Origin of the sequence: Actinomycetospora sp. CA-084318, assembly GCF_050955885.1 — a bacterium.
GTDB lineage: Bacteria > Actinomycetota > Actinomycetes > Mycobacteriales > Pseudonocardiaceae > Actinomycetospora.
This window is the reverse complement of sequence record NZ_CP192098.1, coordinates 4,224,951-4,280,473: the sequence shown is the minus strand read 5'-3', so window position 1 is coordinate 4,280,473 and position 55,523 is coordinate 4,224,951. Positions and strand designations below refer to the sequence as shown.

At 74.7% G+C, this 55,523-nt stretch carries 53 protein-coding genes (2 of these 53 cut by a window edge); 28 read left to right on the top strand and 25 right to left on the bottom strand.

Translation table 11 applies throughout. The features are described from left to right. A protein-coding gene (locus ACQPYX_RS20945) for a PIG-L deacetylase family protein (RefSeq protein ID WP_433799212.1) crosses the window boundary here: on the top strand, positions 1-149 show its 3' portion. It extends 616 nt beyond the left edge of the window; only the last 149 of its 765 coding nucleotides appear in the window; its start codon lies off the left edge, out of view; the stop codon is at positions 147-149. A gap of 52 nt (positions 150-201) precedes the next feature. On the opposite strand, the gene ACQPYX_RS20940 is transcribed toward ACQPYX_RS20945, so the two are convergent. Continuing rightward, positions 202-1,173, bottom strand: a complete 972-nt coding sequence (locus tag ACQPYX_RS20940) for a LysR family transcriptional regulator (protein WP_433799211.1) — start codon at positions 1,171-1,173, stop codon at positions 202-204. 77 nt (positions 1,174-1,250) lie between these two features. Here ACQPYX_RS20940 and ACQPYX_RS20935 point away from each other — a divergent pair, with 77 nt between their 5' ends. From ACQPYX_RS20935 to ACQPYX_RS20925, 3 genes are read left to right on the top strand one after another with little or no spacing between them, the layout of a single operon-like run. After that, positions 1,251-1,940, top strand: a complete 690-nt coding sequence (locus ACQPYX_RS20935) for a succinate dehydrogenase cytochrome b subunit (protein WP_433799210.1) — start codon at positions 1,251-1,253, stop codon at positions 1,938-1,940. 2 nt (positions 1,941-1,942) lie between these two features. After that, positions 1,943-3,925 (top strand): fumarate reductase/succinate dehydrogenase flavoprotein subunit, encoded by a 1,983-nt coding sequence (locus ACQPYX_RS20930; protein WP_433799209.1) that lies wholly within the window; start codon positions 1,943-1,945, stop codon positions 3,923-3,925. Continuing rightward, entirely contained in the window at positions 3,922-4,677 is a 756-nt protein-coding gene (locus ACQPYX_RS20925) for a succinate dehydrogenase/fumarate reductase iron-sulfur subunit (RefSeq protein WP_433799208.1), read from the top strand. The genes ACQPYX_RS20930 and ACQPYX_RS20925 overlap by 4 nt, the downstream gene beginning before the upstream one ends. A 66-nt stretch (positions 4,678-4,743) precedes the next feature. Here ACQPYX_RS20925 and ACQPYX_RS20920 read toward each other — a convergent pair whose 3' ends face one another. Continuing rightward, the gene (locus ACQPYX_RS20920) at positions 4,744-5,682 is read right to left on the bottom strand and encodes a DUF4097 family beta strand repeat-containing protein (RefSeq protein WP_433799207.1); all 939 of its coding nucleotides are present in this window, start codon (positions 5,680-5,682) and stop codon (positions 4,744-4,746) included. After that, the gene (locus ACQPYX_RS20915) at positions 5,679-6,353 is read right to left on the bottom strand and encodes a toxin-antitoxin system HicB family antitoxin (RefSeq protein ID WP_433799206.1); all 675 of its coding nucleotides are present in this window, start codon (positions 6,351-6,353) and stop codon (positions 5,679-5,681) included. The genes ACQPYX_RS20920 and ACQPYX_RS20915 overlap by 4 nt, the downstream gene beginning before the upstream one ends. A gap of 111 nt (positions 6,354-6,464) precedes the next feature. Between ACQPYX_RS20915 and thyX the strand changes: the two genes are divergently transcribed. The 3 genes from thyX (at position 6,465) to ACQPYX_RS20900 (ending at position 9,941) form a co-directional block, all read left to right on the top strand. After that, positions 6,465-7,217, top strand: coding sequence for an FAD-dependent thymidylate synthase (gene thyX, locus ACQPYX_RS20910; protein ID WP_433799205.1), 753 nt, complete (start codon positions 6,465-6,467; stop codon positions 7,215-7,217). 30 nt (positions 7,218-7,247) lie between these two features. After that, the gene (locus ACQPYX_RS20905) at positions 7,248-7,880 is read left to right on the top strand and encodes a TIGR03085 family metal-binding protein (RefSeq protein WP_433799204.1); all 633 of its coding nucleotides are present in this window, start codon (positions 7,248-7,250) and stop codon (positions 7,878-7,880) included. Positions 7,881-8,261: 381 nt separating this feature from the next. Further along, a complete protein-coding gene (locus ACQPYX_RS20900; protein ID WP_433803776.1) occupies positions 8,262-9,941 on the top strand; it encodes a ribonuclease J in 1,680 nt (559 codons plus the stop codon). Between the two features lie 49 nt (positions 9,942-9,990). On the opposite strand, the gene ACQPYX_RS20895 is transcribed toward ACQPYX_RS20900, so the two are convergent. Both ACQPYX_RS20895 and ACQPYX_RS20890 read right to left on the bottom strand, forming a co-directional pair. After that, a complete protein-coding gene (locus ACQPYX_RS20895; protein WP_433799203.1) occupies positions 9,991-10,359 on the bottom strand; it encodes an NUDIX domain-containing protein in 369 nt (122 codons plus the stop codon). 9 nt (positions 10,360-10,368) lie between these two features. Then, a complete protein-coding gene (locus tag ACQPYX_RS20890; protein ID WP_433799202.1) occupies positions 10,369-10,932 on the bottom strand; it encodes a TetR/AcrR family transcriptional regulator in 564 nt (187 codons plus the stop codon). Positions 10,933-11,019: 87 nt separating this feature from the next. Here ACQPYX_RS20890 and ACQPYX_RS20885 point away from each other — a divergent pair, with 87 nt between their 5' ends. Next, entirely contained in the window at positions 11,020-11,469 is a 450-nt protein-coding gene (locus ACQPYX_RS20885; protein ID WP_433799201.1) for an anthrone oxygenase family protein, read from the top strand. Here the strand turns inward: ACQPYX_RS20885 and ACQPYX_RS20880 are convergent. Further along, a complete protein-coding gene (locus ACQPYX_RS20880) occupies positions 11,466-12,305 on the bottom strand; it encodes an SAM-dependent methyltransferase (protein ID WP_433803775.1) in 840 nt (279 codons plus the stop codon). The genes ACQPYX_RS20885 and ACQPYX_RS20880 overlap by 4 nt on opposite strands. Positions 12,306-12,436: 131 nt before the next feature. On the opposite strand from ACQPYX_RS20880, the gene ACQPYX_RS20875 reads away from it, so the two are divergent. Further along, positions 12,437-13,012 (top strand): hypothetical protein, encoded by a 576-nt coding sequence (locus tag ACQPYX_RS20875; protein ID WP_433799200.1) that lies wholly within the window; start codon positions 12,437-12,439, stop codon positions 13,010-13,012. After that, positions 13,009-13,758: a trans-aconitate 2-methyltransferase gene (locus ACQPYX_RS20870; RefSeq protein ID WP_433799199.1), complete on the top strand. Its 750-nt coding sequence runs from the start codon at positions 13,009-13,011 to the stop codon at positions 13,756-13,758. The genes ACQPYX_RS20875 and ACQPYX_RS20870 overlap by 4 nt, the downstream gene beginning before the upstream one ends. On the opposite strand, the gene ACQPYX_RS20865 is transcribed toward ACQPYX_RS20870, so the two are convergent. Beyond that, positions 13,759-14,733 (bottom strand): SDR family NAD(P)-dependent oxidoreductase, encoded by a 975-nt coding sequence (locus ACQPYX_RS20865; RefSeq protein WP_433799198.1) that lies wholly within the window; start codon positions 14,731-14,733, stop codon positions 13,759-13,761. A 73-nt stretch (positions 14,734-14,806) separates the two neighbouring features. Between ACQPYX_RS20865 and ACQPYX_RS20860 the strand changes: the two genes are divergently transcribed. Further along, positions 14,807-15,754, top strand: a complete 948-nt coding sequence (locus ACQPYX_RS20860) for an AraC family transcriptional regulator (protein WP_433799197.1) — start codon at positions 14,807-14,809, stop codon at positions 15,752-15,754. Here ACQPYX_RS20860 and ACQPYX_RS20855 read toward each other — a convergent pair. The 7 genes from ACQPYX_RS20855 to ACQPYX_RS20825 form a co-directional block, all read right to left on the bottom strand. Beyond that, positions 15,738-16,763: an amidohydrolase family protein gene (locus ACQPYX_RS20855; protein ID WP_433799196.1), complete on the bottom strand. Its 1,026-nt coding sequence runs from the start codon at positions 16,761-16,763 to the stop codon at positions 15,738-15,740. The genes ACQPYX_RS20860 and ACQPYX_RS20855 overlap by 17 nt on opposite strands. Further along, the gene (locus ACQPYX_RS20850) at positions 16,760-17,743 is read right to left on the bottom strand and encodes a fumarylacetoacetate hydrolase family protein (protein WP_433799195.1); all 984 of its coding nucleotides are present in this window, start codon (positions 17,741-17,743) and stop codon (positions 16,760-16,762) included. The genes ACQPYX_RS20855 and ACQPYX_RS20850 overlap by 4 nt, the downstream gene beginning before the upstream one ends. Further along, positions 17,743-18,678: a VOC family protein gene (locus tag ACQPYX_RS20845; protein ID WP_433799194.1), complete on the bottom strand. Its 936-nt coding sequence runs from the start codon at positions 18,676-18,678 to the stop codon at positions 17,743-17,745. The genes ACQPYX_RS20850 and ACQPYX_RS20845 overlap by 1 nt, the downstream gene beginning before the upstream one ends. 13 nt (positions 18,679-18,691) lie before the next feature. Next, on the bottom strand, positions 18,692-19,801 hold the full coding sequence (locus tag ACQPYX_RS20840; RefSeq protein ID WP_433799193.1) for an FAD-dependent monooxygenase: 1,110 nt from the start codon (positions 19,799-19,801) through the stop codon (positions 18,692-18,694). Continuing rightward, the gene (locus ACQPYX_RS20835) at positions 19,801-20,805 is read right to left on the bottom strand and encodes a cyclase family protein (protein ID WP_433799192.1); all 1,005 of its coding nucleotides are present in this window, start codon (positions 20,803-20,805) and stop codon (positions 19,801-19,803) included. The genes ACQPYX_RS20840 and ACQPYX_RS20835 overlap by 1 nt, the downstream gene beginning before the upstream one ends. Next, the gene (locus ACQPYX_RS20830) at positions 20,802-21,734 is read right to left on the bottom strand and encodes a fumarylacetoacetate hydrolase family protein (RefSeq protein WP_433799191.1); all 933 of its coding nucleotides are present in this window, start codon (positions 21,732-21,734) and stop codon (positions 20,802-20,804) included. Before ACQPYX_RS20830 ends, ACQPYX_RS20835 begins: the two co-directional genes overlap by 4 nt. Positions 21,735-21,939: 205 nt before the next feature. After that, positions 21,940-23,220, bottom strand: coding sequence for a hypothetical protein (locus tag ACQPYX_RS20825; RefSeq protein WP_433799190.1), 1,281 nt, complete (start codon positions 23,218-23,220; stop codon positions 21,940-21,942). 167 nt (positions 23,221-23,387) lie between these two features. Between ACQPYX_RS20825 and ACQPYX_RS20820 the strand changes: the two genes are divergently transcribed. Beyond that, positions 23,388-23,744, top strand: a complete 357-nt coding sequence (locus tag ACQPYX_RS20820; protein ID WP_433799189.1) for a TraR/DksA family transcriptional regulator — start codon at positions 23,388-23,390, stop codon at positions 23,742-23,744. 4 nt (positions 23,745-23,748) lie between these two features. Here ACQPYX_RS20820 and ACQPYX_RS20815 read toward each other — a convergent pair whose 3' ends face one another. Continuing rightward, positions 23,749-24,189: a DUF5709 domain-containing protein gene (locus tag ACQPYX_RS20815; RefSeq protein WP_433799188.1), complete on the bottom strand. Its 441-nt coding sequence runs from the start codon at positions 24,187-24,189 to the stop codon at positions 23,749-23,751. A 77-nt stretch (positions 24,190-24,266) separates the two neighbouring features. Between ACQPYX_RS20815 and ACQPYX_RS20810 the strand changes: the two genes are divergently transcribed. The 5 genes from ACQPYX_RS20810 (at position 24,267) to ACQPYX_RS20790 (ending at position 31,391) form a co-directional block, all read left to right on the top strand. After that, positions 24,267-24,923 (top strand): HAD family hydrolase, encoded by a 657-nt coding sequence (locus ACQPYX_RS20810; protein WP_433799187.1) that lies wholly within the window; start codon positions 24,267-24,269, stop codon positions 24,921-24,923. A gap of 25 nt (positions 24,924-24,948) precedes the next feature. Continuing rightward, positions 24,949-25,914, top strand: a complete 966-nt coding sequence (locus tag ACQPYX_RS20805; protein ID WP_433799186.1) for a LysR family transcriptional regulator — start codon at positions 24,949-24,951, stop codon at positions 25,912-25,914. An 80-nt stretch (positions 25,915-25,994) separates the two neighbouring features. Beyond that, positions 25,995-27,179 carry an MFS transporter gene (locus ACQPYX_RS20800; RefSeq protein WP_433799185.1) on the top strand — a complete coding sequence of 395 codons (1,185 nt, stop codon included), beginning with the start codon at positions 25,995-25,997 and terminating at the stop codon, positions 27,177-27,179. Between the two features lie 159 nt (positions 27,180-27,338). Further along, positions 27,339-29,984, top strand: coding sequence for a DNA translocase FtsK (locus ACQPYX_RS20795; RefSeq protein WP_433799184.1), 2,646 nt, complete (start codon positions 27,339-27,341; stop codon positions 29,982-29,984). Positions 29,985-30,071: 87 nt separating this feature from the next. Beyond that, entirely contained in the window at positions 30,072-31,391 is a 1,320-nt protein-coding gene (locus ACQPYX_RS20790; RefSeq protein WP_433799183.1) for a hypothetical protein, read from the top strand. A 1-nt stretch (position 31,392) separates the two neighbouring features. On the opposite strand, the gene ACQPYX_RS20785 is transcribed toward ACQPYX_RS20790, so the two are convergent. Beyond that, a complete protein-coding gene (locus ACQPYX_RS20785) occupies positions 31,393-31,908 on the bottom strand; it encodes an amino-acid N-acetyltransferase (RefSeq protein WP_433799182.1) in 516 nt (171 codons plus the stop codon). Positions 31,909-32,029: 121 nt separating this feature from the next. Between ACQPYX_RS20785 and ACQPYX_RS20780 the strand changes: the two genes are divergently transcribed. From ACQPYX_RS20780 to ACQPYX_RS20760, 5 genes are all read left to right on the top strand, one after another. Next, positions 32,030-33,622, top strand: a complete 1,593-nt coding sequence (locus ACQPYX_RS20780) for a MiaB/RimO family radical SAM methylthiotransferase (protein ID WP_433799181.1) — start codon at positions 32,030-32,032, stop codon at positions 33,620-33,622. 11 nt (positions 33,623-33,633) lie between these two features. Further along, complete coding sequence (gene pgsA, locus ACQPYX_RS20775) at positions 33,634-34,209, top strand: CDP-diacylglycerol--glycerol-3-phosphate 3-phosphatidyltransferase (protein WP_433799180.1); 576 nt, start codon at positions 33,634-33,636, stop codon at positions 34,207-34,209. Between the two features lie 146 nt (positions 34,210-34,355). After that, positions 34,356-34,862: a helix-turn-helix domain-containing protein gene (locus ACQPYX_RS20770; RefSeq protein ID WP_433799179.1), complete on the top strand. Its 507-nt coding sequence runs from the start codon at positions 34,356-34,358 to the stop codon at positions 34,860-34,862. Between the two features lie 123 nt (positions 34,863-34,985). Then, positions 34,986-35,810 (top strand): PspA/IM30 family protein, encoded by an 825-nt coding sequence (locus ACQPYX_RS20765; RefSeq protein WP_433799178.1) that lies wholly within the window; start codon positions 34,986-34,988, stop codon positions 35,808-35,810. A 112-nt stretch (positions 35,811-35,922) separates the two neighbouring features. Continuing rightward, positions 35,923-37,410 carry a M28 family peptidase gene (locus ACQPYX_RS20760; RefSeq protein ID WP_433799177.1) on the top strand — a complete coding sequence of 496 codons (1,488 nt, stop codon included), beginning with the start codon at positions 35,923-35,925 and terminating at the stop codon, positions 37,408-37,410. A gap of 78 nt (positions 37,411-37,488) precedes the next feature. Here ACQPYX_RS20760 and ACQPYX_RS20755 read toward each other — a convergent pair whose 3' ends face one another. The 4 genes from ACQPYX_RS20755 to ACQPYX_RS20740 all read right to left on the bottom strand — a co-directional run bounded on the left by ACQPYX_RS20755 (position 37,489) and on the right by ACQPYX_RS20740 (position 42,950). After that, complete coding sequence (locus ACQPYX_RS20755; protein WP_433799176.1) at positions 37,489-38,370, bottom strand: DNA-formamidopyrimidine glycosylase family protein; 882 nt, start codon at positions 38,368-38,370, stop codon at positions 37,489-37,491. Between the two features lie 109 nt (positions 38,371-38,479). After that, the gene (locus ACQPYX_RS20750; RefSeq protein ID WP_433799175.1) at positions 38,480-40,192 is read right to left on the bottom strand and encodes an MFS transporter; all 1,713 of its coding nucleotides are present in this window, start codon (positions 40,190-40,192) and stop codon (positions 38,480-38,482) included. 92 nt (positions 40,193-40,284) lie between these two features. Next, on the bottom strand, positions 40,285-41,019 hold the full coding sequence (locus ACQPYX_RS20745) for a CPBP family glutamic-type intramembrane protease (RefSeq protein WP_433799174.1): 735 nt from the start codon (positions 41,017-41,019) through the stop codon (positions 40,285-40,287). Positions 41,020-41,102: 83 nt separating this feature from the next. After that, positions 41,103-42,950: an alpha/beta hydrolase gene (locus ACQPYX_RS20740; RefSeq protein WP_433799173.1), complete on the bottom strand. Its 1,848-nt coding sequence runs from the start codon at positions 42,948-42,950 to the stop codon at positions 41,103-41,105. A 128-nt stretch (positions 42,951-43,078) separates the two neighbouring features. Here ACQPYX_RS20740 and ACQPYX_RS20735 point away from each other — a divergent pair, with 128 nt between their 5' ends. From ACQPYX_RS20735 to ACQPYX_RS20725, 3 genes are all read left to right on the top strand, one after another. Further along, positions 43,079-43,876: an IclR family transcriptional regulator gene (locus ACQPYX_RS20735; protein WP_433799172.1), complete on the top strand. Its 798-nt coding sequence runs from the start codon at positions 43,079-43,081 to the stop codon at positions 43,874-43,876. A 102-nt stretch (positions 43,877-43,978) separates the two neighbouring features. Further along, positions 43,979-44,581, top strand: a complete 603-nt coding sequence (locus ACQPYX_RS20730) for a hypothetical protein (protein WP_433799171.1) — start codon at positions 43,979-43,981, stop codon at positions 44,579-44,581. Beyond that, complete coding sequence (locus ACQPYX_RS20725; RefSeq protein WP_433799170.1) at positions 44,578-45,564, top strand: adenosine deaminase; 987 nt, start codon at positions 44,578-44,580, stop codon at positions 45,562-45,564. The genes ACQPYX_RS20730 and ACQPYX_RS20725 overlap by 4 nt, the downstream gene beginning before the upstream one ends. On the opposite strand, the gene ACQPYX_RS20720 is transcribed toward ACQPYX_RS20725, so the two are convergent. From ACQPYX_RS20720 to ACQPYX_RS20700, 5 genes are all read right to left on the bottom strand, one after another. Beyond that, positions 45,555-46,499 (bottom strand): hypothetical protein, encoded by a 945-nt coding sequence (locus tag ACQPYX_RS20720; RefSeq protein ID WP_433799169.1) that lies wholly within the window; start codon positions 46,497-46,499, stop codon positions 45,555-45,557. The genes ACQPYX_RS20725 and ACQPYX_RS20720 overlap by 10 nt on opposite strands. Positions 46,500-46,591: 92 nt before the next feature. Further along, positions 46,592-51,313, bottom strand: a complete 4,722-nt coding sequence (locus tag ACQPYX_RS20715) for an ATP-dependent helicase (RefSeq protein ID WP_433799168.1) — start codon at positions 51,311-51,313, stop codon at positions 46,592-46,594. Positions 51,314-51,342: 29 nt separating this feature from the next. Next, positions 51,343-51,477 (bottom strand): hypothetical protein, encoded by a 135-nt coding sequence (locus ACQPYX_RS20710; RefSeq protein ID WP_433799167.1) that lies wholly within the window; start codon positions 51,475-51,477, stop codon positions 51,343-51,345. Positions 51,478-51,487: 10 nt separating this feature from the next. Beyond that, positions 51,488-52,147 carry a response regulator transcription factor gene (locus tag ACQPYX_RS20705; protein ID WP_433799166.1) on the bottom strand — a complete coding sequence of 220 codons (660 nt, stop codon included), beginning with the start codon at positions 52,145-52,147 and terminating at the stop codon, positions 51,488-51,490. Further along, the gene (locus ACQPYX_RS20700) at positions 52,144-53,337 is read right to left on the bottom strand and encodes a histidine kinase (RefSeq protein WP_433799165.1); all 1,194 of its coding nucleotides are present in this window, start codon (positions 53,335-53,337) and stop codon (positions 52,144-52,146) included. Before ACQPYX_RS20700 ends, ACQPYX_RS20705 begins: the two co-directional genes overlap by 4 nt. 133 nt (positions 53,338-53,470) lie before the next feature. Here ACQPYX_RS20700 and ACQPYX_RS20695 point away from each other — a divergent pair, with 133 nt between their 5' ends. From ACQPYX_RS20695 to recA, 3 genes are all read left to right on the top strand, one after another. Next, on the top strand, positions 53,471-54,961 hold the full coding sequence (locus tag ACQPYX_RS20695; protein ID WP_433799164.1) for a glycosyltransferase family 39 protein: 1,491 nt from the start codon (positions 53,471-53,473) through the stop codon (positions 54,959-54,961). Between the two features lie 57 nt (positions 54,962-55,018). Continuing rightward, positions 55,019-55,213, top strand: a complete 195-nt coding sequence (locus tag ACQPYX_RS20690; RefSeq protein WP_433799163.1) for a DUF3046 domain-containing protein — start codon at positions 55,019-55,021, stop codon at positions 55,211-55,213. 198 nt (positions 55,214-55,411) lie between these two features. After that, positions 55,412-55,523, top strand: the beginning of a protein-coding gene (recA, locus tag ACQPYX_RS20685) for a recombinase RecA (protein WP_230756602.1). The gene runs 935 nt beyond the window's last position; 112 of the gene's 1,047 nt are visible here — the first part of the coding sequence; it begins with the start codon at positions 55,412-55,414; the stop codon falls past the right edge of the window.

Sequence of the window (55,523 nt, the reverse complement as noted above, 5' to 3'; positions counted from 1 at the left end):
TCCAGTTCGGGTCGGCCGACGCGGCGGGGCCGGCGCTCACGGCACTCGCCCGGGACGAGGCCGCGCGGACGGGGAGCGGGGGAGCGGCCGAGGTGCTGCGTGTCGGCTCTCGCGCAGGGGGCGTGCTGGCGGCGCTGCTCGGCCCCTGAGACGCCGGGTGCACATCCCGGAACCGTGGGTACCCGCCGTCAGGACCGAGCCCTAGGACGACGGATGGATGAACCGGACCCCCGGCGGCAGACCGCCGGTGCGCGACGTGCGGGCGAGCACCGCCAGCAGCGTCTCGCGGAACGCCTCGGCCGCGCGCGTGGGCGCGACGTCGGTGCGGTGCGCCAGCACGATCGTGCGGTGGGTCCAGCCGGTGCCGTCGAGCCGGGTGGTGTGCAGGCCGGTACGGCCCGCGAGCACGAGGCTCGGCACGATCGCCACGCCCAGACCGCGCTCCACCATGCGCAGCACCGCGTCCATCTCGCCGCCCTCCACGGCGACCCGCGGCGTGACCCCCGCCGCGGCGCACGCGGACAGCACCGCCTCGCGCAGCTCGTAGCCGGGACGGTTCAGCACCAGGGGGTGCCGGGCGATCTCGGCGATGCCGGCGTGGTCGCCGAGCACCTCGTCGAGCGGGGCCCGGCCGGCGGTCGCCGAGACCGCCACCAGTTCCTCGCGCAGCACCGGGGTGAGGGCGAGCGGGACCCCGGCCGGACCGGTCGTCGGGAACCCGTCGGCCTGGTGGATGACCAGCGCGAGGTCGAGCTGGCCGTCCTCCAGGTCACCGACGAGGTCCCGCGACCCGCCCTCGGAGATCCGCAGCGAGACGCCCGGGTAGGACTCGTGGAACACCGCGAGGACGTCCGCGACGACGCTCACGCACAGGGACGGCGTGGCCCCCAGCCGGAGGCGTCCGCGGCGCAGGTTCGCCAGCTCGGCGATCTCCAGCCGGGCGGTCTCGACGTCGGCGACGATGCGCCGCGCGAGGGGCAGCAGGGTCTCACCCGCCGAGGTGAGTGTGACGTGATCCCTCCCCCGCGTGAACAAGGTCTCACCGAGATCATCTTCGAGGGCCTGGACCTGTCGGCTCAGCGTGGGCTGCGCGACCCGCACCTCCGCCGCTGCCTGCACGAACCGTCCCGTGTCCGCCACAGCGAGGAAGTAGATGAGCTGTTTGAGGGTCACCTCGATAGCTTATGTGCATCGCTGAACCGACTTGCATGCATTGGCAGTCGGCGTGTTCCCGGGCTTAGCGTGTCGCCGTGGTCCTGACACAGCAGCGCAACATCGTGACGCGGACGTGGGGCTCGTCCGTCGGCAAGAAGTTCGTCATGGCCGTGACCGGCGTGATCTTCTTGCTGTACGTGATCGCCCACATGATCGGCAACCTGAAGATCTTCTTCGGGCAGGAGACGTTCGACGCGTACTCCGAGCACCTCCGGACGCTCGGTGCCGAGATCTTCGGCTACGAGGGCGTCCTGTGGATCATCAGGGTCGTCCTGCTCGCGTCCGTCGTGCTGCACATGGCCGCGGCCTTCAGTCTCTGGTACAAGGCGAAGCGCGCGCGGCCGGTCGGGTACCAGCACAAGGGACACCAGGGCAGCTACGCGGCCCGCACCATGCGGTGGGGCGGCGTGATCATCGCGCTGTTCGTGATCTGGCACATCCTCGACCTGACCACCGGCACCGTGAACCCGGACCCCGCCGGCGGTGCCTACGCCAAGCTGGTGGCGAGCTTCGACCGGCCGATCGTGGCGATCTTCTACATCGTCGCCATGGTCGCGCTGAGCTTCCACATCAGCCACGGCCTGTGGTCGGGCATCCAGACGCTCGGCGGCAACAGCGCCGCCAAGCAGCACGCGTTGAAGTCGTTCTCGATCGTCGTCGGCGTCGTCATCGCCGTCGGCTTCGCGATCATCCCGGTGTCCGTCATGTTCGGTCTGGTGAGGTGACCATGTCAGAGCTGCAGCAGGAGCCGACGGCGGTGCAGGGCGAGGGCCGCTGGTTGCTCGGCGACCCGATCGCCGACGACCGCGCCCCCGACAGCCCGGTGGGCGACCGGTGGAGCGACCGCAAGTTCTCCGCCCGGCTGGTGAACCCGGCCAACCGGCGCAAGATGACGGCGATCATCGTCGGCACGGGGCTGGCGGGCGGCGCGGCCGCCGCCACGCTCGGCGAGGCCGGCTACCACGTGAAGTCGTTCTGCTTCCAGGACTCGCCCCGGCGCGCGCACTCCATCGCCGCGCAGGGCGGGATCAACGCCGCGAAGAACTACCGCAACGACGGCGACTCGATCCACCGGCTGTTCTACGACACCGTCAAGGGCGGCGACTTCCGCTCGCGGGAGTCGAACGTCCACCGGCTGGCCGAGGTCAGCCTGAACATCATCGACCAGTGCGTCGCGCAGGGCGTGCCGTTCGCCCGCGAGTACTCGGGTCTGCTCGACACCCGCTCGTTCGGTGGCACCCAGGTGTCGCGCACGTTCTACGCGCGCGGTCAGACGGGGCAGCAGCTGCTGATCGGCGCCTACTCCGCGCTCGAGCGCCAGATCGCGGCCGGCACGGTCGAGATGCACCCGCGCACGGAGATGCTCGACCTGATCGTCGCCGACGGTCGGGCCCGCGGCATCGTCACGCGCAGCATCCTGACGGGGAAGATCGAGACCCACCTGGCCGACGTGGTGGTGCTCTGCACCGGCGGCTACGGCAACGTCTACTACCTGTCGACGAACGCCAAGGGCTCGAACGTCACGGCCGCCTGGCGGGCGCACAAGCGGGGCGCGCTGTTCGCGAACCCCTGCTACACGCAGATCCACCCGACCTGCATCCCGGTCTCCGGCGAGTACCAGTCGAAGCTGACCCTGATGTCGGAGTCGCTGCGCAACGACGGCCGCGTCTGGGTGCCGAAGGAGCGCGGCGACTCGCGCCCGCCGAACTCCATCCCGGAGGAGGAGCGGGACTACTACCTCGAGCGCCAGTACCCGGCGTTCGGGAACCTGGTCCCCCGCGACATCGCCTCGCGCGCCGCGAAGAACATGTGCGACGCCGAGCAGGGTGTCGGCCCCGGCGGTCTCGGGGTCTACCTCGACTTCAAGGACGCCATCGCGCGTCTGGGCCGCCACGCCGTCGAGGCCAAGTACGGCAACCTCTTCGAGATGTACCAGCGCATCACCGGGGACGACCCGTACGAGGTCCCGATGCGCATCTACCCGGCGATCCACTACACGATGGGCGGGCTGTGGGTCGACTACGACCTGCGCTCGACCATCCCGGGCCTGTTCGTGGGCGGCGAGGCCAACTTCTCCGACCACGGCGCCAACCGCCTCGGCGCCTCGGCGCTGATGCAGGGCCTCGCCGACGGCTACTTCGTGCTCCCGACGACAGTGCCGAACTACCTCGCCGACGGGCCGTTCGACCCGATCGACGAGAGCCACCCGGCCGTCGTCGAGGCCGTCGAGGCCACCAAGGGCCGCATCGACAAGCTGCTCTCGGCGAACGGCAACCGCACCGTCGACTCGTTCCACCGCGAGCTCGGCCAGCTGATCTGGGACCAGTGCGGCATGGCGCGCAGCAAGGAGGGGCTGGAGAAGGCCCTCGACCGGCTGCCGTCGCTGCGCGAGGAGTTCTGGCGCGACGTCAAGATCGTCGGCACGGGCGACGGCTTCAACCAGTCGCTGGAGAAGGCCGGCCGCGTCGCCGACTTCCTCGAGCTCGGCGAGCTCATGTGCACCGACGCCCTCCACCGCGAGGAGTCGTGCGGTGGCCACTTCCGCGTGGAGCACCAGACCGAGGACGGCGAGGCGCAGCGCGACGACGAGAACTTCGCGTACGTCGCGGCCTGGGAGTACGGCGGCGACCAGCCCGGCGCCAAGCCGATCCTGCACAAGGAGGACCTCGAGTTCTCCTACGTCCACCCGAGCCAGCGGAGCTACAAGTGAGAATCACGCTGCGCGTCTGGCGTCAGAAGAACGCCGACGCCAAGGGCAAGATGGAGAAGTACAAGCTCGACGACGTCGACGAGGACATGTCGTTCCTCGAGATGCTCGACGTGCTCAACGAGAAGCTGATCCTCTCCGGCGAGGACCCCGTCTCGTTCGACCACGACTGCCGTGAGGGCATCTGCGGTTCGTGCGCCATGGTCATCAACGGGACCCCGCACGGCCCGCAGAAGAACACCACGACCTGCCAGCTGCACATGCGGCACTTCAAGGACGGCGACACGATCGACGTGGAGCCGTGGCGGGCGCGGGCCTTCCCGGTGATCAAGGACCTGGTGACCGACCGGTCGGCGTTCGACCAGATCATCCAGGCCGGCGGCTACGTCAGCGTCAACACCGGCTCGGCGCCCGAGGCGCACGCGACCCCGGTCGACAAGGTCTCGGCGGACGACGCGTTCGACGCCGCGACCTGCATCGGCTGCGGTGCCTGCGTCGCGGCGTGCCCGAACGGCAGCTCGATGCTGTTCACCTCGGCCAAGGTCACGCACCTCGGTCTGCTCCCGCAGGGGCAGCCGGAGCGCCAGACCCGCGCGATCAACATGCTGGCCAAGCAGGACGAGCTCGACTTCGGTGGCTGCACCAACGTCGGCGCCTGCGCGGAGGTCTGCCCGAAGGGCATCCCGCTGGCCTCGATCTCGCGGCTGAACCACGACGTCCTCGGCGCCACCCTCGCGGGGGCGCGCGCGGACTAGGTCCCACCGATGTGAACGAACGGCACTCTCGCGCACATAGATGCTGCGAGAGTGCCGTTCGTGCGTTCAGGCGCCGGCCCGGACCACCCGGGTGTCGCCCGCCGCGGCCCGGCCGCGGATGCGCACGGTTCCCGACGACGCGTCGCCCTCCGGTCGCGTCGGGGTCACCGGCAGGTCGGACGCCGCCGTGCCGGCCGCGGAGCGCAGGTCGACCGAGGCGTCGACCCCGGCGTGCACGCCCACCCGCACCGAGCCGGCGCCGGTGGACAGGTCGAGGTCGCCGCCCGAGGCGTCGCGCACCGTGACGTCGCCGCTGCCGCACCGGACCGCGAGGTCGGCGTCGACCCGGCCCGCGGTCACCGAGCCGCTGCCGGTGACGACCTCCACCCCCGCGTGCACCTCGTCGAGGAACACGTCGCCCGCGCCGCCCTTCACGCGCAGGGCCCCGTCGACGCGCCCGACGGTCACGTCCCCGGCCCCGCACCGGATCCGCGACCGCTCGGCCACCCGGTCCAGCGAGACGGCGCCGGTGGTCGCGATCTCGACCGTCCCCGGGAGTCCGGCCACGTCGACCGGCGCGGCGCCGGCCCGCACCGTGAGCGCGGACGACGCCGGGGCGTGGACGGTGACCGACAGCGGGATCGTGCGCAGGGCGACCTCGCGTGGCGACCGGACGTGCAGCGCGCCGTCGGTCCACTCCACGGTGGTCTCCGCGACGGCCCGGGCGGCCCGCTCCTCGGGCGACTCGTCGCGGCGGACCCCGAGCCCGGCGACCGCGCTCAGGTCGACCCCGAACCGGCGTTCCAGACCTCCGGCGGCGTCGACGAGCCCGGCCAGGCCCTGCACCCAGCCGGGCGCGCCCTCGCGGTCGGCGACGACGTCCACGGTCACCGCGTCGGTGGCGTCGAGCCGCACGTCCACGCGTCCGGCGTCGATCTCCACCACCAGTTCGGCGGGCCCGGACGCGTCGAACCGCTCGTGGCGGGACTGCTCCGGGGCGCTCATCCGCGCACCCACCCGGAGACGCCCGAGCCGCCCTGACCGCCCTCGTCGTCGTCGCGACCCGGACCCGGCTCGTCGGACGGGGCCGCGGGCGGCGGCCCGGCCTGCTCGCCGGAGCGGCGCTGCGGGTCCCAGGAGCCCTCCCAGCGGCGCTGACCGTGGCGGCCCAGGTTGTCGCGCAGGGCGCCCTGCACGGCCTGCGAGATCCAGGAGTTCAGGGACATGCCCTGCGCGGCGGCGGCCTGCTCCGCCTGGCCCTTGATCTGGTCGACCAGGCGCAGCGTCATGCGGGAGATGTCGCCCATGTCGGCGCCGCGGCCGGCCGCGCCGGGGACGTCGCCGGGGCGGGGGAACGAGCCGCCGGGTCCGGCGAACGGGCTCGACGACGGGCCGGCGAAGAAGCCGGCGGCCGGCCCGTCCGCCCCGGCGGGGCCGGAGCCGTCCACGACCACCTCCACCTCGCGGCCGCGCAGGCGCAGCGAGACGGTGCGGTCGTCGAGCTTGTCGGAGATCTCGGCGGTGAGGTCGGACAGGGCGGTCTGCAGCGCGAGGCGGACGGCGGGCTCGAGGGCCGCGGCCAGCGCGGTGCCGGCCCGGGCGGTCTGCTCGTCGCCCACGGACGCGGCCGCAGCGAGGTCGTCCCGCAGCGCGGTGACGTAGGGCGTGAGGTCCATGCGCACCACAGTGACACCACGAAGACACCATCGCAACGACTTCTGCTGTCAGCGGACGACACCACGCCGGGCGGCAGGGTGATCGTCAGGGGTGCCGGTTACCGTGGCCGCGTGGCCCAGACCGTGACGCCCCGGGTGCAGCTGATCGCGAAGACCGAGTTCGTCCCGCCCGCGGACGTGCCGTGGGAGACCGACGCCGACGGCGGGCAGGCGCTCGCCGAGTTCGCGGGCCGGGCCTGCTACCAGTCCTGGAGCAAGCCCAACCCGGCCACGGCCACGAACGCGGGTTACCTGCGGCACATCCTCGAGGTCGGGCACCTGTCGGTGCTCGAGCACGGCACGGTGAGCTTCTACCTCACCGGGATGTCGCGCAGCCTCACCCACGAGCTGATCCGCCACCGGCACTTCTCGTACTCGCAGCTCTCCCAGCGCTACGTGCCGGAGTCGGACGCGGCGATGGTCGAGCCCGCCGTCATCGCGGAGGACCCCGAGCTGCACGCGCTGTTCGAGGAGGCCTCGGCCGCGGCGCTGGCCTCCTACGAGAAGCTGCTGGCCGGCCTGGAGGAGCGGTTCGCCGACGAGCCCAACCGCACGCTGCGCCGCAAGCAGGCCCGGCAGGCCGCCCGGGCGGTGCTGCCCAACGCGACCGAGACGCGCATCGTCGTCACCGGGAACTACCGCGCCTGGCGGCACTTCGTCGCGATGCGCGCCTCCGAGCACGCCGACGTCGAGATCCGCGACCTGGCGATCGCCTGCCTCGAGGCGCTGCAGGCCGAGGTGCCCAACGTGTTCGCCGACTTCGTCATCAGCGAGCTGCCCGGCGGGTCGCGCGTGGCGTCGAGCCCGTTCGTCGCGGAGGGATAGACCGACCCGTACCGCGGGTAGGTCAGGCGCATGAGTGGAGCCTCCGTCGCCGCCGCCGAGCGCAACGCCCTCGCCGACTCGCTGCTGCGCGAGGGACCCGATGCGCCGACCCTGTGCGGGGACTGGACCACGCGTGACCTGCTGGCCCACCTCGTGGTCCGCGAGCGCCGACCCGACGCCGCACCCGGGATCCTGATCAAGCCGCTGTCGTTCTGGACCGAGCGCGTCCAGAACCGCGCCGCCGCCGGGGACTACGGCACCAACATCGCGGCGATCCGCAGCGGGCCGCCCCTCTGGAGCCCGATGGCGCTGCCGTTCCTGGCCGGGGTGGACGTGCAGGAGTACTTCATCCACCACGAGGACGTGCGCCGGGCCCAGGAGGGCTGGTCACCCCGGCCCGCCGACCCCGAGCGCGACCGCGTCCTGTGGGCGCAGGTCGGGCTGCTCGGCCGGATCGCCTACCGCTCGAGCCCGGTCGGCGTGACGCTGCAGCGCCCGGACGGCGCGGAGCACGCCGCGAAGGGCGGTCCGCGCACCGTGACGATCGTCGGCGAGCCGGGGGAGCTGCTGCTGTTCTCCGCGGGACGCGAGCAGGCGGTGGTCTCGTTCTCCGGCGAGCCGGCCGACGTGGCGGCGGTGAAGGCGACCGACCGCGGGTTCTGACGGGTGGTCTACGTCCCTGCCGTCACACCGGTGTCCCGGTGGCGAGGTACGGTGAACCCGGCATGAGCACGACCGTGGACCCCGGCCCGACGCGGCCGACGAGGCGCGACGTCGCTCATCGCCATCCGAGACTTCCCGCGGCCGCCGAGCGGCCGCACCCGCGGGCGGCTGCCCGCGCACCCGGCGTCGGGAACGCCCCGGCCGGGAGCCGCCCCCTGACCAGGAGGAACCCATCTTCCCACTGACCCACGCCGGAGCTGCCCGGTGAGCCGATCGACCGCGCAGCGCCGCCGCAACGGCGGCGGCCAGCAGCAGCAGGGGTCCGAGCAGACCCCGAAGCACGACCACGACTGTGGCGCCACGGGCACCCCGACCCAGTCGGTGCCCGCCCCCGACGCCCACCCGAAGCCGCTCGCGGAGGGCGCCCTGCGCGTCGTCGCGCTCGGCGGCGTCGGCGAGGTCGGCCGCAACATGACCGTGCTGGAGTACGGCGGCCGGATGCTGATCGTCGACTGCGGCGTGCTCTTCCCCTCGGAGGACTCGCCCGGCGTCGACCTGATCCTGCCCGACTTCCGCGCCATCGAGGACCGCCTCGACGACGTCGACGCGCTCGTGCTCACCCACGGGCACGAGGACCACATCGGCGCGGTGCCGTTCCTGCTGCGCCAGAAGCCCGACCTGCTGATCGTCGGGTCGCGCTTCACCCTCGCGCTGGTCGAGGCGAAGTGCCGCGAGCACCGCCTCACCCCGCACCTGCTCGAGGTGCGCGAGGGCGAGCGCAGCCACTACGGCACGTTCGACTGCGAGTTCTTCGCGGTGAACCACTCGATCCCCGACGCGCTCGCCGTCGCCGTGCGGACCCCCGGCGGGACCGTGCTGCACACCGGCGACATCAAGCTCGACCAGCTGCCCCTGGACGGGCGCCTCACCGACCTCGCCGGGTTCTCCCGCCTCGGCGACGAGGGCGTGGACCTGCTGCTCGTGGACTCCACGAACGCCGAGGTCCCCGGCTTCGTCACTCCCGAGCGCGACATCGCGCCCGTGATCGACGACGTGTTCCGCCGCGCGCCCAGCCGGCTCATTGTCGCGTGCTTCGCCAGCCACGTGCACCGCGTCCAGCAGGTGCTCACCGCGGCGCAGAAGCACAAGCGGAAGGTGTGCTTCACCGGCCGCTCGATGGTGCGCAACATGGGTATCGCCGCCGACCTCGGTCTGCTCGAGATCCCCGAGGGACTCCTCGTCGACCTCGACGACGCGCTGGCCATGCCCGAGCGGGACGTGGTCCTCGTGTCCACCGGGTCGCAGGGCGAGCCGCTCTCGGCGCTGGGCCGGATGGCGCGCGGCGACCACCGGCAGATCACGATCACGCCGGGCGACACGGTCGTCCTGCTCTCGTCGCTGATCCCGGGCAACGAGACCGCGGTGTTCGCCGTGATCAACGGCCTCACGCGGCTCGGGGCGGAGGTCGTGCACTCCGGCGTCGCGAAGGTGCACGTCTCCGGGCACGCGAGCGCCGGCGAGCTGCTCTTCCTCTACAACGCGCTGCGCCCGCGCAACGTCATGCCGGTGCACGGCGAGTGGCGCCACCTGCGGGCCAACGCTGCGATCGCGCAGCGCACGGGCGTCCCGGCCGACCGGGTCGTCATCGCCGAGGACGGCGTGGTGGTCGACCTCGTCGAGAAGAAGGCCGCCATCGCCGGACGCGTCGAGGTCGGCCACGTCTACGTCGACGGCAACCAGGTCGGCGACGTCGGCGAGACGACGCTCTCCGACCGGCTGGTGCTCGGCGAGGGCGGGTTCATCTCGATCACCGTCGCCGTCGAGGCCGCCACCGGGCGCGCCGTCGCGCCGCCGCGCATCTCCGGCCGCGGGTTCTCCGACGACCCGAAGGCGCTCGAGAACGTCGTCTCGCTCGTCGAGATGGAGCTCTCCCGCACCGAGGCCGAGGGCATCACCGACACCCACCGCATCGCCCAGGCGGTCCGCCGGGTGGTGGGCAAGTGGGTCGGCGAGACCTACCGCCGCCGCCCGATGATCGTGCCGACGGTGCTGCCCGTGTAGGTGCCTGCGGCAGGTGAGCACTAACGGTCGCTATAGCGACCGTTAGTACTCACGGGCCGAAGGCACCTCTGACGAACGACGGCAGGTCCGGTAGCACCAGATCGACCTGTTCCGGGCGGTACCAGGCGACGTGCAGGCTCACGGCGACCTGGTCCGCCGGCGGGTCGACGACGGGACGCGCGGCCACGTAGGTCGTCGCGATCCCGTCGACCACCTCCCGCCCGAGCACCGTCCCCGCGCGGATCCGCACGCGCGTCTCCTCCAGGCAGCCGCGCTCGGCGGTCGCCCCGGGCGACTCGCGCGGCTCCGGGCGCCCGCCCGGCAGCACGGCCGGCGGGGTCTCACCCGGCCGGTGCAGCAGCAGCAGGCCGGGGCGGGCGACCACCACCGCCAGGACGAGGTGGTTGGCCCGGCTCATGGCGCCTTCCTACCGCGCCGGGGCGCCGGTCAGCAGGTCCACCACGCGTTCCCGACGACGTCTCTCGGTCGCGGCGGGCAGGCGCCCGGCGCGACGCAGGGTCGCCAGGCCGTGCAGCGTCGCCCAGCCGACCTCGGCGGACTCGTCGTCACCCCCGAGCGCCGTCCGGACGGCCTCGAAGCCCGCGCGCATCGCCGCCGGGGTGTCCGCGGCGGCGAAGGGGAGCGCGGCGAGGTCGAACATGGCCGCGTAGACGGCCGGCCGCGCCGCGGCGAAGTCGAGGTAGGCGTCCGTTAGTGCGGCGACCGCGGCCGACCCGGCCCGGCCCTCGACGGCGGCCCGCAGCGCCCGGGCCAGGTCGGCGAAGCCCTCCAGCGCCACGGCCGCCACGATCTCGTCCTTGCCGCCGGGGAAGTGGCCGTAGAGCACCGGCTGGCTGTACTCGATGCGGTCGGCGAGCCGACGGGTGGTGACGGCCTCCCAGCCCTGTTCCTCGGCCAGCTCGCGGGCGGTCGCGACGATGCGCTCGTGCCGGTCGGCCCGCTCCCGGGCCCGGCGCTCCTGGACGCTCACGCCCACAATCTAGCAGCGCTAGCCAAACGAGCACAGCACGAGTAGCGTTCCTAGCGTTCCTAGCAAGGCTAGATTCCGGAGGTCCCGATGGTTGTGCTCGTGGTGGCGGCGGTCGTGGTGCTGGGCGTGATGGTGGGCGTCGAGTTCGCCGTCGCCGTGTTCGTCAACCCGATCTTCGATCGGCTGCCCGGGACGGCCGGGCTCGCGGCGCGCACCGACGGCGCGCGGGTCCTGGGGCGGGTGATGCCGTTCTGGTACGTCGGCGCCCTCGCCCTGGTGCTCGCGTGGATGGTCCTCGCGTGGGGGAGCGGCGCGGTGGTCCCGCTCGGGGTCGGGGCCGGCCTGCTCGTGCTCACCGTGGTGCTGTCGCTGCTGTTCCTCGTGCCGATCAACGACCGGGCGCGCACGTGGAGCGAGGGCGACGCCCCGACGGACTGGCGCGCCCAGCTGGCCCGCTGGGACCGGCTGCACCACCTGCGGACGGGCCTGCTCGTGGCCGCCTTCGCCGCGGTGGCGGTCGGCCTCCTGCTGCTTTAGTCGATCGTCCCGACGACGCCCAGGACGCCGGTCGTGTCGCGACCGCCCGCACCCGCGGAGGGCCAGTCCACGACGTCGACCGCCGGCGCGATCACGGCGAACGCCTCGCGGACCTGCTCCGGGCTGCGCAGGGAGAGGCCGGCGAGCCCGCGGACGTAGAGGGCGTCGAGCGTCGGCGCGATGTCGCGGCTGACCGTGCTGCCGTGCGTCGCGGCGAGGACGCTGCCCGGGGCGAGGAGCTCGCGCCATCCCGCGAGCACGGCGGCGAGGTCGTCGTGGACGAACTGCAGGGCCCCGCCGATCACCAGGGCCACGGGCCGGGACAGGTCGAGGTGGTCGCCGACGGCGGCCGCGACACAGCCCGGCGCCCGCAGGTCGCCCCAGCTGACGCGCACGGTCGGGCGGTCGGCGACGAGGTCGCGGGCGTGGGCCACGACGACCGGGTCGAGGTCGACGTAGGCCACCCGCGCCGCGGGGTCGCGGCCCAGGACGACGTCGTGGACGGAGTGCACCGACGGGATGCCGCAGCCCAGGTCGAGGAACTGGTCGATGCCCCGCGCGAGGGCGTGGCGCACGACCCGGCGGGTGAACCCCCGCTGCGCCCGGGCCCGGACGTCGGCGAGCGGGTCGAGCTGCAGGAGCGCCGTGGCCGCCTCGCGGTCGACCGCGAAGTTCGCGCTCCCGCCGAGCAGGGCGTCCACGGTGCGGGCGAAGTTCGGCAGCTCCAGGTCGGCCGCGAGCGCGACGATCGCGTCCAGCTCCAGACCGGCGTGGTGCGGGAGCCCGCCCGCCCGGGGGCCCGGCGGGGGCGGGGCGGGGTGGTACTCGACCGGCATGCTCACGCTTCGTGGACGGTCGTCGTCCCCGGTGGTGACGACGGCCGGACCGTGACCGCCCGATCAGGTGGCGGCATCACTCCGTGATCCCATGATCGGCCCCGACGGCGACCATGGTCGACACTGGAGCGGTGACCGTCGTCGCGACCCGGGTCAGCACGGTGACCTCGCCGACCCTCCTGCTCGCCGTGCTCTACCCCGTGGTCGGTGCCCTGGCGGCCGGTCCGCCCGGGATCGCGTGGTCGCTGCTCGGCATGGTGTTCACCGTGGTGATCCCGGCGGTGATCGTCGACCTCGGTGTGCGTCGCGGCCGCTACACCGACCACCACCTCTCGCGCCGCGAGCAGCGCGCCGTCCCGCTCGGTCTGGCGGCGCTCTCGGTGCTGGTCGGGCTCGGCGTGCTCTGGCTCGCCGGGGCACCGCGGGCGATCGTCGCGCTGCAGGTGGCCGTGCTCGCGACGACCGTCGTCGCCACGACCGTCACGCTCTGGTGGAAGGTCAGCTTCCACGTCGCGGTCGTGGCGGCCGCCGCGGCCGTGCTGACGCTGCTGGGCGGCGGCTGGTGGGCGCTCGCGTGGCTCGCCGTCCCGCTGGTCGGCTGGGCCCGGCTGCGCCTGACCGCCCACACCCTCGCCCAGGTGATCGTCGGGGGGATCCTCGGCGCCGGCGTCAGCGGGCTCGTCCTGATCATCGCGGGCGTAGCGTGAGCCCCGTGGCGACGACCTGGGATCCCGCGCTCTACCTCGACTTCGACGACCACCGCTCCCGGCCGTTCGCCGACCTGCTCGCCCGGATCGGCGCGACGAACCCGGGTCACGTCGTCGACGCCGGGTGCGGCCCGGGCCACCTCACGGCCGTGCTGCAGGCACGCTGGCCCGACGCGCGGGTGACCGCCTTCGACTCCTCACCGGACATGGTCGCCGCCGCCCGCGAGCGCGGGATCGACGCCACCGAGCAGGACGTCGACGCCTGGACACCCACGGGCGACGTGATCGTCTCCAACGCCGTGCTCCAGTGGGTCCCGGGCCACCGCGCGCTGCTGCGGCGCTGGCTGGCGGCCCTTCCCGACGAGGGCTGGCTCGCGGTGCAGGTCCCCGGCAACTTCACCGCGCCGTCGCACGTGCTCGCGCGGGAGGTCGCCGACCGGTTCGACGTGGCGCTGCGCGACGCGGCCACGGTCGCCGAGCCCGCGGAGTACGCCGAGGACCTCGCCGGGGCCTCGGCGGTCGACGTCTGGGAGACGACCTACCTGCAGCGGCTCACCGGCGAGGACCCGGTGCTGCGCTGGATCTCCGGCACGGCGCTGCGCCCGGTCCGCGACGCCCTGTCCGACGCCGCGTACCGGGACTACGTCGAGGTGCTCGCGCCGCGCCTGCGCGAGGCCTACCCGACGAACGCCGACGGCTCGACCTGGTTCCCGTTCCGCCGGATCTTCCTGGTCGCCCGCCGGTAGTCAGGCACTGAGCCGTTCGCTCAGCTCCCACAGCCGCCGGGCGTCGTCGGGATCGAGCATCGCCGAGTTCGCGTCCGCGGGGACGCTGTCGGCGGTGAGCGGGCGGTCCTCGTCGTCGAGCACGGCAATGTCGGCGTCCTTGAGGTAGACCCCGCCGTGGCCGTCGAGCAGCGGACTCGCCGCGCCGAACACGATCGTGGCGGCCCCCTGCTCGACGGTCTTCTTCCCCGCCTCCGGGTCGACGACCGTGGCGCCCTGCTCGTCGACGAGGCCCTGCGCGCGATAGGAGGCGAGCCGCCCGGCCGCGTGGGGCCCGGGCCCGATGACCACGCCCGGGTGGGCCGCGAACGCGCGGATGTCCTCCTCGGCGTGGCGGCGGTCGAGTTCGACGGTGAACAGGACGTTCGCCCGCTTGGACTGGGTGTACGCCGCGAGCGGGGAGTAGTCGGCCGCGAGGTCGAGGTCGTCCCAGTGGATCCCGCCGAGCCGGGCGGCCCCCGAGGTGACGGTGACGACGCGGGCCCCGCCGGCCGCGCGCAGGGCCGGGAGCAGGGCGCGGGTGAGCCGGAAGTGGCCGAGGTGGGACGTCGAGAAGGACAGTTCGTGGCCGCGCGCGTCGACGCGGCGCTCGGGGCTGTTCAGGACCGCCGCGTTGTTGACGAGCACGGGGAGGGGACGTCCGGAGTCCAGCCACCGGGCGGCGAGGGCGTCGACCGAGGCGGGGTCGGTGAGGTCGAGCGGCTCGACCCGGACACCGGGGACGTCCGCGACGACAGCCGCGGCGCGCTCGACGTCGCGGGCCGCCACGGTCACCTGCGCGCCCGCGGCGGCGAGGGCGCGCGTGACCTCCCGGCCGAGCCGGCTGTGGCCCCCGGTGACGAGCACCTCGCGCCCGTGCAGGTCCACGCCGGCGAGGACGTCGGCGGCGGTGGAGGCGGCGGTGAAGGGCGTGGGGAGCGGGGCCTGCGTGGTCATGCGACCAGTCTCGTGCTCTCGCCCTGGACGCGGAATCATTGTCCGTCCCGATTTCCTGCGCGAGAGTACGGCGATGCCCGCCACGTTCCCGACCGACGTCCTGTCCGACGTCTTCGATCGCGTCGACGTCCGCAGCATGATGACCGGCGGGTTCGCGGTGCGCGGCCCGTGGGTCGCCCGGGGCGCGCTGTCGCGGCCGTTCAAGCTCATCGCACTGGTGGCGGGCTCGGCGCGGGTCGCCACGGACGGGCCCGGCGGACCGGACGGCCCGGTCGAACTCTCCGGCGGGGACGTCGTCCTGCTCAACCACCGCACCCACCTCGACGTCCGCGGCGGACGGGGGGAGGGTCCGGCGGTCGAGCTCGTGCCCGACACGGGGTTCGACTCGATGGCCCTCGCTGCGGCCGATCCGACCACCGACGACGTGCTGGTCGGCGGCGGTATCCAGGTCGGTTCCGCGGGGCAGGACCTGCTCGGCTCCGCCCTGCCCGGTCTCGTCCACGTCCGCGGCTCGACCCCGGCGGCCGTCCGACTGGCTGCGCTCGTCGACCAGCTCGTCGTCGAGGCATCCAGCGGTCGGCTGGGCTCGGCGTTCGCCATCCGGCAGAACGGGCAGCTGATCCTGCTCGAGTTCCTCCGCGCGTACCTCGAGCAGGCGCAGCCGCCGACCGGGTGGCTCCGCCTGCTCGTCGACGACCAGCTCGCGCCGGCGCTGCGGGTCATGCACGACGAGCCGGGCCGGGCCTGGGACCTCGTCGGGCTCGCCCGGGTGGCCGGCATGTCCCGGACGGGCTTCGCCGAGCGCTTCCGCGCCGTCGCCGGTGTCCCGCCGCTCGCCTACCTCGCCCGCTGGCGGATGGTGCTCGCGCAGCGCGCGCTCCGGGACCCCGACGTGCGCGTCGGGGCGCTCGCCGCGGAGCTGGGCTACGGGTCGGAGAGTGCCTTCAGCACGGCGTTCAAGCGCGAGGTCGGCGAGTCGCCGGTGCACTACCGGCGGCGGCTGCTCACCCGCTCGAGCTGACGCGGGTCGGGGCCAGCAGGTCCGCCGCGTTGCCGCCCCGGATCCGGTCGGCGTCGGCCGGGTCCAGTCCGGCGGCGGCGAGGCGGTCGAGCGGGTCGGTCACGGCCATGTCGAAGGGGTAGTCCGTCCCGAGCACCACCCGGTCCGCGCCCGCCACCGCGACGAGGTGCCGCAGCGCCTCGGGGGTGTACACGAGCGCGTCGAACCACATCCGCCGCAGCGCCGCGCTCGGCGGCTCCGGCGCGGCGCGGTCGCCCGGGCGGGCGTGCCAGGCGTGGTCCTGGCGGGCCGTGCCGTACGGGAAGAAGCCGCCGCCGTGCGCGGCCAGCAACCGCACGCCGTCGTCGGGAAGACCGGCCGCGACCAGCCGCGAGAGGGCGACCGTCGTCTCCACGGGGTTCCCGACCGAGTTCGACAGGTAGCCGACGTCGAGCCGCTCCCCGAGGGTGCAGCCCCACGGGTGCACGAAGACGACCGCCTCGAGCTCGGCGGCCGCCGCCCAGAAGCCGGCGAGGTCGGGATCGTCGAGTTCCCGACGACGGCCGTCGGGTCCCGTCACGTGGGTGGAGACCTCGACGCCGCGCAGCCCGTCGCGGACGGCCCCGCGCAGCACGTCGACGGCGAGATCGGGGTGCTGCAGCGGGGCGGTCCCGAGGCCGGCGAGCCGGTCGGGCGCGCCGGCGCAGTGCTCCAGGACGCCGGTGTTGACGGCGTCGGCGTAGGCCGCGGCGAGCTCGCGGTCGGCCCACGGGTGGTGGATCGGCATCGGGCTGACCAGCTGCCGTTCGACGCCCGCCGCGTCCATGGCGGCCAGCCGGTGGTCCAGCCGGGTCAGGGCCGGGCCGAGCGTGGCGATCTGCTCGCGGTTGACCCGGCTGCTCGTCTCCCCGGCGGCCCGTGCCTCGACGGCCCGGGCGGCGCCGAGCTCGGGGCGGTCGGCCACCAGCGCCTCGGCGCCCGGCACCAGCAGATGGGCGTGGACGTCGGTCGTCGGGCTGGTGGGGCTCATCGGTGTGCCCTCTCCCGTGGCAGCGAAGCGTCGTTACTGGCGTCCGACGACAGCAACGACGCTTTGCTGCCACGAGGGGAGGCCGGCGGGATCGGGGTCGGCCCGACCCCGGGGACCACCCGGTTGGTCAGCGTCCCGATGCCCTCGACCGACAGCGACACCACGCTGCCCGGCCGCAGCGGTGGCAGCTCGTCGTGCGACACCCCGCGACCCCACAGCTCGCCCAGGCACCCGCCGTGGCCGCACGTGCCCGAGCCCAGCACGTCGCCGGGCCGCACCTCGGTGCCGCGGGACGCGTAGGCGACCAGGTCGCCGAACGTCCAGCCCATGTTCGAGAGCCGGTCGGTCCCGACGACGCGGCCGTCCACCTGCGCCTCCAGGGCCAGGTCGAGGTCGCTGAACTCGTCGGCCGTCACCAGCCACGGGCCCAGCGTCGTCGCCGTGTCCTTGCCCTTCGCCGGACCGAGCCCGACCTGCATCTCCGCGGCCTGCAGGTCCCGCGCCGACCAGTCGTTCATGATCGTGAACCCGGCGATCGCCGCAGCGCCCTGCTCCGGGGTCAGATCCCGACCGGTCCGCCCGATCACCGCCGCGACCTCGAGCTCGAAGTCGAGCACCGCGCATCCCGGCGGCATCGGGACGTCGTCGTCCGGGCCCAGCGTCGCGTACGGGTTGGAGAAGTAGAACGCCGGCGCGGCGTACCAGGCGTTCGGGACCCCGGCGAGCTGCCGCATGCCCTCGACGTGCTCCTCGAAGGTCACGAAGTCGCGCACCGTCGGCGGCTGCAGCGGCGCGAGGAGCCGGACCGACGACAGCGGGACGGCCGGCGTCGACAGCGCCGACCCGCCCGCCTCGTGCAGGGTGCCGGCGCGGAGCAGGTCGAGCACGGTGACCGGGGAGTCGAGGACGTGCACGACGTCGTCGACCACCCGCCCGACCCGCACCTCGCCGTCGTCGTGGAGAACGCTGGCGATCCGCATCAGACCGGGGGAGCGACGAAGACGCCGCGGTCGGGGTCGTTGAACGACTTCTTCGCGACGAACTCGCTCATCGGGTTCGCCGTGCCCCACTGGTCGGAGACCATCGGGTCGGTGAAGTCGTACAGCGACGGGTGCCAGGAGTCCTCGTCGAGGCACTCCAGCTCCGTCGTGTACTCGACGGTGTTGCCCTGCGGGTCGAGGAAGTAGGAGAACGTGTTGTTCCCGGCCATGTGCCGCCCGGGGCCCCACACCTTCTCGACGCCTGCGCGCAGCAGCCGCCCGGTGCCGCGCAGGTACTCGTCGATGCCGCGCAGCTCGAACGACGCGTGGTGCAGCGACACGTGCGGGCAGCGGGCGATCGCCAGCGAGTGGTGCTGGGGGTTGCAGCGCAGGAAATACATCATCTCGCCCATGTGCGGGGAGAACAGCGTGTCGGAGAGCCGGAAGTCGAGGTGGCGGTCGTACCAGGCGACGAGGGCCTCCGGCTGCGGCGAGTTGATCACCACGTGGGAGAGCTTGACCGGCACCGACTCGCCCTCGGCGATCTTGCGGTGGGCCCGCAGCGCGACGTCGGCGGACACCTCGATCGTCCGGCCCTCGAGGTCGAAGAAGCGGAAGCCGTAGCCCCCGCCCGGCGTCTGGAGCTTGTCCGGGGTCGAGACGAGCGTGACGCCCTCGCGGCCGAGCTTCTCGGCCAGCGCGTCGACGTCGGCGGGGGTCTCGGCGCCGAACGCGATGAGGTCGACGCGCTTCTCCGCGTCCCGGCGCAGCCGCACCTGGTACTGCTCGGGCGAGCCCTCGGCGGCGAGGAACGCGATGCCGGTGTCGACGGTCTCGGGCGAGAGCTGCCAGAGGTCGCGGTAGAACTCGAGCTGGCGCTCGTAGTCGGGCACGGCGAGGTCGACGTGCCGGAGGTGGGTGATCAGGCGGTCCATGTCTGGTCCTCGGTTACGGGCGCTGCGCGAGCAGCGCGGAGGTGCGGCCCATCAGGCCGGGGACGTCGGCGGCCGGGTCGGCGTCGAGCAGCCAGCGGGCCAGCTGCACCGAGCCCGCCACCACCGCACCGGCCCGTTCCCGACGACGGTCGGCGTAGGCCGTGAGCGCGGCCTCGGTCGCGTCGTGGCCGGTCAGCTCGTCGACGAGGACGCTCGCGTCCTCGAGCGCCATCGCCGCGCCCTGGGCGAGGGTGGGTGGGCAGGAGTGGGCGGCGTCGCCGACCAGCACGACCCGCCCGCGGTGCCACGGCCCGTCCACGAGGTGGTGGGTGAACCAGGTGTAGTTCACGCGGTCCGCGTCGGTCATCCGCTCACGGATCTCCGTCCACGGGCCGCCGTAGTGCGCGGCGAGCCCGCGCATCGTCGCCAGCCGGTCCTCCGGGTCCAGGCCCGTCCGGTCGGTGGCACGCTCGACGAGGTAGGCGTAGATCGAGTCCTCGCCGGTGGGGCAGTACCCGGCGATGTACGCGGCACCGCCGTAGGTGAGGTCGGTGCGGGTGATGCTGTCGGGCCGCGTCGTGAAGACCCGCCAGATGCCCATCCCGACCGGCTCCGGCGTCGTCGTGATGCCGAGACCGCACCGGATGCCGGAGTTGAGGCCGTCGGCGGCGACGACCAGGTCCCAGGAGCCGGACGTGCCGTCGTCGAGGGTGGCGCGGCCGTCGGGGTGCACCTCGGTGACGCGGGTGCCGGTGCGGACCTTCGCGCCGGCGGCGCCCGCCTGCTCGAGCAGCAGCGTCGCCATCACGGCGCGGGGCATCCCGACCGTCGCCGGCAGGTCCTGGCCGCCGGTCCGGGCGTCGGGGATGACGGCGAGGACGGTCCCGTCGGGGGACCGCAGGCCGACCTCGTCGAAGGCGTACCCGTGGGCGAGGATCGCGTCGAGGACGCCGAGCTCGCGGAACACCCGCAGCGCGTTGCCCTGCAGGGTGATGCCGGAGCCGGCGGCCCCGACGTCGGGGGTGGCCTCGACGAGGTCGACGGCCACACCCGCGCGGGCGAGCAGGATCGAGGCGGCCGCGCCGGCGGCCCCGCCGCCGGCGATCAACGCGGTGGCGATCATCAGCGCACCGCGATCGGGTTGACGGGGGAGCCGACGGCGCCGGTGATCCGCAGCGGGGCCGCCGTCAGGAAGAACTCGTACCGACCGTCCGCGGCGCAGGCGTCGGCGAGCCCGTCGAGGTCCCACATCTCGCCGAGGAACAGGCCCAGGTGCGGGATCGCGACCTGGTGCAGCGGCTGGAAGGCGACGTCGAACTCGTTCGGCCGGACCTCGACGCCCCAGGTGTCGGTGGCGATCGCGGCGACGTCGGAGTCGTGCAGCCAGTCGAGCGTGGTGAACGACAGGCCGGGGGCGGGGCCGCCCGCGTAGCCGCCCCAGCCCTCACGGCGGGTGCGGGCGTACTGGCCGGTGCGCACGCAGACGATGTCGCCGGGCCGGACCTCGACGCCCTGTACGCGGGCGATCTCGTCCAGCTCCTCGGCGGTGATCGGGTACGAGTCGGGGAGCTCACCGCGCTCGTCGCCGAGCACCCGGCCCGCGTCGAGCAGCACGCCCCGGCCGGCGAGGTGGGCGGCGGCGGTCTCGATGCCGGTGACGCGGTCGCCCTCGACGCGCACCGTCTCGGCGGCGTCCCGACCGTTCCAGGCCTTGCCGTGGTCGAAGATGTGGCCGAGCCCGTCCCACTGGGTCGAGCACTGCAAGGGCATCGCGATCACGTCGTCCGCCCCGCCGATGCCGTGCGGGAACTCCCCGTCGAGGGCCTCGTGCCCGGTCCCGAGCATGGTGTGCACCGGGTTGGTGCGCTTCTTCCAGCCGTGCTGCGGGCCGGCCTCGTCGAACGGCTGCGACAGCGAGTGCGCCTCGCCCGTCCGCACGCATGCCGCGCCCTCGAGGCGCTTGGCCGGGGTGAGCAGGTTCAGCGAGCCGAGGACGTCGTCGGCGCCCCAGCGGCCCCAGCGGGAGACGCGGGCGACGACGGCGGCCACGGCCTCCTCGGGCTTCGCGGGGTCGTACCCGGCGGCGAGGACGGCGGTCCGGTCGGTGGGGCTGACGGTGGCGGTCACGGGGCGACCACCCGGGTGCGCTGGAGGCCGAGGTCGACGCCCGGGCCGGTGATCGAGCCGATCATGACGTCGCCGTCGCGCAGCAGCCGGCCGCGCGCCATGCCGTTGCCGGCGGGGCTGCCGGTGAGTACGAGGTCGCCGGGGTGCAGCGGGGTGATCTCGGCCGCCGCCGCGAGAAGGGCGGCGACGTCGAAGAGCATGTCCTTCGTGGTCTCGTCCTGCATCACCTCGCCGTCGAGCTCGAGGCGGATGCGCAGGTCGGCCGGGTCGACGTCGCGCGCGGGCACGAGCCACGGGCCGAGCGGGGTGAAGCCGGGGCCGTTCTTCGCGCGGAACCAGTCGGTGCCGATCTCGGGCATGTCGCGGCGGAAGACCTGGTCGCGGGCCGTGAGGTCGTTGGCGATCGTGTACGCGGCGACGTGCTCGAGCGCGTGCTCGCGGCCGACCCGGAACGCCTCGCGGCCGATGACGGCGGCGAGCTCGAGCTCCCAGTCGAACTGCTGCGTCCACGGCGGGATCACGACGTCGTCGCCCGGGCCGGTGACCGCGCTCGGCAGCCCGACGAACAGGTACGGCGTGCCCTCGGCGGCGCGGCGGTCCATCAGCTCCGCGACCTCGGCCCGGATCTCGGCGTCCGGCCGGGTGCCGCGCTCGGCGTGGTGGGCGGCGGCGAGGTCGATCACGTGCGTGCGGTAGTTGGCGCCGGACTGCAGGATCTGACCGGGCTCGAGGGGCGCGTGCACGGTGAGCTCCGCGAGCGGCGTCCCGGCCTCGTGGGCGCGGGCGTCGAGCGCCGGGAGCACGGCATCCCAGTCGGCCAGCAGCGCCGTCGTGGTGGTGTCGAGGTCGACCACCTCGTCCGCGTCGGTGACGAGCCCGGCGAACCGCCGGCCGTCCCCGGGGCGCGAGAACGTCCCCAGCCTGATCATGCGCCCTCCACGGCGAGAGTCGGTGTGGTGCACACGACTCTGCGTGGGGTGCCGGCCGTCCCGGAAGGCCGAAGTGCTGATGGTGGGCATCGACGGGGCCGATCCCCGCTGGTCAGGCGCTCACCGCCGCCGCGAGGTGCACAGGGGGCAGGTCGGACGGCCAAGGAGGCTGCCTGGTGTCACCCTCGGAGGAGGGCCGGTGCGGTCAGGCGGAGCGGTCGCGGTCCTTCCGGTCGCCGCGCTCCCGGCGATCGTCCGAGTGCCGGTCGTCGTGGCCGCGGCGATCGTCCGAACGGTCCCGGTCCCGGTGGCGGTCCGACGAGTCGTCCCCGGATCGCGTCCGCTCGGAGCGGTCCTCGGAGGTCCCGGAACGGCCGGAGTCGTCGGAGTCGCCGGAGCCGTCGGAATCGGAGCGCTCGGAGCGCTCCGGGCGCTCGTCCGATCGATCCTTCGACGGCGCCCCGGTGCGTCCCGTGAACGCCGGGACCTCGTCGGTCCGGACCGGGGCGGGGGCGGTCCGTGGCGCCTCGACCGTGGGGGCCGCGTCGACGTCGTCCACCACGTCCGCGTCGTCGGTCGGGGCCGGGCCCGGCAGCGGCGGGGCGGCCGCCAGGGCCGGCGGTCGCGGCACCCCCGGCACGGGCGTCGGGTCGACGGCCGCCGCGTAGGCCGACGCCGACCCCGCGCCGGACCCGGTGACCAGCGCGCCGACCCCGGCGCCCCCGGCCAGGAGCAGGACCGCGGCGGCGACCACGACGGCCCGGCGGCCGCGGGCGGCGGCGTCCCCGACCCGTCTTCGGGACGGCACGGGCAGGGACCGCAGCCGGTCGGCGACGTCCTCGATCCGGGGGCGGGCGGCGGGGGACGCGGTGGTCATGTCCTCGATCAGCGCGCCGACGGCGCGGGGCGGGCGGCGCGGGCCGAGCTCGCCCAGCAGCCGTCCGAGGGCGTACACGTCGGCGGCCGGGTCCGCCGCGCGTCCCGGCGCGGGGTACGGCGGGTCGAGCCGCACGTCCGACCACCGCGCGAGCCAGGGCAGCAGGCCCACGTCGGAGAACGCGGCGCCGCGGTCGGACCACGCCACCGTCCCCGGGCCGAGCCCGCCGTGCGCGCGGCCGCGCCGGTGCAGCGGGGCGTAGGTGTCGGCGACGGCGAGCCCGAGGTCGCGCACCTCGGCGACCGACAGCCCACCCGGCGGGGTCGTCTCCGCCAGCGTCGCCCCGGGGTGCTGGGTGACGAGGAAGAGCCGGCCGTGCCACGGGCCGCCGTCGTACACCTCGGCGACCTCGGGGGACCGGCCGTGCCACGACTGCGCCGGGAGCACCAGACCGTCGCCCTCGACGAGGGTGACCGACACCGTGCGGCGCAGCAGCCGGTCGGTGCCGCGGTGCGAGCAGCAGCCCGGCGAGCGACGCAGGACCGGACCGAGCCGGTACCGGCCGGCGATCTCGGCGGGGTGGTCGTGGCAGAGATCGACGGCGCTCATCTCGGGGAGGCGGCCCTTCTGGTGGGGAGACCGGACGATGGCCGCGCTGTGGACCCGGCACCGGGTTACCGCGCCGCCGTTGTTCCAATCCACGTGCCGCAGAGCGCGTGTGGCGCCCGCCCGCGGCTGGTATCCGGGCCCTTCGCCGTCGTCAGGAGGGAACACGCATGGACGCCGAGCAGGCCCGCCGCACGCTGACCGAGGAGCGCCGGCGCCTCGTCGAGCTGGGCGACTTCACCCAGGAGCAGAAGCCCGAGCCGGCCGTCCAGCAGGAGGGCGCGATGGGCCAGCACCCGGGCGACTACGGCACCGAGGTCGAGGAGTTCATGGACGCCGAGGCCATGGAGGACCTGACCGCCCGCCAGGTCACCGAGATCGACGAGGCGCTGGCCCGGATCGACGACGGGTCGTGGGGGCGGTGCGTGGTCTGCGGCCGCGACATCGACGCCGAGCGGCTCGAGGCCCGCCCGCAGGCCGAGCGGTGCCGGGAGCACCAGGAGGAGCTCGAACGCTCCTCCCGGTGAGCCGTCACGGCCGGATGTCGTCCTCGTCGATCTCGTGGACCGCGGCCTCCTCCGCGGCCGCCACCCCACCGGACAGGCCCGCGTCGTCGGCGTCGAGGACGTCGGTCGCGCGGGTGTCGGGGGCGGTGTCGTCGGCGACGAGGCGACCGGCGCGCTCGTCACCGACCTCCCCGGAGTCCTCGCCGGACGTGACGTCGCCGGCGGCGAGCGTCTCCTCGGGGACCTCACGGGCGAGCCGCTCGTCCACCGTCTCCCGGTTGCGCTGACCCTCGGGCGTGGTGTCGGGGTCGTCCAGGCCGAAGGGCCGGTTCGGGGCCACCGTCAGGGCGTCCATCGCGTCGGTGCCGGGCTGCCCGTCGAGGGTCTCGCCGCTCTCCAGCTGGATGGCCGAGCCCAGGTCGGGCTCCTCGGGGACGGTGTCGTCGTCGCGGTCGGGGTGGGTCATGGCCTGCGGCTACCCCGACGACGCCCGCGCCGATGTGCCCGATTGACCGGCACCCGTCGTCGGGAACCCGCGCGACCATGCCCGACACCGTCATCCTCGACGTCGACGGAACGCTGGTCGACTCCAACTACCACCACGCGGTGGCCTGGTACCGGGCGTTCCGCCGCCACGACGTCACCGTCCCGCTCTGGCACCTGCACCGCGCCATCGGCATGGGCGGGGACCAGCTCGTGGCGCACGTGTCGAGCCAGGAGATCGAGGACGCGCACGGCGACGACCTGCGCTCCGAGCACTCCGAGGAGTTCGACCGCCTCATCGACGAGGTCGCCCCGTTCGCCGAGACGGAGCAGCTGCTGCGCGGGCTCCGCGACCAGGGGCTGCGCCTCGTGCTCGCCACGTCGGGCGGCAGCAAGCACGCCGAGCACTTCCTCGATCTCATCGACGGCCGCACCCACGCCGACGACGTGATCACCTCCGGCGACGTCGAGGCCAGCAAGCCCGCCCCGGACCTCGTCGAGCTCGCCCTCGACCGCGAGAACAGCCGCGACGCGGTGCTGATCGGCGACTCGGTGTGGGACGGGCAGGCCGGAGTGCGCGCCGGGGTGCCGTTCCTGGCCGTGCGCACCGGCGGCTTCTCGGTCGACGAGCTCGTCGAGGCGGGCGCGGAGTTCGTGGCGCACGACCTCGCCGAGCTGCTCGACCACGTCCGACGCGAGGTCGCCACCCCCGCCTAGGCCCCCGATGCGGTAAGCCTGTGCGGTGGCGGTCGAACGCTCGGTGACCCGGCTGGTCAACCTCGACCTCAACCTGCTGCTGTCGCTGCGGGCGCTGCTCGCCGAGCGCAACGTCACGCGCGCCGCCGCCGCGCTGGGGCTCTCCCAGCCCGCGGTCAGCGCGGCCCTGGCCCGGCTGCGGCGGCACTTCGGCGACGAGCTGCTCACCCGCGTCGGCAACCGCTACGAGCTGACCCCGCTCGCCGTACGGCTCGTCGACCGCACCGAGTCCGCCGTCGCCGGGATCGAGCGGGTCTTCTCGGCGGCCCCCGACTTCGAACCCGCCGCCACGACCCGCGAGTTCACGCTGCTCGTCTCGGACTACGCGACGACCGTGCTCGGGTCGCCGCTCGCCGCCGCCTTCGCGCGGACCGCGCCCGCCGCGCGGCTGCGGCTCTGCCCGCACCGGCCGGACGACATCGTCGGGGCGGCCGACCGGCTGCGCGGCGTGGACGGGCTGTTCATCCCGCACGGGTTCCTCGACGACCTGCCGTTCCTCGACCTCTACGAGGACCACTGGGTGCTGCTGGTCGCGGAGACGAACGAACGCGTGGGGGAGAGCGTCACCCTCGACGACCTCGCCGCCCTCCCGTGGGTCACCGTCTACCACCGGCCCACCGCCTTCACCCCGGCCGCGCAGCAGCTGCGGGCCCACGGCATCGAGCCGCGCGCCCAGGTCGTCGTCGAGTCCTTCCTCCCCATCCCCGACCTCGTCGCCGGCACCGACCGCGTCGCGCTCGTGCAGGGCCGGCTCGCGGCGCGGCTCCGTCCCGACGACGGGCTCCGGGTGCTGCCGTGCCCGTTCACCGCGACGCCGCTGGTCGAGGCCTTCTGGTGGCACCCGATGTACGACGCCGACCCCGCCCACCGCTGGCTGCGGGCCCTGCTCGCCGAGGTGTGCGCCGACCTGCCCACCATCGATCCCGTGGATGCCGCCCCCCAACCGGAGTGATTTCCGATCACTCCCGCGCCGCCTCGACACTCCGCTGTGGTGCCGATCACGGCTCCTCAGTGGCGACAGGGAGGTCGGCCGTGACGGTCACACAGCAGTGGGAGACCCCGACGACGGGTCGGGCGACCGGGCAGGGCGCGATCCTGCTCGCGGGGAGCTGCCTGCCGATCCTCGGCTCGGTGCTGCTCGCACCGGTGCTGCCGCGGATGATGGAGGCCTTCGCGACGACGGCCGGGGTCCAGGTCCTCGTCCCGATCGTCCTCACGGCGCCCGCCCTGATGATCGGACTGCTCGCCCCCGTCGCGGGCCGCCTGGTCGACGCGGCGGGGCGCAAGCGGGTGCTCGTCGTCGCTCTCGTGGTCTACGCGCTGTTCGGCACCGCGCCGCTGTGGCTGGACTCGCTGCCGTGGATCGTCGCGAGCCGGGTCGGCGTGGGGATCACCGAGGCCGCGATCATGACCGCCTGCACCACGCTGCTCGCCGACCTCTTCGGCGGCGCCGCCCGCGACCGCTGGTTCGCCCGGCAGACGATCGCGACGACGCTCGCCGCCACCGTCTTCTTCGCCCTCGGCGGTGCGCTCGGCGCCGTGAGCTGGCGGGCACCGTTCGTCCTCTACGTGTCCAGCCTGGTCATCGCGGTCCTCGCCGCCGTGTTCGTGCGCAGCACCGGTCGCACGCCGGCGGCCGCCCTGCCCCCGGTGCCGTGGCGCCTGATCGCCGTGCCGTGCCTGGTCACGCTCTTCGGCGGCATCGTCTTCTACACCCCGATCGCCGAGCTCTCGCTCGTGCTCGCGTCCGTCGGGGTCACCTCGACGGCCACGATCGGCCTGGTCAGCGCGGTCGCCTCGCTCGCGACGGCGGCAGGCGGCTTCACCTTCGGCCGGGTGGCCGGGCGCGGCACCCGGGTGCTGCTGCCGATCGCGCTCGGTCTCGCCGCCGTCGGTCTCGTGGTGGTGGGCCTGACGTCGTCGGTGGCCGTGATCGCGGTCGGCGCGGTGATCGCGTCCGCCGGCACCGGTCTGCTGCTCCCGACCCTGCTGACGTGGGCGCTGTCCGGCCTCGGCTTCGCCGAACGCGGCCGCGGCACCGGGATGTGGACCGCCGCGATGTTCATCGGCCAGTTCTTCTGCCCGCTCGTGCTGCTCGCCGTGTCCGCCCCGCTCGGCGGCCTCTCCTCCGCGGTGCTCGCGCTCGGGGTGGTCACCGCGCTGGTGGCCGGCGTGGCGCCGCTGGTCGTCCGCCGCTGGGCGGCCCGCCTCGCCTAGCAGGCCGACCTCGTCCTGAGCGAACGGCACTCTCGCAGCATCTATGTGCGCGAGAGTGCCGCTCGTTCGTCACGGGACGCCCCGAGCGAGTCCACCGACACCCGGCCGGACGCGTGTGGCTCCCGGGGCGGATGGGGCGCCGCGGTTACCGTGTCCGCCATGGCCCGTACCGACACGCGTTCGCAGCGCAGCCGCCCGCTCACCGGTGGGCGCACGCCGGGGCGCACGGTCGCGACCGCCCAGCCGTCGCGGTCGGGCCGCAGGACACCGGCCCGCAAGCCGCCGGCGCGCAAGCCGGCGCCGCGGCGCACCGGGCCGGGCCCGATCGCCCGCGGGGTCCGGGGCGCCTGGACGCTGACCGCCCGCGGCCTCGGGTCGCTCGCCCGGACGATCGGGCGTGGCCGCGAGATCGACGCCGCGCACCGGCGGGACGGAATCGCGCTGGCGCTGGTGGTCCTCGCCCTCGTGACGGCGGCCGGGCTGTGGCTGGGCGCGGGCGGGCCGATCGGCACCGGCATGCAGATCGCGTTCCGCACCGTCCTGGGGTCGGTCGCCCTCGCCCTGCCGGTGATCCTACTCGGGATCGCCGTGCTGCTCATGCGCACCGACCCGGACCCCGAGACCCGCCCCCGCACCGTCGTCGGCGCCCTGCTGCTCGCCCTCGGCGTGCTCGGGGCCTGGCACCTCTCGGTCGGCGCCCCCGAGCTCCTCGCCGGACGGCAGGCCGGGGGAGGGGTGATCGGCGCGTGGCTCGCCGACCCGCTGACCGCCGGTGTCACCGTCTGGCTCGCGATGCCGGTGCTCGTGCTGGTCGCCGCGTTCGGCCTGCTCGTGCTCACCGGCACCCCCGTCCGCGACGTCCCCCGCCGCGTCCGGTGCCTCGTCACGGGCGAGGCGTTCGACGAGGAGTACGACGACGAGTGGGGCGGCGCCGAGGAGGTCGACGAGGAGCCGGTCGCCGAGACCGAGGTCATCGAGAAGCCGCGCCGTCGTCGCAAGAAGGCCGACGAGGCCCCGGCCGACGACCTCGACGCGGACGCCCACCCCGCCCGCCACCGCGACCACCTGTCCGAGCCCGTCGACCGGACCCCCGAGCCCGAACCGCCGGCCGAGGTGCCCGAGCCGGCCCCGGCCGTCGTCGGGAAGAAGGCCCCGAAGAAGAAGATCCCGGCCTCCGAGATCCCCGAGACGCCCCCGGTCGTCGAGGAGACCGAGACCGACCCGCAGGCCGCGCAGTCGTTCTCCAGCCACCGCGAGCCGCCCGAGGGCGAGCAGGACTACCACCTGCCGCCGCCGGACCTGCTGACCGCGGGTGACCCGCCGAAGGCCCGCTCGGCCGCGAACGACGCGATGATCGACGCGATCACCGGCGTGCTGGAGCAGTTCAAGGTCGACGCGCAGGTCACCGGCTTCGTGCGCGGCCCGACGGTCACGCGGTACGAGGTGGAGCTCGGCCACGGCGTGAAGGTCGAGAAGATCACCCAGCTCCACCGCAACCTGGCCTACGCCGCGGCGACCGACAACGTCCGGCTGCTCGCGCCGATCCCGGGCAAGTCGGCGGTCGGCATCGAGGTGCCGAACTCCGACCGCGAGATGGTCCGGCTGGCCGACGTGCTCTCGTCGAACACCGCCCGGCGCGAGACCCACCCCATGGTCATCGGTCTCGGCAAGGACATCGAGGGCCAGATGGTGCTGGCGAACCTCGCGAAGATGCCGCACCTGCTCGTCGCGGGCTCGACCGGCTCCGGGAAGTCCAGCTTCGTCAACTCGATGCTGGTCTCGCTGCTGGCGCGGGCCACGCCGGACGAGGTCCGGATGATCCTCATCGACCCGAAGATGGTCGAGCTGACGCCCTACGAGGGCATCCCGCACCTGATCACGCCGATCATCACGTCGCCGAAGAAGGCGGCGACCGCGCTGCAGTGGCTCGTCGAGGAGATGGAGCAGCGCTACGCGGACATGCAGGCCAACCGGGTGCGCCACATCGACGTGTTCAACGAGCACGTGCGCTCGGGGAAGATCCAGGCGCCGCTGGGCTCGGAGCGGGTCTACCGGCCCTACCCCTACATCATGGCGATCGTCGACGAGCTCGCCGACCTCATGATGACCGCCCCGCGCGACGTCGAGGACGCGATCGTCCGCATCACCCAGAAGGCCCGCGCCGCCGGCATCCACCTGGTGCTCGCGACGCAGCGCCCCTCGGTGGACGTCGTCACGGGTCTGATCAAGACCAACGTGCCGTCGCGCCTCGCGTTCGCGACCAGCTCGCTCACCGACTCGCGCGTCATCCTCGACCAGCCGGGCGCGGAGAAGCTGATCGGCATGGGCGACGCCCTGTTCCTGCCGATGGGCGCGGGCAAGACCAACCGCCTGCAGGGCGCCTTCGTCGGCGACGACGAGATCGCGGCGATGGTCGACTTCTGCAAGGCGCAGGCCGACCCGGACTACGACGACTCCGTCACCACCGAGGCCGCCGCCGAGAAGAAGGAGATCGACCCGGACATCGGCGACGACCTCGACGTCCTGTTGCAGGCCGCCGAACTCATCGTGACGAGCCAGTTCGGGTCGACGTCGATGCTGCAGCGCAAGCTGCGCGTCGGCTTCGCGAAGGCGGGCCGGCTGATGGACCTGCTCGAGACCCGCGGCGTCGTCGGGCCCAGCGAGGGTTCCAAGGCCCGTGACGTGCTGTTCAAGCCCGACGAGCTCCCGGAGCTGCTCGCCTCGATCCGCGGGGAGCCCGCGCCGGTGTCCGTTCCCGACGACGGCTCGGCCGAGCAGGGCGGCTCGGATCGGGTGGACGCCTGAACGGGTCCGCGTGTCCTGCGAGGTCGCACAGGGTGTTCTGTCAGGCTGCCCCACGGCTGGTTCCTCCGGGGGTCGGGAGTGGCGGACATGATCGGTGACGAGACAGAGAACTCGGCGAACTCGGCGAACGACCCGGACGTCGACGTCCCGGGCACCGTCGCCCGGGAGCGGGACCGCGTCGCGGCCGACCTCCGCGCCGTCGTCGTCGACCACCTGCACCGCCTCGAGACCGACCCCGAGGACGCCGAACCGACGCACGCCGCCGCCGCGCTCGACGCGACCCGCCGGGCCGCCGCGCTCGGCGGGCTCCCGACCGTCGAGGCCCCGACGGCGACCGGGGGCGTCCGGTGGCCGTGGTTCGTCGTCGGGACCGTCGTCGTGGCGGCCGCCCTCGCCCTGCTCGCGCTCGTCGCGGTGCTGCTGCCCGCGTCCGTGGCGGCCGGCCCGGTGCTCGTGCTGGTGCTCGCGGTCGCCATGGCCGTCACCGCCCGGCACGCACCGCCCGCCGCCTCCGCCCTCGGACTCGCCCTCGTGCTCGGCGTCCTCGCCGTCGCCGCCCCGTTCGCGACGACGGCCGCACCCGCGGCCGGGATGGTGGCCGGCGCGGTCGACCTGCCGACCGGCGCGGCCCCGGAGTCCGGGGCCTGCCTGCTGCTCGGCGTCGTCCTCGCCGCCGCGTGGGGGATCGGGCTGCACCGTCGTCGCGGCGCCACGGCCGCCCGCCGACGGCGCTGGCTCGGCGCGGTCGACGCCCTGGGTCGCTGCGACGCCCACGGCCGGCTCGGCCTCGCGCCCGTCGTCCACCGCACGCTGGTGCACGAGCTGGCGGTGCTCGCGTCGGGGAGCGCGGAGGCCCGGCGGATCCGGGTCGCCCGGCACCGCCTCGCCGGGGTGCTGCCGGCGCTCACCGCGGTCGACCTCAGCCCACGCCCGCAGACCGTGGTGGACGGGGCCCTCGACACGGGTCGGGTCGCGATGCTCGTCGCCGACGCCCAACAGACCGCGCGCGCCGGGAACACCGCTGCCCGCCGCGCCGGACGCCCGCCGTCGGTGGTGGTGTGCGGCGTGCCGGACACCGGGCGGCCCGAGGTCGGTCTGCTCGCCGCGCGGCTGCTCACCGACCTCGTCGTCGACGTCGCCTCGTGCCCCGGACCGGTCCCGGCGAGCGTGTCGGTGGAGCACCGCGCCGACGCGCTCGCGCTCGAGGTGGCGCGTGCCCACGCCCGCCGCGCCGGCGACGTCCCGCCCGCCCTCGCCGAGCGGGCCGCGGTCCTCGGCGGCACCGTCGAGGTGACCGACACGAGCGGCACCCTCGCGGTGCGGGTCGTCCTCCCGACGGGCGGCGGCGCCGAGATCACGCCGATGCCGCAGGCCGTCCCCGAGCCCGGGTCCGCCCGCGCCGCCTGAGCTACAGGTCGAGCAGCATCCGGGTGTTGCCCAGGGTGTTCGGCTTGACGTAGGCGAGGTCGAGGAACTCCGCGACGCCCTCGTCGGCCGACTGCATCATCTCGAGGTAGATCTCCTGGCTCACCGGCGAGCCCTCGATCTCGCGGAACCCGAGCCGCTCGAAGAACGGCACCTCGAAGGTCAGCACGAACAGGCTGGCCAGCCCCAGGGCGCGGGCCTGCGCGATCAGCTCCTCCACGAGGGTGTGGCCGACGCCACCGCCCTGCGTCGAGGGGTGCACGGCGATGGTGCGGATCTCGCCGAGGTTCTCCCACAGCACGTGCAGCGCGCCGCACCCGATGACGTCCCGGCCGCGCACCGCGACGCGGAACTCCTGCACCGTCTCGTACAGGGTGACCAGCGGTTTGCGCAGCAGGATGTTGTCGTCGGCGAACGAGTCGACCAGCGCCTTGATCCCGCGGACATCGGCCGTCCGGGCGCGTCGCAGCAGGACCGGGGACGAGAGCGACGATGACACGGGGTGCCACTGTAGGCACCGGAGCACCGGCGGTCGGTCCCGGTGCGTCTACCCTGGACGGGTGCCACAGCGTTCTGGGGATACCCGCGCGGGCGCATCCGAGGAGCAGGCCCGGGGCCGTGTGGCGCTCGTGACCCTGGGGTGCGCGCGCAACGACGTCGACTCCGAGGAACTCGCCGGGCGGCTCGCCGCCGAGGGCTGGGACGTCTCGGCCGACGACGACGGCACCGCGGACGTGGTGCTCGTGAACACCTGCACCTTCGTCGAGCAGGCCAAGAAGGACTCGGTCGACGCCGTGCTCGCCGCGGGCGGGCCGGACACCAAGGTCGTCGCGGTCGGCTGCATGGCCGAGCGGTACGGCGCGGAGCTCGCCGAGGCCCTGCCCGAGGCCACCGCCGTGCTCGGGTTCGACCACTACGGCGCGATCGGGGAGCGTCTCGACGACGTGCTGGCCGGTCGCCCGTTGGCCTCGCACCAGCCCGCCGACCGCCGCACGCTGCTGCCGATCAGCCCGGTGAAGCGGCCCGAGGCGGTCCGCGACGGCAGCATCCCCGGCCACGACTGGCTGCCCGAGGTGCCCCGCCGCCGCCTCGACGACGCGCCGGTCGCCCCGCTCAAGCTCGCCTCCGGCTGCGACCGCCGCTGCGCCTTCTGCGCGATCCCGTCCTTCCGCGGGGCGTTCGTCTCCCGCGCGCCGCAGGACGTCGTCGCGGAGGCCGCCTGGCTCGCCGACCACGGCGTCGCCGAGGTGACGCTGGTCAGCGAGAACTCGACCTCCTACGGCAAGGACATCGACGCGCGCGGCGCCGCCGGGGGAGCCCTCGAGCGGCTGCTCGGCGACCTCGCCGAGGTGCCGGGCCTGCGCCGGGTCCGGGTGTCCTACCTGCAGCCCGCCGAGGTGCGCCCGCCGCTGCTGGCCGCGATCGCGCGCACGCCGCGGGTGGCCGACTACTTCGACCTCTCCTTCCAGCACGCCTCCGGCCCGCTGCTGCGACGCATGCGCCGGTTCGGCTCGCGCGATTCCTTCCTCGCGCTGTGCGCCGAGATCCGCGCCCTCGCCCCCGAGGCGGGCATCCGGTCCAACGTCATCGTCGGCTTCCCCGGCGAGACCGAGGAGGACCTGGCCGAGCTCGAGGCGTTCCTGTCGGAGGCCGAGCTGGACGCCGTCGGGGTGTTCGGCTACTCCGACGAGGACGGCACCGAGGCCGCCGACCTCCCGGACAAGATCGACCCCGCCGAGGTCGCCGCCCGCGTCGAGCGGGTGACCTCGCTGGTCGAGGTGGTCAGCGCCGACCGCGCCGCCCGCCGGATCGGCACCGAGGTCGAGGTGCTGGTCGAGCGCCAGGAGCTCTCCGAGGCCGCGGCTGCCGCCTACCCCGACCTGGCCGACGTCGAGGACCTCGACCTCGCGGAGCTCGGCCTCGACGCCGAGCCGGAGATGACCGACCTCCCCGACGAGCCGGATGACGAGACCGAGGTCGAGGACACCGAGCCCGGCGACCTCGTCTGGATCGGCCGTGCTGCCCACCAGGGCCCGGACGTCGACGGCGAGTGCCTGCTGACCGGCGACGAGGACCTCCTCGCCGGTCTGCACCGCGGCGCGATGGTCCGCTGCCTCGTCGTGGCCTCGGAGGGCGTCGACCTCGTCGTCGAGGCCCTCGAGGTGCTCACCCCCACCGTCGACCGTGAGCCCGCCGCGGCGGGCGCCCGGTGACCCAACAGGCCGTGGATCCGGTGGACCGGAGGCCCGTACCGCTGGTCAACATCGCCAACGCGCTCACCGTGGTGCGGCTGGTGCTGGTCCCCGTCTTCCTCGTCGCCCTGTTCACGGCCGGCGGGCACGACGCCTGGTGGCGCTGGGCCGCGTTCGTCGTGTTCGCGGTCGCCTCGGTCACCGACTCCTTCGACGGCGAGTTCGCCCGCCGCTGGGGCCTCGTCACCGACTTCGGCAAGATCGCCGACCCGATCGCCGACAAGGCGCTCGTGGGGGCGGCGCTGGTCGGGCTCTCGGTGCTGGGCGAGCTGGGCTGGTGGGTGACGATCGTCATCGCGGTCCGCGAGCTCGGCGTCACCGCCCTGCGCTTCTGGGTGCTGCGCCACGGGGTGATCCCGGCGAGCCGCGGCGGCAAGGTCAAGACGGTGCTGCAGACGTTCGCGCTGGGGCTCGCGATCATGCCGCTCCCGGCCTGGGCGGCCCCCGGCGTCGCGACGTTGTTCCTGCTCGCGGTGGTGGTGACGGTGGTGACCGGGCTCGACTACGTCGCCCAGGCGATCCGGCTGCGGCGGGCCGCACTGCACTGAGCGGTCCAGTTCGCCCACGGTGAACGGGGCGCCGCGCCCCGACGCGGGGGCGTGGGAGTCGGTACCGTGGTCGGAACGGTCATCGATGCCGGGCTCTCCTCGGGGCCGCGAGTTCCCGACGGCGGGTGCGGCCGGGAGGTGCGCTCATGGCGCTGTTGTTGCGCGAGGCGATCGGCGGGACGATCCGTCGCGCCCGCACCGAGCGGCGGCGGACCCTGCGGGACGTCTCGCGGGACGCGCGCGTGAGCCTGGGCTACCTGTCCGAGATCGAGCGCGGGCGCAAGGAGCCCTCGAGCGAGCTGCTCGCCGCGATCTGCGAGGCGCTCGCGCTGCCGCTGCCCGACCTGCTCGACGACGTCGCGGCCACGATGCGCCCCGAGCCGGACCGTGCCCGTCGCCCGGCGCGGCTGGCCGACCGGCGGCTCGCGGTGGACCCCGCACTGCGTTCGGCGGTCGAGGAGGCCTTCGAGGGCGCCCCGGCCGAGACCGAGGACGCCGCCCCGGCGGCGGACCCGGCGGCCGAGGTGGTCGACCTCGTGGAGACGCCCGAGCCCGACGTCGAGGACGGCACCGAGGACGACGCGACGGGCGAGTTGCGGCTCGTCGAGCTCGTGACGCTGGGCCGCCCGGACACGGTGCGCTCGGCGGCGTGAGTCGCCCGTCCGCCACGCCGGGGAGGACCTCGGTGGAAGCCCGCGGACGGAGCTGACACGATGGGTACGGACCAGGTCAGCGTCAGCGGCCTGTGCGGACGGTGACGAGTTGGGCGGGAGCAGATGGCCAACCCCTTCGTGAAGGCCTGGAAGTACTTCCTGGCAGCGTTCTCGTCGAAGATCGACGAGCACGCGGACCCCAAGGTGCAGATCCAGCAGGCGATCGAGGACGCCCAGCGCCAGCACCAGGCGCTGTCGCAGCAGGCGGCCTCGGTGATCGGCAACCAGCGTCAGCTGGAGATGAAGCTGAACCGCCAGCTGGGTGACATCGAGAAGCTGCAGTCGTCGGCGCGGCAGGCGCTGACGATGGCCGACCAGGCTCGCGCCAAGGGCGACGAGCAGGCCGCGCAGCAGTACGAGCAGTCGGCGCAGGCGTTCGCCACGCAACTGGTGACCGCCGAGCAGAACGTCGAGGACCTCAAGACCCTGCACGACCAGTCGATCGGCGCGGCGCAGCAGGCCAAGGCGGCCGTCGAGCGCAACGCGATGGTCCTGCAGCAGAAGCTGTCCGAGCGCACCAAGCTGCTCAGCCAGCTCGAGCAGGCGAAGATGCAGGAGCAGGTGTCGAACTCGCTGCGCCAGATGAGCGAGGTCGCGGCACCGGGCAACACCCCGTCCCTGGACGAGGTCCGCGACAAGATCGAGAAGCGGTACACCACCGCCCTCGGCCAGGCGGAGCTCGCGCAGAACAGCGTGCAGGGCCGGATGCTCGAGGTGCAGCAGGCGTCCACCGACTTCGCCGGGCAGAGCCGGCTGGAGCAGATCCGGGCGTCGATGCAGGGACCGGGGCAGGTCACCCAGGGCCAGCCCGCGGCGGGTCAGACGCAGCCGGCGCAGCCCGCGCCCGCGCAGCCGACCCAGCAGTACGCGCCGCCGCAGCAGAACTGAGCGCAGGCACCGCACCATCCACGAACGGGCCGTTCGGCACGGGAGACCGTGACGAACGGCCCGTTCGTGCATTTCGTGCCGACCTGTCCGATCGGCCCTACAGTCCAGGGCGATGAGGCGCTCGGGGCTGGTCGCGGTGTCGGTGTTCGTCGTCCTCGTGATCGCGGGCTGCGGGGGTGCCGCGGCGCCCACCGTCGCCGCGCCGTCCGCACCCGCTGCGCCTCCGGCGCCCGACCCCGGCCTGCCCGCCCGGCTGGCCGCCGAGGTCACCGGCGACGGCGCGTTCACCCACCTCCAGCGGTTCCAGGAGATCGCGACCCGCAACGGCGGCAATCGCGCCTCCGGGTCCCCGGGCTACGACCAGAGCGTCGACGACGTGGCCGGCCGGCTGCGGGAGGCGGGCTGGCAGGTCGAGACGCCGACCTTCGACTTCGACGTGTTCACCCCCGGCGCGCAGACCCTCGCGGTCGGCGGAACACCCGTGCCCGGCCCGGTCGCGCTCACCTACTCCCGCGCCACCCCGCCCGGCGGGCTCACGGCGCCGCTCGTGGCCCTCGCCGACGCCCTGGCCGACCCCACGCCCGCGTGCGAGGCGGCCGACTTCCCGCCGACCGTGCGGGGCGCGATCGTCGTCGCCCGCCGCGGCGTGTGCCCGTTCACGCAGAAGCAGCAGCTGGCCGCCGACGCGGGAGCGGCCGCCATGGTCGTCGTGAACACGGAGGCGGGCCCGCTCAACGGGACGCTCGGGTCGGTGGCCGAGGCCCGGCTGCCGGTCGCGGGGCTCTCGAAGACCGACGGTGACGCCCTGTTCGCCCGCTCCGGCACCCCGGCGACGCTCGTCCTGGAGACCCGGTCGGAGACCCGGCAGACCCGCAACGTGATCGCCCAGACCACGACCGGCCGTACCGACGAGGTCGTCATGGCCGGCGCCCACCTCGACAGCGTCCCCGAGGGACCGGGCATCAACGACAACGGCTCGGGGTCCGCGGCGCTGCTGGAGACCGCCCTGCGCCTCGGCGGGTCGCCGCCGGTGACGAACGCGGTCCGATTCGCGTGGTGGGGCGCCGAGGAGCTCGGGCTGCTCGGGTCCGAGGCGTACGTGGCCGGGCTCGACCTGGAGCGCAAGCGGGACATCGCGCTGCTGCTGAACTTCGACATGGTCGCCTCGCCGAACGCGGGCTACTTCGCCTACGACGGCGACGACTCCGACCGGGTCGGCGCCCCCGCCGGGCCGCCCGGGTCCGCGGCGATCGAGCGTCGACTGCTCGCCGCGTTGGGCCAGGTCGGCGTGCAGGGGCAGGGCACCGACTTCGACGGCCGCTCGGACTACGGTCCCTTCATCGCCGCCGGGATCCCGGCCGGCGGTCTGTTCACCGGCGCCGAGGAGCGCAAGACGCCGGAGCAGGCAGCGCGCTGGGGCGGACGCGCGGGGGAGTCGTTCGACCCGAACTACCACACCGCGCGCGACGACCTGGCCAACCTCGACCGGGTCGCGTTCGACCGGAACGTGCGCGCCATCGCCGCGACCGTCGGCGGGTACGCGCTCGACCTCACCGGCCCCGACGGCGTCCCACCCCGGGCCCAGCGTCAGCCACGGTAGGGCCTCCGACTTCGAGCGAACGGCACTCTCGCAGCATCTATGTGCGCGACAGTGCCGCTCGTTCGGAACCAGGAGGCGTCAGTAGCGGGCGCGGCGACCCGTCTGCTGCTGCGGTCGGCGCCCGCCCCGGGAACGCGGCACGTCTGGGTGCGGGCCGGGCTGGCAGGTCGGGCACCAGTAGGCGACCCGGTCCTCGGCGTCCTTCGTCCCGTCGTCCTGCCGGGCCACCCGCACCACGTCCCGGCAGCGGCGACAGTTCCGGCCGCCCCGCTCGAACACCCAGTGCTGGGCGCCCTCGCCGAGGTCGCCGGTGGTCGACTGCTCCGGGCGCCAGGCGTTGCGCAGCAGCAGCTTCCGCGACCAGCTCACGGCGTCCGCGGCCTGCTTCTCGCTCAGGTCGCCGACCTTCGTCCACGGGGACACCTTGAGCAGGAAGCAGATCTCCGCCTTGTAGAGGTTGCCGACCCCGCACGCCACCCGCTGGTCCAGCAGTGCCGTCCCCAGTTCGCGGTCGGGGTCGGCGCGCAGCCGCCGGAGCACCTCGGCGGCCGAGGCCTCGTCGTCCCAGTCGTCGCCGAGCAGGTCGGGCCCGAGGTGGCCGACGAAGCGGTCCTCCTCGTCGGTGGGCAGCAGCTCGAGGTCGTGCAGCCGGAACCCGACCGCCACCCGGTCGGAGACGGCCAGGATCGCCCGGATCTCGTGGTCGGCCCCCCGCCACGGCCGGCCCGGTCGGTACAGGTGCCACGACCCGTCCATGCGGAAGTGGCTGTGCAGGCTCCGCCCGTCGTCGAACCGGGTGAACAGGTGCTTCCCGACGGACACGACCTCCTCGACCGTCCGCCCCGCGAGGTCGTGGCCGATCAGCCGCGGGTGCCGCAGCTCGCCCCGGGTCAGCTCCTTCCCGGCCAGCGCGTCGTCGAGGCGCCGGCCGGCGAGGAACACGGTGTCACCCTCGGGCATGTCCCCATGGTGCCCCGCGGACGGCGGGTCCATCCGTCGCCGCGGGACGATGTGGCTTTCCTGGCGTCCAGTGACAGCAGTGACGCATTGCTGGCACTCGTCGGGTGCCCTAGCGGGCCAGGACCAGGTCCCGCGGCGCCGACCGCTCGGCCGGGGACACGTGCTGGGCGGTCGGCCGTCCGCCCGGGCCGCTGGCGATCACGAGCACGGTCTCCGGGTGGTCGACGGGCGCGCAGAAGGCCCCGTCGGGCGCCACCGGGACGACCGCGAGCTGACGGCCGTGCAGGTCCACCAGGGTCACGTGCGCCTCGGCCGCCGGGGCGCCCCCGGCGAGTCGGACGTGCCCGTGCACGGCGGGACCACGCTCGTCGTCGGGAAGGCCGGCCTCGGTCTCGACGACCACGGTGTCCACCGAGCGCGACCGCGGCAGCACCGGGATCAGCGCGGTGGCGACGAGCGCGACGAGGCCGCACCCGGCGGCGATCCACAGCGTGGTCTGCAGCCCCGCGAGCGAGGGGCCGGTGAACGTCGGCGTCCGGATCACCATCGCCGAGAGCACCACCGCGGCCACCGCGGAGGCGGTCGAGGTGCCGACCGAGCGCATCAGCGTGTTGAGCCCGTTCGCGGCAGCGGTCTTGTCGGTGGGGACCGCGCGCATGATCAGGTCCGGCAGCGAGCCGTAGGCCAGGGCCACCCCGGCGCCGACCAGCGAGATCACGAGCGCGACGTGCCACGGCTGCGAGAGCAGCATCGTGCCGAGCGCGTACGCGATCACGATGATCACGAGCCCGATCTGCAACGAGGTGCGGGGCCCGAAGCGCGCCGAGACGCGCGCGGTGACCGGCGACATCACCATCATGACGATGCCGTTGGGCGCCAGCACGAGGCCGGCGGCGAGCAGCGAGAGCCCGAGCCCGTAGCCCGACGACGTCGGGGCCTGCAGCAGCTGCGGGAAGGTCACCATGCCGGTGAACATCGCGACCCCGACCGGGACCGACACGAGGTTCGGCACGAGCACGGCGCGGCGGGCGGTGACCCGCAGGTCGACGATCGGGTCGCGCGTGCGCAGCTCCCAGGCGCCCCACGCGAGCAGCACGACGACCGCGCCGATCGCGGAGCCGAGCGTCGTGGCGCTGCCCCAGCCCCACTCGGCGCCCTTGGAGATCGCGAGGAGGCCGAGGACGAGGCCGACGGTGAGGGCGACGGCGCCGACGCCGTCGAACCGTCCGCCCGAGCGCTGGGCGGACTCGGGGATGATCGCGAGGATCAGCAGGATGCCGGCGGCGCCGAGGACGGCGGCGGTCCAGAACAGCGCGTGCCAGTCGGCGATCTGCACGATCAGGGCCGAGAGGGGCAGGCCGAGCCCGCCGCCGATGCCGAGCGTCGCGCTCATCAGCGCGATGCCGGAGCCGAGGCGCTCCGGGGGCAGTGCGTCGCGCATCAGGCTGATGCCCAGCGGCACGGCGCTGACCGCCACGCCCTGCAGTGAGCGCCCGACGAGCACCGGGACGAGCGAGGACGTCAGCGCGCAGATCAGGGCGCCCACGACGAGCAGGGCGAGGGTGGCCACGAGGACCCGTCGCTTGCCGATCATGTCGCCGAGCCGGCCGGCGATGGGGGTGGCGACCGCGCCGCCGAGCAGCGTCGCGGTGATCACCCAGGAGGCGTTCGCCGGTGTCGTGGCGAGCAGGCCGGGCAGCTGGGGGACGATCGGTACCACCAGCGTCATGCACAGCGAGGCGATCAACCCCACCGAGGAGAGGACCGCGACGACCAGCGCGGGCGACGCGCCCGGCCGAACTCCGACGTCAGCCTGCGCCACCCGTCCTCCGATCCGCCTGTTTCGTGTATTGCGCAACGAAACACTAGACGTGCGGAACGTCCGGAGGTGCCCGGATATTCCCTATCTCACCATCAGCGGGTGGCGAGCAGGACCGCGACGAGCCCGACGACGTTGGTGCCGAGGTGGATGCCGATCGACGCGAACAGCGACCCGGTCCGGCGCCGCACCACCGACATCACCACGCCGCCCAGGGCGGTCACGAACAGCACCACGAGCACGCCGAGCACCGGCACGCCGCCGGCCGGCGCGGCCAGCGCGCCCGCGAGGTGCCACACCGCGAACGCGGACGCCACGGCGAACACCACGCCGCGACCGGCCCAGAGGCGGCCCGCCCAGGCCCGCTCGGTGAGGCCGTGCAGGACCCCGCGGAAGGCCAGCTCCTCGCAGAGCACGGTGCCGACCGGGATGAGCAGCAGCGCCCGCAGCACGAGCTGGGAGGACGAGCTGGCCTCCACGCTCGGGTTCTCCAGCAGCGGTCGGGTGGCGGGCAGCAGGAACGCGACGGCGTAGCCCAGCGCGGCGACCCCGACCGCGGCACCGCCCCAGCGCAGACCGGCCCGCCACGTCGTCGGGCAGAGCCCCAGGTCCCGCCAGGTCAGGCCACCCGCCCGGGCCGCGAGCACGAGCACCAGCACCCCGGCGACGTTCGCGATCATGCGGACCACCGGGTCGGCGGGCAGCGCCGGGACGAGGAGGTTGTTCCAGGCGACCAGGCCGACGGCCACGACCGCCACGACGGCGGAGAGGACGAGGACGGCGGGGACGCGACGGACGGCCGGGGGAGCGGCGGGGAGGGCGGGGGTCATGTCACCTCGGGGCTGCGGTCAGGACCCCTCCACGGTGCCATCCCGCCCTGTGTGCGAGCCGTGAGGGCCCGCACACCGGGCGGTCAGCCGGCGGCGGTGCTCGCCGAGGTGCCGACGAGGGCCTGCTGCACCCGCGCGGTGTCGGCCGCCGTCCAGCCCTGCGGGGCGCCCACCGCCGCCCAGCCGTCGAGCACCTCGCCCGCGTACACATGCCCGTGCCCGGGCGGCACGTTCACGGCGTTGACCAGGTCGATCGTCACCTGCCAGAAGGTGATGACGGGGTACCAGCTCATCGCGCCGAGCACGTCCGGCCCGCGGGGCTCGACGAGCCAGTCCGGACGTTCCCAGAGCAGGCGCGGCGACCACCAGACGACGGGGTCCGAGGCGTGCTGGAGGTAGAGCACGTGCGGCGTGATCCACGGTGTCGGCGGGGTCTGCGCCACCGTGGCGCTGCCCGCGCCGGCGGCGAAGCGCACCACCAGGCCGTCGGCGTACGTCGGCAGGATCTCGGGGGTCCCCGGGTCGCGGCGGGTCACGATCTGCGACCACAGCCGGTTGGAGTTCGGCGGGCCCACCCAGAGCGCGCCGTCGGTGTTGGCGCGGACGTCGGCGAGCGAGGAGAACGCCGCTTCCGACCCCTGCGAGCCGAGGCTCTCGCCGAACACGAGCATGCGGGGCCGGGGCTGACCGGCCGGGATCGCCTCGATGCGGGCGTGCACCGCGTCGATGAGCAACCGGCCGGCCTCGCCCGCGCGCGCCCCGTCGAAGAGGAAGGACAGCCAGCTCGGCAGGTAGGAGTACTGCGTGGCGACCATCGCGGTGTCCCCGCCGTACATCGCCTCCAGCGAGTTGGACACCGGGTCGTCGACCCAGCCCGTCCCCGTCGTCGTGATCACCGCGATCACGGGACGGGAGAAGGCCCCCTCGCGGTCGAGCTCGGCGACGGCGAGGTCGGCGCGGCTCTGGGCGTCCGGGGCCGACTCCAGGCCGACGTAGGCGCGGATCGGCTCGACGGCCGGCCGGTTGCCGGCGCGCGCGAGGATCGCGGGGTCCAGGCCCGCGGCGACGAAGCGGCGGCCCTCCTTGCCGAGGGTCTCCCACGGCACGAGCGAGGCCGGGGAGCCCGACCGCAGGGGGCTCGTCGGCTGGTCGAAGCCGGGGTAGGACTCGTCGTTCACGCCGGAGAAGGCCTGGTCGACGACGGCGAGGGTGCCGCCCAGGACGACCTGGTTGAGGAAGCCCGCGAGCAGGACCGCCAGCAGGACGACGGCCACCGCGGCGGCGATGCGCCGGGGCAGGTGGGCGTAGCGGCGCAGTCCGCGCACCAGCACGTGGTCGGCGTGGCGCACGAGCCGGACGACCGCGATCGGCAGCATCGCCACGACGATCCCCAGGGGGACCGCGCGCGAGTAGCCGAGCAGCGTCGGCGGCTCCATCCCGACGAGGACCGCCAGCTCCCGCTGCCAGTGCACCCCGGCGACCAGGGCGATCACCACGACGACCGCGGCGGCGACGAGCAGGATCGGCCACGCGGCCATCCGGACGCGGTGCGGCACCCAGCTCCGGGCCCGGGCGACGAGCCGCACCCCCACGCGGGTGCGGCGGATGAGGAACCACAGCGTGGTCCCGACGCCGTACCCGGCGGCGGCCGAGAGTCCCGTCGCGAGGCCCTGCACCATCCAGTCGCGCGGGATCAGCGACGGCGTCATGGCGAGCGACCCGAACGCGACCGCGACCGCGAGGCCGAGGGCGTCGACGCGCAGCCACCGCAGCCCGGGCCGGTCGAGCGGCCCCGGGCCCCGGTGCACGACGTGCGCGGCGGGCGGGCGGGGTCGGGTGCCGTGGAGCGGGCCGGTGTCGGTGCCGTCGGTGTCCGATCCCGACGACGGGGGCGGCGCGGCGGCGGGCTCGTCGGTCTCGACCCTGGGCACCCGACCAGTCTGGACCCTGCACCGCTGCGCCGAACGGTGGGACCCTCGCGTGTGGGCGGACTCGTCCGGTTCGGACGCGTTCGTCGCGTGTCCGCGCTGCGCCGTTCGGGGTCGTTACACTGCCCGGGATGACCAAGACGGACGGTGAACCCGGAGACCGCTCGTCCGTCCAGTCGGTGGACCGGGCCATCACGATCCTCGAGATCCTGGCTGCGCGCGGTGAGGCCGGCATCACGGAGATCGCCGAGGAGCTCGGTGTCCACAAGTCCACGGCGTCGCGGCTGGTGTCGGCGCTGCAGCGGCGGGGCCTGCTCGAGCAGCTCGGCGACCGCGGCAAGTACACCCTGAGCTTCGGGATCGTGCGCCTCGCCGCGGCGACGACCGGCCGGATGGACCTCGCCCGCCTCGGTCAGCCCACCTGCCAGGCCCTCGCCGAGATCGTCGGGGAGACCGTGAACATCGCCGTGTCCGACGGCGAGGCCGCGATCAACGTGGCGCAGGAGTTCGGCACGTCGACGGTGAGCACCCAGAACTGGGTCGGCCGCCGCACCCCGCTGCACGCGACGTCGGCCGGGAAGGTGCTGCTCGCGCACATGGACGACGCCGAGCAGCGCGTCCTGCTGCGGCGCCGCCTGCCCCGCTACACCGAGGCCACCATCACCGAGCCCGCCGCGCTGCGTGCCGAGCTGGCCCGGGTGCTCGACGAGGGTTACGCGCGGTCGTTCGAGGAGCTCGAGGTCGGGATGCACGCCGTGGCGGTGCCGGTCTGGGCCCACGACGGGTCCGTGGTCGCCGCGCTCTCGGCGTCCGGCCCGGCCTACCGCCTGCCGCGGCGACGGGCGCGGGCGATCGTGGGGGACATGCGCGACGCGGCGCGCGAGCTGTCGACGAAGCTGGGCTGGGTGGGGCCCTCCGGCCAGCAGTGAGCCTGCCGATCGGAGCAACCGGGCCTGTGGATGCGCCCCGGTTGTCCACAGGGGCCGGCGCGCTCGTTGCCCGGGCCGTGCCCGCCTCCGCAGGCTGACCGCATGCGCGAGATGATCACGGTCCGCGAGGCGGACCACGAACTGCGGATCCAGGTCCTCGACGCCCGGGCGTACGTGGCGATCGTGGCCGTCGGGGCGGAGCACGATCCCGACGGGGCCGGGCGCTCGGTGTCGCTCCCGGCGCGGCGGCTGTACGCCCTGCTGCGGGCCGCCTGGGCCGACGACCAGTTCGGCACGTCGGGCCCGCTGGATCCGCCGCTGTGGCCGATGAGCGAGCCCGAGCCGGAGGAGGACCCCTGGGTCGAGGAACGGCTCCGGTTCGGGTGGCGGGACGACTGGCCCGAGGCGTGGGACCACGACGACGGTGCGGTCGTCCCGTTCCCCGGGGCGTCCTGGCGCCCGCCGCCCCGCCCGGCGAACGGCAATCTGCCGTGGTCGGCCGAGGACGACGCGGCTCTCCGCGTGGCGTGGCACGCCGCCGATCCCGATCGTCCTCGCGCGGAGGTGCTTAACGAACTCGCGGGACGCTTCGCGCGCACGCCGGGCGCGGTCTCCGCCCGGCTGTACCGGGTCGGCTGCGATCCGGCGCACCGCGGGACGGCCTGCACGGACCCGGCGGTCCATGGCCCAGGATCCCCGGCGTGACCGACACCCCGCCCGCCGTCGAGCTGCACGTCCACGTCGAGGGCACCCTCGAACCCGAGCTGATCATGGAGCTGGCGGAGCGGAACCGGGTCCCGCTGCCGTACGCCGACCTCGACGACCTGCGTGCCCGCTACGCCTTCGACGACCTCCAGCACTTCCTCGACCTCTACTACGCGAACATGGCGGTCCTGCGCGAGCCCGCGGACTTCGCCGCGATGACCACGGCGTACCTGACGCGGGCCGCCGCGGCGGGCGTGCGGCACGTCGAGCTCTTCGTCGACCCGCAGGCCCACCTCGCCCGGGGCGTGCCCGTCGAGGCGGTGCTCGAGGGCGTCGCGGGCGCGCTCGCCGCCGCGCCGGAGGGCATGACGACGGGGCTCATCCCCTGCTTCCTGCGCGACCGGCCGGCCGCGGAGGCGGGCACGGTGCTGGAGGCACTGCTCGCGAGCGGGACGCCGCTGCTCGGGATCGGGCTGGACTCGGCCGAGCTGGGCCACCCGCCGTCGCTGTTCGCCGACGTCTACGCCCGGGCCCGCGCCGAGGGCCTGCGGCTCGTGGCGCACGCGGGGGAGGAGGGGCCCGCGGCGTACGTGTGGGAGGCCCTGGACCTGCTCGGCGTCGAGCGGGTCGACCACGGCATCCGCAGCCTCGAGGACCCGGCGCTGGTCGCCCGCCTCGTCGAGGAGGCCGTGCCGCTGACGGTCTGCCCGCTGTCGAACGTGCGGCTGCGGTGCGTCGACACGCTCGCCGCGCACCCGCTGCCGGCCATGCTCGACGCCGGGCTCGCGGCCAGCATCCACTCCGACGACCCGGCCTACTTCGGCGGCTACGTCGACGACAACCACCGGGCGGTCGCCGCGGCGCTCGGGCTCGACCGGTCACAGGTCCGGACGCTCGCCGACAACGCCGTCGAGGCCGCGTTCGTCGACGACACGCGCCGGGCCGAGCTGCGGGCGGAGGTGGCGGCCTGGGCTCAGGCCTGAGCGTGGGCCCAGAGCAGGAACGCGGCGGCGTCGTCGAGGTCGGCGAACCCGGCCCCGAGCGCGTCGACGAGCAGGTCGTTCGACCCGCACGCCACCCGGCCGATCGTGTGCCGCCCGCGGTCGACCGGCGGGAGCTCGACGCCGAGCACCGAGGCCACGATCTCCCGCTTGCCCTCGCCGCCCGACCCGCCGTCGACGGTGAGGATCGGCAGGAAGCGCTCCGGGCGGGCGACGGCGAGGACGTGGGTCAGCACCGACTCCCGCGCCCCGCCCATCGCGTGCGGGCTGGTCTGGTCGACGAGGGCGGTGAACCGGTCGGGGAGCGGCGGGTCGTCCGGGGACTGCTCGTCGTCGCCGCTCTCACCGCGCAGCAGGTACTCGATCGCGTCGCGGAAGCGCTGCGAGGCGTCGCGGTCGCCGAGCTTGCGCCACTCCCGGGAGAACGAGGACGTGTTGCCGGACAGGGCCAGCACGTCGGTGGTCACGAAGTCCTTCAGCTGCCCCGGCTCGGCGTGCGGGAGCCCGGCGCGGCTGAACATCAGCTCGTACAGCCGACGGAAGTCCGCGGCGTAGGGGTCGGGGCGCGGCCGCTGCCGGGGCCATGCCGCCTTGAGGGCGGCCAGCCGCTGGAGCGCCTCGCCGGGCACGTCGTCGAGGGTGGGTAAGCGTCGGACGACGGGTGCCGCCGCGGCGGCCGCCGGTGCGGCAGCGCTGCGCGGGGCGCTCGACCGCGGGGTCGTCGTCGCCCGCGGCGCACGGGCCCGCGGTGTCGGGGTCTTCACGGGCTTCGCCACGACCGCGCGCGGTGAGACCGGCCGGGCGCCGTGCATCCAGTGGTGGCCGCACGACGTGCACCGCATCTCGTTGCGGCCGTCGTCCGCCATCCCGACGTACTCCGCTGCTCCGACCTCGCAGCTCGGACACGCCAGCGCCATCAGTCTCCCTCTCGTGGGCGGCCTTGCCGGGCCCCATCTTGCCCGTCCGCGCCCGAGCCCGCGCCCGGCCCCGCCCGGATGTCGCGTGCGGCTCACGCCCGGATGCGCAGGCCCTTCGGGCTGTTGCGGAAGCCGGCCTCGCCCAGCGCCTCGGCGAGCACGCCGTCCATCGCGCTCGATCCGTCGGTGCGCTCGACCGACAGCCCGCCCAGGGACCCGTCCTTCACGGCGGCGGTGAGGGCGGTCGCCGCCTCGGTGAGCCGGTCGCGGTCGTCGGTGAACGACAGCAGCGACTTCCCGCCGCGCTCGACGTAGATCGTCGGCTCCCCGTCGGTGAGCACCACGAGCGCGCCCGCCTTGCGGCCCGGCCGGTGCCCGGTGGTGCCGTCCTGCGCCGCCTTCGTCGGGGGCCACTCCAGGGCCGCGCCCCAGGGCTGGGCCGGGTCGGTCGCGGCGAGGACCAGGGCCTGCTGGCCACGCGCGGAGGCGTCGTCGTCGCGGGAGGTGGCGCGGAGCCGGTCGATCGCGCCCGGCACCGCGAACTGCGCCGCACCGAGCCCCTCGACGACGTAGCCCCGGCGGCAGCGTCCGGACTCCTCCATCGCGCGCAGGACCGGGTAGATGCCGGCGAAGCCCCCGGTGATGCGCTCGGTGTCCAGCGCGCCGCGGGTGAGCACGCCGTGCCGTTCGAGGAACGACTCGGTGCGGGCCTGCGTGCGCCGGGTCGGGTCGGACTCCCGCTCCGGCACCGCCGACCAGCGGCCGGCCACCGTCGGCGGGCCCGTGCGCGACGGCATCTGCGGGCGCCCGACCCGGGCGTACCGGCCGCGCGAGGCCGTCCGGCGCTGCTTGTGGGCGGCCTTGGACCGCCCCCCGCCGCCGGACACGAGCGCCCGGACCGGGGCGAGGGTGTCGTTCGTGGCGTGCCCGGCCCACACGAGATCCCACAGCGCCTCGACCGTCGTCGGGTCGTCGGGGATCGTCTCGCCGGCGTCGCGCAGGATCGTGCCCGCGCGGTCGGAGAGCGTGCGGAAGAACAGCGCGCCGCCGCCGTCGAGGGCCTCGAGCAGCGCCCGGTGCAGCGGCGAGCCGTCCAACCCGTCGTCGGGCTCGGGCAGCATCAGGTCGGCGATGTCAGCCGGTGCGACCGCGAGCCACCCGTCGCCGCCGGAGAGCGTGCCGCAGCCGGTCCACGTCACCTCGCCGGCCGTCGTGAGCTCGTCGAGCAGGGCCGGCGTGTAGCCGGGCAGCCGCGCCGGCAGCACCAGCGACTCCCAGGCGCTCGCGGGCACGGGTGCGCCCGCGAGCTGCTCGATCACGTTCAGCACGTCGTCGGGGCTCGGCGCGCGGCGGCGCCGGCCGCCGATGCCGTGCCAGGACGGGAGGAACCGGCCGAGCGCCGCCGGCTCGACCGGCTCGACCTCCGCCCGCAGCCGGGCCAGCGACCCCCGCCGGATCCGGCGCAGCACCTCGGCGTCGCAGAAGTCGACGCCGCCGTCGGCCGTGCCCGTGTCGCCGGGGATCGGCGGGGCGTCGTTCGGCCGGAGCTCGCCGCGGACCAGCCGGCCCGCGCCGGCCATCCGCTCCAGCACCGACGACACCACGGCCGGGCCGAGCCCGAAGCGCCGCGCGGCGGCCGACGCCGCGAACGGGCCGCGGGTGCGGGCGTACCGGGCGAGGAGGTCGCCCAACGGGTCGGCGACCGGCTCGGTGAACGCCTCGGGCACCCCGACGGGCAGGCCGGCGCCGAGCGCGTCGCGGAGCCGCCCCGCGTCCTCGATGGCCACCCACCGGCGCTCCCCGGCGATCTTCACCCGGATCGCGCGACGTGCGGTCTCCAGCTCCGCGAGCCACTCCTCGCGCACCCCGCGCGTGGCGGCCTCCGCCGTCGTCAGGTCGCCGACGAAACGCAGCAGGTCGGCGGTGCCCTCCACGTCGCGCACGTGGCGTTCCGGGTCGGTGCGCTGCAGGCCCGCCTCGACCTCGGCGAGGACCTCGACGTCGAGGAGTTCGCGGATGGCCTCCGACCCGAGCAGTTCGGCGAGCAGCGTCGAGTCCAGCGAGAGCGCCGCCGCCCGCCGCTCGGCCAGCGGGGCGTCCATCTCGTAGAGGAACATCCCGACGTAGCCGAACATCAGCGTCCGCGCGAACGGCGAGGCCGACGGGGTGGCGACGTCGACCACCTGCACCGCGCGCGAGCGGACGTCGCGCATGAGTTCGACGAGGCCCGGCACGTCGTAGACGTCCTGCAGGCACTCCCGGTAGGTCTCGAGCACCACCGGGAACTGCTCGTACTTCGAGGCGACGCTCATCAACTGGGCGGCCTTCTGCCGCTGCTGCCACAGGGGGGTGCGTCGTGTCGGGTCGCGGCGGGGGAGCAGCAGCGACCGGGCCGCGCACTCGCGGAAGCGGGCGGCGAACAGGGCCGAGCCGCTGACCTCCGCCGTCACCAGCTGGTCGACCTCGTCGGGGTCGAGCAGGACGTCCTCGGCGCCGGGGAGGATCTCCGCGCCCGTGTCGTCGAGGGTGTCGGGCAGCCGCAGCACGATCCCGTCGTCGGCCGAGGCCGCCGAGACCTCGAGGCCGCGCTGCTCCCGGAACCGCGCCGCGATCGCCAGCGCCCACGGGGCGTTGACCTGCGCGCCGAACGGGGAGTGCACCACGATCCGCCAGTCGCCCAGCTCGTCGCGGAACCGCTCGACCACGATCGTGCGGTCGCTCGGGACGTGCCGCGTGGCGTCCCGCTGCTCGCCGAGGTAGCCGACGAGGTTGTCGACCGCCCACGCGTCGAGGCCCGCGGCGGCCGCGCGCTCCCGCGCCGCGGCGTCGTCGGCCCCGGCGATCTCGCGGACGAAGGCGCCGAGCGCCCGGCCCAGCTCGAGCGGCCGGCCGAGGGCGTCGCCCTTCCAGAACGGCATCCGCCCGGGCACGCCGGGAGCGGGCTCGGCGATCACGCGGTCTCGCGTGATGTCGAGGACGCGCCACGTGGTGGACCCGAGCAGGAACGTGTCGCCCGCCCGCGACTCGTAGACCATCTCCTCGTCGAGCTCGCCGACCCGGGAGCCGCCCGTGCCGTTCTCCCCGGAGCCGGGCGTGACGACGGTGTAGAGCCCGCGGTCGGGGATCGTGCCGCCCGAGGTCACCGCGAGACGCTGCGCGCCCGGCCGCCCCGCCAGCTCGTCGGTGACCCGGTCCCACGTGATGCGGGGCCGCAGCTCGCCGAACTCCTCGCTCGGGTAGCGGCCCGCGAGCATGTCGAGCACCGAGGTCATCGCCGAGTCCGGCAGCCCGCTGAAGGGCGCGGCCCGGCGGACGAGCGCCGTGAGGTCGGTCAGTGACCAGTTCTCCATCGCGGTCATCGCGACGACGTGCTGGGCCAGGACGTCGAGCGGGTTGCGCGGGTAGCGCATCGCCTCGATCTTCCCGGCCGCCATCCGCTCCGCCACGACCGCGCACGACACGAGGTCGCCCCGGTACTTCGGGAACACCACGCCCTCGGACACCGCGCCGACCTGGTGGCCCGCGCGCCCGACCCGCTGCAGCCCGCTCGCCACCGACGGCGGCGCCTCCACCTGCACCACGAGGTCGACCGCGCCCATGTCGATGCCGAGCTCCAGGCTCGACGTCGCGACCACGCACGGCAGCTGCCCGGACTTCAGGGCCTCCTCCACGAGCGTGCGCTGCGTGCGGCTCATCGAGCCGTGGTGCGCCCGCGCCACGATCACCTCGGCGGGCTCGGCGACCCCGGACTGCCCGACCGCCTCGGCCGGGAACGGGCCCTTCGTCACCACGGGTTCGTCGTCGGGCGCATCGTCGAGGTCGACCGGCTCGGCCTCGGCCTGCGCCAGGGCCGCCCGCTCCGTGGCGAGCTCGTTGATCCGCGCCGTCAGCCGCTCGGCGAGCCGGCGCGAGTTGGCGAAGACGATCGTGGAGCGGTGCGCCTCCACGAGGTCGAGCACCTTCTCCTGCACCGCGGGCCAGATCGACGCCCGCTGCGCCGCGCCGGCCGCCGACCCCTCGACCTCCTCCTCGACCCCCGGGCCGCTCTGGTTGTCCCCGGCGTCGAGCGCGCTCATGTCCTCGACCGGGACGACCACGCCGACCTGCACGACCTTGGTCGACTCCGGCTGCACCACCCGTACCGGGCGTCCGCCCGCGAGGAAGGTCGACACCTCCTCGACCGGCCGCACGGTCGCCGAGAGCCCGATCCGCTGCGCGGGCGCGTCGAGCAGGGCGTCGAGCCGCTCCAGCGAGAGCGCCAGGTGGGCGCCGCGCTTCGAGGCGAGGACGGCGTGCACCTCGTCGACGATCACCGTGTCGACGCCGCGCAGCGACTCGCGCGCCGCGGAGGTGAGCAGCAGGAACAGCGACTCCGGGGTGGTCACCAGGACGTCGGGCGGGGTCCGGTTGAAGGTGCGCCGCTCGTCGGCCGGGGTGTCGCCGGTGCGGGACCCGACGGTGATGTCGGGCTCCGGCAGGCCGAGCCGATGCGTGGCCTGGCGCAGCCCCGCGAGCGGCGACCGGAGGTTGCGCTGGACGTCGACGGTCAGCGCCTTCATCGGCGACACGTAGAGCACGCGGCAGCGCCGCGTCGGCTCCTCGGGCAGCGGGGCGGACGCGAGCCGGTCGAGCGCCCAGAGGAACGCCGCCAGCGTCTTGCCCGACCCGGTGGGCGCGACGACCAGGGCGTGCTCCCCGTCGGCGACCGCGTCCCACGCACCCGCCTGCGCGGCGGTCGGCTCACCGAAGGCCCCGGTGAACCAGTCCCGCGTGGCGGGGGAGAAGCGGTCGAGAACGGTCACAGCGTCATGCATACCCCGCGGGTCCGACAGTCACCGCCCGCTCACCGTCGCTGGGAGAACCACCAGCGCAGCAGCACCACGAGCGCGGCCACCAGCCCGAGGACCGCGAGCACCGGTCCGAGCCACTCGTAGCCGGCCGGGGTCGGGAGGCCGATCTGGGCATCGAGGACGTCCACGACATCCACGCTACCGATGGACGGGCACCACGAGGCCCGCGTCGCGGGCCAGCAGGGCCAGCTGCGTCCGGTTCTCCAGGTCCAGCTTGGTGAGCGCCGCGGACAGGTAGGTCTTCACCGTCGAGAGCGAGAGCAGCAGTTCGGCGGCGATCCGGGCGTTGCCCCAGCCCTGCCCCACCGCGGCGGCCACCGCCCGCTCCTGCTCGGAGAGCGCCGCGAGCCGCTCGGTCGCCTCCCGCGCGGGGTCCGCCCCGCCGGTGGCCGCGGCGATGACCCGCCGGGCGACGCCCGGGGACAGCGCCGGCTCGCCCCGCGCGGCCCGGCGCACCGCGTCCTCGATCTCGGCCGGGGCCGTGTCCTTGACCAGGTAGCCGACCGCGCCCGCGCGCAGGGCGTCGAGCACGTCGTCGTCGGTCTCGAAGGTGGTCAGCACGAGGACGGCGGGCGCCTGGGCCCGGGCCGCCAGCTCGGCGGTGGCACGGACGCCGTCCACCCGCCGCATCCGCAGGTCCATCAGCACGACGTCGGGGGCGTGCTCGGCCACGGCGGCCGGTACCTCGTCGCCGTCCGCGGCCTCGCCGACCACCTCGAGGTCGTCGGCCCCGCCGAGCATGAGGCGCAGCCCGGACCGGACGAGGGCGTCGTCGTCGACGATCAGGACCGAGATCACGAGGCGACCTCCGCCGCGTGGCGGACCCCGGCGGGCCAGGGGACGCGCACCGCGACGCGGAAGGCGCCGCCGTCGGGACCGCAGGCGAGCACCTCGCCGCCGGCGAGCTCGACGCGTTCGGCGATGCCGACGAGTCCCGTGCCGCCGGGCCCGACGGACACCGACGGCGGCAGCGGGTTGGCGACCACCAGTTCCGCGCCGTCCCCGGCACGACCGCGCAGGCACACCTCCACGGGGCGGCCGGGTGCGTGCCGGGCGGCGTTCGTGAGGGCCTCCTGCGTGATGCGGTAGAGCGTGCGCCCGCACTCGTCGGGGACGGCGGCGGCGCCGCCGACCAGCTCGTCGTGCAGGACGACCTCGGCGCCCGCGGCGCGGACGCCGTCGACGAGCCGGTCGAGGTCGGCGAGCGTGGGCTGGGGCGCGCGCCCGGCGTCGTCGGCGTCGGCGTCCGTGCGCAGGATGCCGAGGATCGTGCGCAGGTCGTTCAGCGCGTCGTGGGCGCCGGCGCGGATGACCTCCAGCGCGTCGTCGATCTCGCCCGGGTCGACCGCCCGACCGCCCCGCCGACGGTGGGCGAGCGCGGCCGCGTGCATGGAGACCAGCGACAGGCGGTGGCCGAGGACGTCGTGCATCTCGCGCGCGATCCGGGTCCGCTCGCCCGTGCGGGCCGCCTCGGCACGCAGGGTGGCCTCGCGCTCGGCCCGACGGGCCCGCTCGACCAGGGACTCGAGCAACTGGGCCCGGGCCCGGACGGCGGCACCGGAGGCGATGACGGCGGCCGAGATGAGTACCGCCCAGCCGAGCGTGCCCCAGGACGTCGAGTCGGGTCGGACGTCGCGGAAGGTCCACTGCATCGGACTCACCGCGAGCGACACGGCGCTGAGCACGGCGGCCAGGGCCCACGGGCGGCGCACGGCGACCGCGAAGGTCGCGACCGCGCCGGCGAGCCACGCGGTGGTGACGGCCAGGCCGATCAGCCCGATCAGGACCGCCACCGCGACCGGGGCCCGCCGCCGCGCCAGGAGCAGCCCGGTCGCCACGAGGCCGCCCGCGAGGTCGATCCACCACCAGGCGGGCGCCTCGCCGGGGAACACCGGGGGCGCCGGGCCGAGCGAGAGCCACACGCCGAGCAGCGCGATCGCGACCGCGCCGCCGTCGAGCAGGCGCGGGTGCAGCGTGGACGTCCTCACGGCCCGGGACGCTAGCGCCGACGACCGACGACGGGCCTCCTCCGAAGGTCGACGACCCGGTGACCGAAGGATGACCCGACCGGGCCCGAACACCCGGGGCGGCCGACCGGCGGATCGCGTGAGGCTGACCGCCATGTCCACCGAGACGTCCACGACCGAGGCGCCGCCACCCGCCGTCCGGAGCGCCGTCCCGCCCCTCGCACCCGCCGCCGGCATCGTGGCCGGGCTGGTCGGCGTGGTCCACCTCGTGCTGTCGGTCCCGGACGGCCGGTGGTTCGACGAGGTCCTCATGCTCGCCATCGGGCGGCACCACCTCGACTGGGGCTCGGCCGACCAGCCGCCGGTCGCGCCGCTGCTCGCCGCGGCGGCCGACGCGATCGCGCCCGACCAGCAGTGGCTGATGCGGCTGCCGGCGGTCCTCGCGACCGCCGGCGCCGTCCTGATCGCGGCCCTGATCGCGCGGGAGCTCGGGGGTGACCGGCGGGCGCAGACGCTCACCGCGCTCGCCCAGGCGACGGGCATCTTCGCCACGGTCTTCGGCCACTGGCTGACGCCCTACGCGCTGGAGCCGGTGCAGTGGCTCGCGATCGGCTGGCTGCTCGTGCGGTGGGTGCGCGTCCGCGACGACCGCCTGCTCGTCGTCCTCGGCCTCGTCGTCGGGATCGCGGCGCAGACCAAGTTCCAGGTCATGCTGCTGTGCGCGGTGCTCCTGGTGGCCGTGGCCGTGTGCGGCCCGCGGGCGTTGCTCCGCCGTCCGCTGCTGTGGGTGGGGGCGCTGGTCGCCGCGGCGATCGCCGCGCCGACGCTGGTCTGGCAGGCCGTGCACGGGTGGCCGCAGCTCGCGATGGGCCCGATCGTCGCGGCGGAGGCCGAGTCCCTCTACGGCGGCCGGGCCGGGGTGGCGGTCCAGATGCTCGTCGGGGCCGGCCTGCTCGGCGCCGTGCTCGTCGCCCACGGCCTCGTCCGGGTACTGCGGGACCCCGACCTGCGTTTCCTCGGGGTGACCGTGGTGGTCCTCGTCGCCTTCTTCCTCGTCACGGCGGGCCGGCCCTACTACGTCGCAGGGCTCTACGGACTGCTCGCCGCGGCGGGTGCGGTGGGCCTGCAGCGCCGCCGCGAGGCGGGCCGCACCCGGTGGCGCCGGGTCGCGTGGCCCGCGGCGGTGCTGAGCGTGGCCCTGGCCGGCGCCGTCCTGCACCTGTCGGTGCAGATGTCGAATCCGGCGGTGCCCGAGCGGCTCGCGGTCGGCACGGCGGCGGCGTACGAGGCCCTCCCGGCGCCGGTGCGCGACCGGACGGCGATCGTCGGCGGCTCCTACATCTACGCGGCCTACGTCGACGCGTACTCCGCGCGCCTCGGCACCCCGCAGGCCTTCTCGCTCAACCGCAGCTACGGGTACTTCTCGCCGCCGCCCGAGGACCTCGACGCGGCCCTCTACGTCGGCCCGGACCCGGCCGCGCTGCGCGGGTCGTTCGCGCAGGTCCGGCCGGTCGCGTCCATCGACGGGCAGGGCGCCGTCGGTCTCACGGGCGAGGACGTCGGGACCCCGGTCTGGCTGCTCACCGGCCGCCAGGAGCCGTGGGCGGCGATCTGGGACCGCGAGCGGAGCCTCGTCGTCTCCTGAGGTCCCGACGACGGGTGGGGTCGGGTCGGCGGGGCGGGCGCACCTACCCTCGCAGGCGTGCGTCTGACCCACTTCCGGCAGCTGATGGAGGACGAGTTCGGCGCCGTGCGCGCCTCCTCGATCGCCCGGGACCACGTGTTCTCCGCCCTCGCCGGGCGGACGGTGGAGCAGGCGCTGGAGGAGGGCGAGGAACCGCGCGAGGTCTGGCGGGCGGTGTGCGCCGAGTTCGACGTGCCGGTGTCGCGGCGATGAGACCACCCGGGACCGTCCGGCGTGTCCCCCTCCTGGATCGAACACGTGTTCGTCTAGTCTGAACGCCGGAGGCGGTCGTCCACACCGGCACCGGCCGCCCGAGTTGTCCACAGCCGAAGACCTGCTCGTGCGACGTTGTCGGACCCCTGTCCTACCGTCGCCGCCGTAGACCACACCCGTCCCGAGGGGGAACCCGGAATGCCTCAGGCCCCGGATCGCGACAAGGCGCTCGAGCTCGCCCTGGCGCAGATCGACAAGCAGTTCGGCAAGGGCTCGGTGATGCGGCTGGGCGACGAGGGTCGCGCCCCGA

What these genes read in the sequence shown, in the direction of transcription:
- ACQPYX_RS20730 (WP_433799171.1), top strand. Translation starts at nt 43,979, where the DNA reads ATGCGCGAGATGATCACGGTCCGCGAGGCGGACCACGAACTGCGGATC.
- ACQPYX_RS20765 (WP_433799178.1), top strand. Translation starts at nt 34,986, where the DNA reads ATGGCCAACCCCTTCGTGAAGGCCTGGAAGTACTTCCTGGCAGCGTTC.
- ACQPYX_RS20790 (WP_433799183.1), top strand. Translation starts at nt 30,072, where the DNA reads ATGATCGGTGACGAGACAGAGAACTCGGCGAACTCGGCGAACGACCCG.
- ACQPYX_RS20865 (WP_433799198.1), bottom strand. Translation starts at nt 14,733, where the DNA reads ATGACCACGCAGGCCCCGCTCCCCACGCCCTTCACCGCCGCCTCCACC.
- ACQPYX_RS20820 (WP_433799189.1), top strand. Translation starts at nt 23,388, where the DNA reads ATGGACGCCGAGCAGGCCCGCCGCACGCTGACCGAGGAGCGCCGGCGC.
- ACQPYX_RS20930 (WP_433799209.1), top strand. Translation starts at nt 1,943, where the DNA reads ATGTCAGAGCTGCAGCAGGAGCCGACGGCGGTGCAGGGCGAGGGCCGC.
- ACQPYX_RS20735 (WP_433799172.1), top strand. Translation starts at nt 43,079, where the DNA reads ATGACCAAGACGGACGGTGAACCCGGAGACCGCTCGTCCGTCCAGTCG.
- ACQPYX_RS20860 (WP_433799197.1), top strand. Translation starts at nt 14,807, where the DNA reads ATGCCCGCCACGTTCCCGACCGACGTCCTGTCCGACGTCTTCGATCGC.
- ACQPYX_RS20880 (WP_433803775.1), bottom strand. Translation starts at nt 12,305, where the DNA reads ATGCCGGTCGAGTACCACCCCGCCCCGCCCCCGCCGGGCCCCCGGGCG.
- ACQPYX_RS20840 (WP_433799193.1), bottom strand. Translation starts at nt 19,801, where the DNA reads ATGATCGCCACCGCGTTGATCGCCGGCGGCGGGGCCGCCGGCGCGGCC.
- ACQPYX_RS20825 (WP_433799190.1), bottom strand. Translation starts at nt 23,220, where the DNA reads ATGAGCGCCGTCGATCTCTGCCACGACCACCCCGCCGAGATCGCCGGC.
- ACQPYX_RS20810 (WP_433799187.1), top strand. Translation starts at nt 24,267, where the DNA reads ATGCCCGACACCGTCATCCTCGACGTCGACGGAACGCTGGTCGACTCC.
- ACQPYX_RS20920 (WP_433799207.1), bottom strand. Translation starts at nt 5,682, where the DNA reads ATGAGCGCCCCGGAGCAGTCCCGCCACGAGCGGTTCGACGCGTCCGGG.
- ACQPYX_RS20855 (WP_433799196.1), bottom strand. Translation starts at nt 16,763, where the DNA reads ATGAGCCCCACCAGCCCGACGACCGACGTCCACGCCCATCTGCTGGTG.
- ACQPYX_RS20815 (WP_433799188.1), bottom strand. Translation starts at nt 24,189, where the DNA reads ATGACCCACCCCGACCGCGACGACGACACCGTCCCCGAGGAGCCCGAC.
- ACQPYX_RS20760 (WP_433799177.1), top strand. Translation starts at nt 35,923, where the DNA reads ATGAGGCGCTCGGGGCTGGTCGCGGTGTCGGTGTTCGTCGTCCTCGTG.
- ACQPYX_RS20715 (WP_433799168.1), bottom strand. Translation starts at nt 51,313, where the DNA reads ATGCATGACGCTGTGACCGTTCTCGACCGCTTCTCCCCCGCCACGCGG.
- ACQPYX_RS20720 (WP_433799169.1), bottom strand. Translation starts at nt 46,499, where the DNA reads ATGGCGCTGGCGTGTCCGAGCTGCGAGGTCGGAGCAGCGGAGTACGTC.
- ACQPYX_RS20845 (WP_433799194.1), bottom strand. Translation starts at nt 18,678, where the DNA reads ATGGACCGCCTGATCACCCACCTCCGGCACGTCGACCTCGCCGTGCCC.
- ACQPYX_RS20885 (WP_433799201.1), top strand. Translation starts at nt 11,020, where the DNA reads ATGGTTGTGCTCGTGGTGGCGGCGGTCGTGGTGCTGGGCGTGATGGTG.
- ACQPYX_RS20915 (WP_433799206.1), bottom strand. Translation starts at nt 6,353, where the DNA reads ATGGACCTCACGCCCTACGTCACCGCGCTGCGGGACGACCTCGCTGCG.
- ACQPYX_RS20905 (WP_433799204.1), top strand. Translation starts at nt 7,248, where the DNA reads ATGAGTGGAGCCTCCGTCGCCGCCGCCGAGCGCAACGCCCTCGCCGAC.
- ACQPYX_RS20695 (WP_433799164.1), top strand. Translation starts at nt 53,471, where the DNA reads ATGTCCACCGAGACGTCCACGACCGAGGCGCCGCCACCCGCCGTCCGG.
- ACQPYX_RS20770 (WP_433799179.1), top strand. Translation starts at nt 34,356, where the DNA reads ATGGCGCTGTTGTTGCGCGAGGCGATCGGCGGGACGATCCGTCGCGCC.
- ACQPYX_RS20745 (WP_433799174.1), bottom strand. Translation starts at nt 41,019, where the DNA reads ATGACCCCCGCCCTCCCCGCCGCTCCCCCGGCCGTCCGTCGCGTCCCC.
- ACQPYX_RS20755 (WP_433799176.1), bottom strand. Translation starts at nt 38,370, where the DNA reads ATGCCCGAGGGTGACACCGTGTTCCTCGCCGGCCGGCGCCTCGACGAC.
- ACQPYX_RS20830 (WP_433799191.1), bottom strand. Translation starts at nt 21,734, where the DNA reads ATGATCAGGCTGGGGACGTTCTCGCGCCCCGGGGACGGCCGGCGGTTC.
- ACQPYX_RS20850 (WP_433799195.1), bottom strand. Translation starts at nt 17,743, where the DNA reads ATGCGGATCGCCAGCGTTCTCCACGACGACGGCGAGGTGCGGGTCGGG.
- ACQPYX_RS20895 (WP_433799203.1), bottom strand. Translation starts at nt 10,359, where the DNA reads ATGAGCCGGGCCAACCACCTCGTCCTGGCGGTGGTGGTCGCCCGCCCC.
- ACQPYX_RS20795 (WP_433799184.1), top strand. Translation starts at nt 27,339, where the DNA reads ATGGCCCGTACCGACACGCGTTCGCAGCGCAGCCGCCCGCTCACCGGT.